General features: G+C 63.3%; 52 protein-coding genes and 1 pseudogene (1 of these 53 only partly in view). 20 read left to right on the top strand and 33 right to left on the bottom strand.

What is annotated here, in order from left to right:
• The 5 genes from dctP to DQ229_RS07630 form a co-directional block, all read left to right on the top strand.
• Positions 1-839: the 3' portion of a TRAP transporter substrate-binding protein DctP gene (gene dctP, locus DQ229_RS07650; RefSeq protein ID WP_114965679.1), read on the top strand. It extends 142 nt beyond the left edge of the window; only the last 839 of its 981 coding nucleotides appear in the window; the start codon falls outside the window, past its left edge; its stop codon occupies positions 837-839.
• A 78-nt stretch (positions 840-917) separates the two neighbouring features.
• On the top strand, positions 918-1,430 hold the full coding sequence (locus DQ229_RS07645) for a TRAP transporter small permease (RefSeq protein WP_114965678.1): 513 nt from the start codon (positions 918-920) through the stop codon (positions 1,428-1,430).
• Entirely contained in the window at positions 1,430-2,746 is a 1,317-nt protein-coding gene (locus DQ229_RS07640) for a TRAP transporter large permease (protein ID WP_338014155.1), read from the top strand. The genes DQ229_RS07645 and DQ229_RS07640 overlap by 1 nt, the downstream gene beginning before the upstream one ends.
• Positions 2,747-2,842: 96 nt before the next feature.
• Complete coding sequence (locus DQ229_RS07635; RefSeq protein ID WP_114965677.1) at positions 2,843-4,261, top strand: SLC13 family permease; 1,419 nt, start codon at positions 2,843-2,845, stop codon at positions 4,259-4,261.
• Between the two features lie 414 nt (positions 4,262-4,675).
• Complete coding sequence (locus DQ229_RS07630; protein ID WP_238380995.1) at positions 4,676-5,365, top strand: GntR family transcriptional regulator; 690 nt, start codon at positions 4,676-4,678, stop codon at positions 5,363-5,365.
• Positions 5,366-5,570: 205 nt separating this feature from the next.
• Here the strand turns inward: DQ229_RS07630 and DQ229_RS07625 are convergent, their stop codons facing one another.
• From DQ229_RS07625 to DQ229_RS07590, 8 genes are all read right to left on the bottom strand, one after another.
• Positions 5,571-6,770 carry a CaiB/BaiF CoA transferase family protein gene (locus DQ229_RS07625; RefSeq protein WP_202909530.1) on the bottom strand — a complete coding sequence of 400 codons (1,200 nt, stop codon included), beginning with the start codon at positions 6,768-6,770 and terminating at the stop codon, positions 5,571-5,573.
• 85 nt (positions 6,771-6,855) lie between these two features.
• Positions 6,856-8,367 carry a tripartite tricarboxylate transporter permease gene (locus tag DQ229_RS07620; protein ID WP_114965676.1) on the bottom strand — a complete coding sequence of 504 codons (1,512 nt, stop codon included), beginning with the start codon at positions 8,365-8,367 and terminating at the stop codon, positions 6,856-6,858.
• Entirely contained in the window at positions 8,367-8,810 is a 444-nt protein-coding gene (locus DQ229_RS07615) for a tripartite tricarboxylate transporter TctB family protein (protein WP_162300795.1), read from the bottom strand. The genes DQ229_RS07620 and DQ229_RS07615 overlap by 1 nt, the downstream gene beginning before the upstream one ends.
• Positions 8,811-8,900: 90 nt before the next feature.
• Positions 8,901-9,302, bottom strand: a complete 402-nt coding sequence (locus DQ229_RS07610) for a Zn-ribbon domain-containing OB-fold protein (protein WP_114965674.1) — start codon at positions 9,300-9,302, stop codon at positions 8,901-8,903.
• Entirely contained in the window at positions 9,299-10,432 is a 1,134-nt protein-coding gene (locus tag DQ229_RS07605; protein ID WP_114965673.1) for a thiolase family protein, read from the bottom strand. The genes DQ229_RS07610 and DQ229_RS07605 overlap by 4 nt, the downstream gene beginning before the upstream one ends.
• Positions 10,429-11,625, bottom strand: coding sequence for a CaiB/BaiF CoA transferase family protein (locus tag DQ229_RS07600; protein WP_114965672.1), 1,197 nt, complete (start codon positions 11,623-11,625; stop codon positions 10,429-10,431). The genes DQ229_RS07605 and DQ229_RS07600 overlap by 4 nt, the downstream gene beginning before the upstream one ends.
• A gap of 2 nt (positions 11,626-11,627) precedes the next feature.
• A complete protein-coding gene (locus DQ229_RS07595; protein WP_114965671.1) occupies positions 11,628-12,401 on the bottom strand; it encodes an enoyl-CoA hydratase/isomerase family protein in 774 nt (257 codons plus the stop codon).
• Position 12,402: 1 nt separating this feature from the next.
• Positions 12,403-13,587 (bottom strand): acyl-CoA dehydrogenase family protein, encoded by a 1,185-nt coding sequence (locus DQ229_RS07590; RefSeq protein WP_114965670.1) that lies wholly within the window; start codon positions 13,585-13,587, stop codon positions 12,403-12,405.
• Positions 13,588-13,705: 118 nt separating this feature from the next.
• On the opposite strand from DQ229_RS07590, the gene DQ229_RS07585 reads away from it, so the two are divergent.
• The gene (locus tag DQ229_RS07585) at positions 13,706-14,491 is read left to right on the top strand and encodes an IclR family transcriptional regulator (protein ID WP_162300794.1); all 786 of its coding nucleotides are present in this window, start codon (positions 13,706-13,708) and stop codon (positions 14,489-14,491) included.
• A 34-nt stretch (positions 14,492-14,525) separates the two neighbouring features.
• On the opposite strand, the gene DQ229_RS07580 is transcribed toward DQ229_RS07585, so the two are convergent.
• The 3 genes from DQ229_RS07580 to DQ229_RS07570 form a co-directional block, all read right to left on the bottom strand.
• Complete coding sequence (locus tag DQ229_RS07580; protein WP_114965668.1) at positions 14,526-15,245, bottom strand: RraA family protein; 720 nt, start codon at positions 15,243-15,245, stop codon at positions 14,526-14,528.
• A 73-nt stretch (positions 15,246-15,318) separates the two neighbouring features.
• Entirely contained in the window at positions 15,319-16,278 is a 960-nt protein-coding gene (locus tag DQ229_RS07575) for a Bug family tripartite tricarboxylate transporter substrate binding protein (protein ID WP_162300793.1), read from the bottom strand.
• A gap of 89 nt (positions 16,279-16,367) precedes the next feature.
• Positions 16,368-18,035: a thiamine pyrophosphate-binding protein gene (locus DQ229_RS07570; protein ID WP_114965666.1), complete on the bottom strand. Its 1,668-nt coding sequence runs from the start codon at positions 18,033-18,035 to the stop codon at positions 16,368-16,370.
• A gap of 364 nt (positions 18,036-18,399) precedes the next feature.
• On the opposite strand from DQ229_RS07570, the gene DQ229_RS07565 reads away from it, so the two are divergent.
• Both DQ229_RS07565 and DQ229_RS07560 read left to right on the top strand, forming a co-directional pair.
• A complete protein-coding gene (locus DQ229_RS07565) occupies positions 18,400-19,359 on the top strand; it encodes an NAD(P)H-quinone oxidoreductase (RefSeq protein ID WP_202909529.1) in 960 nt (319 codons plus the stop codon).
• 263 nt (positions 19,360-19,622) lie between these two features.
• Complete coding sequence (locus tag DQ229_RS07560; RefSeq protein ID WP_114965664.1) at positions 19,623-20,555, top strand: LysR family transcriptional regulator; 933 nt, start codon at positions 19,623-19,625, stop codon at positions 20,553-20,555.
• A 36-nt stretch (positions 20,556-20,591) separates the two neighbouring features.
• On the opposite strand, the gene DQ229_RS07555 is transcribed toward DQ229_RS07560, so the two are convergent.
• From DQ229_RS07555 to DQ229_RS07535, 5 genes are all read right to left on the bottom strand, one after another.
• On the bottom strand, positions 20,592-21,569 hold the full coding sequence (locus tag DQ229_RS07555; protein WP_114965663.1) for an EamA family transporter: 978 nt from the start codon (positions 21,567-21,569) through the stop codon (positions 20,592-20,594).
• A gap of 107 nt (positions 21,570-21,676) precedes the next feature.
• Positions 21,677-23,389 carry a thiamine pyrophosphate-requiring protein gene (locus DQ229_RS07550; RefSeq protein WP_114965662.1) on the bottom strand — a complete coding sequence of 571 codons (1,713 nt, stop codon included), beginning with the start codon at positions 23,387-23,389 and terminating at the stop codon, positions 21,677-21,679.
• A complete protein-coding gene (locus DQ229_RS07545) occupies positions 23,386-25,350 on the bottom strand; it encodes a TRAP transporter permease (protein ID WP_114965661.1) in 1,965 nt (654 codons plus the stop codon). The genes DQ229_RS07550 and DQ229_RS07545 overlap by 4 nt, the downstream gene beginning before the upstream one ends.
• Before the next feature lie 90 nt (positions 25,351-25,440).
• Entirely contained in the window at positions 25,441-26,454 is a 1,014-nt protein-coding gene (locus tag DQ229_RS07540; protein WP_114965660.1) for a TAXI family TRAP transporter solute-binding subunit, read from the bottom strand.
• Positions 26,455-26,528: 74 nt separating this feature from the next.
• Complete coding sequence (locus DQ229_RS07535) at positions 26,529-27,983, bottom strand: UbiD family decarboxylase (protein WP_162300792.1); 1,455 nt, start codon at positions 27,981-27,983, stop codon at positions 26,529-26,531.
• 196 nt (positions 27,984-28,179) lie between these two features.
• On the opposite strand from DQ229_RS07535, the gene DQ229_RS07530 reads away from it, so the two are divergent.
• The 3 genes from DQ229_RS07530 to DQ229_RS07520 are packed head-to-tail and all read left to right on the top strand — an operon-like array spanning position 28,180 to position 31,252.
• Positions 28,180-29,634 carry an aldehyde dehydrogenase family protein gene (locus DQ229_RS07530; RefSeq protein WP_114965658.1) on the top strand — a complete coding sequence of 485 codons (1,455 nt, stop codon included), beginning with the start codon at positions 28,180-28,182 and terminating at the stop codon, positions 29,632-29,634.
• The gene (locus DQ229_RS07525; RefSeq protein WP_114965657.1) at positions 29,631-30,206 is read left to right on the top strand and encodes a UbiX family flavin prenyltransferase; all 576 of its coding nucleotides are present in this window, start codon (positions 29,631-29,633) and stop codon (positions 30,204-30,206) included. Before DQ229_RS07530 ends, DQ229_RS07525 begins: the two co-directional genes overlap by 4 nt.
• Positions 30,207-30,253: 47 nt before the next feature.
• Positions 30,254-31,252 (top strand): 2Fe-2S iron-sulfur cluster-binding protein, encoded by a 999-nt coding sequence (locus tag DQ229_RS07520; protein ID WP_114965656.1) that lies wholly within the window; start codon positions 30,254-30,256, stop codon positions 31,250-31,252.
• Positions 31,253-31,483: 231 nt separating this feature from the next.
• On the opposite strand, the gene DQ229_RS07515 is transcribed toward DQ229_RS07520, so the two are convergent.
• The 6 genes from DQ229_RS07515 to DQ229_RS07490 all read right to left on the bottom strand — a co-directional run bounded on the left by DQ229_RS07515 (position 31,484) and on the right by DQ229_RS07490 (position 36,964).
• Positions 31,484-31,936: a hypothetical protein gene (locus tag DQ229_RS07515; protein ID WP_114965655.1), complete on the bottom strand. Its 453-nt coding sequence runs from the start codon at positions 31,934-31,936 to the stop codon at positions 31,484-31,486.
• A complete protein-coding gene (locus tag DQ229_RS07510; RefSeq protein WP_114965654.1) occupies positions 31,936-32,799 on the bottom strand; it encodes an SDR family NAD(P)-dependent oxidoreductase in 864 nt (287 codons plus the stop codon). Before DQ229_RS07510 ends, DQ229_RS07515 begins: the two co-directional genes overlap by 1 nt.
• Positions 32,800-32,874: 75 nt before the next feature.
• Positions 32,875-34,155 (bottom strand): Rieske 2Fe-2S domain-containing protein, encoded by a 1,281-nt coding sequence (locus DQ229_RS07505; protein WP_114965653.1) that lies wholly within the window; start codon positions 34,153-34,155, stop codon positions 32,875-32,877.
• A gap of 68 nt (positions 34,156-34,223) precedes the next feature.
• Complete coding sequence (locus tag DQ229_RS07500) at positions 34,224-34,571, bottom strand: Rieske (2Fe-2S) protein (RefSeq protein ID WP_202909528.1); 348 nt, start codon at positions 34,569-34,571, stop codon at positions 34,224-34,226.
• Positions 34,572-35,324: 753 nt separating this feature from the next.
• Complete coding sequence (locus tag DQ229_RS07495) at positions 35,325-35,954, bottom strand: cellulose biosynthesis protein BcsS (protein ID WP_114965651.1); 630 nt, start codon at positions 35,952-35,954, stop codon at positions 35,325-35,327.
• A 197-nt stretch (positions 35,955-36,151) separates the two neighbouring features.
• The gene (locus DQ229_RS07490) at positions 36,152-36,964 is read right to left on the bottom strand and encodes a dienelactone hydrolase family protein (protein WP_162300790.1); all 813 of its coding nucleotides are present in this window, start codon (positions 36,962-36,964) and stop codon (positions 36,152-36,154) included.
• A 151-nt stretch (positions 36,965-37,115) separates the two neighbouring features.
• Here DQ229_RS07490 and DQ229_RS16275 point away from each other — a divergent pair, with 151 nt between their 5' ends.
• On the top strand, positions 37,116-37,253 hold the full coding sequence (locus DQ229_RS16275) for a hypothetical protein (RefSeq protein ID WP_155326471.1): 138 nt from the start codon (positions 37,116-37,118) through the stop codon (positions 37,251-37,253).
• A gap of 255 nt (positions 37,254-37,508) precedes the next feature.
• Here the strand turns inward: DQ229_RS16275 and DQ229_RS07485 are convergent, their stop codons facing one another.
• The 5 genes from DQ229_RS07485 to DQ229_RS07470 form a co-directional block, all read right to left on the bottom strand.
• Positions 37,509-39,086: an ABC transporter substrate-binding protein gene (locus DQ229_RS07485; protein WP_162300789.1), complete on the bottom strand. Its 1,578-nt coding sequence runs from the start codon at positions 39,084-39,086 to the stop codon at positions 37,509-37,511.
• Positions 39,087-39,424: 338 nt separating this feature from the next.
• Positions 39,425-41,605, bottom strand: coding sequence for an urea transporter (locus DQ229_RS07480; protein WP_155326470.1), 2,181 nt, complete (start codon positions 41,603-41,605; stop codon positions 39,425-39,427).
• 42 nt (positions 41,606-41,647) lie between these two features.
• The gene (locus tag DQ229_RS07475) at positions 41,648-43,075 is read right to left on the bottom strand and encodes a type III PLP-dependent enzyme domain-containing protein (RefSeq protein ID WP_162300788.1); all 1,428 of its coding nucleotides are present in this window, start codon (positions 43,073-43,075) and stop codon (positions 41,648-41,650) included.
• Positions 43,072-44,214 (bottom strand): ATP-grasp domain-containing protein, encoded by a 1,143-nt coding sequence (locus DQ229_RS16485; protein ID WP_162300787.1) that lies wholly within the window; start codon positions 44,212-44,214, stop codon positions 43,072-43,074. Before DQ229_RS16485 ends, DQ229_RS07475 begins: the two co-directional genes overlap by 4 nt.
• Entirely contained in the window at positions 44,196-44,489 is a 294-nt protein-coding gene (locus DQ229_RS07470) for a PqqD family peptide modification chaperone (RefSeq protein ID WP_162300786.1), read from the bottom strand. The genes DQ229_RS16485 and DQ229_RS07470 overlap by 19 nt, the downstream gene beginning before the upstream one ends.
• A gap of 796 nt (positions 44,490-45,285) precedes the next feature.
• On the opposite strand from DQ229_RS07470, the gene DQ229_RS07455 reads away from it, so the two are divergent.
• From DQ229_RS07455 to bhcC, 3 genes are all read left to right on the top strand, one after another.
• Positions 45,286-46,266, top strand: coding sequence for a UDP-glucuronic acid decarboxylase family protein (locus tag DQ229_RS07455; protein ID WP_114965643.1), 981 nt, complete (start codon positions 45,286-45,288; stop codon positions 46,264-46,266).
• A 172-nt stretch (positions 46,267-46,438) separates the two neighbouring features.
• On the top strand, positions 46,439-47,632 hold the full coding sequence (gene bhcA, locus DQ229_RS07450; RefSeq protein ID WP_114965642.1) for an L-aspartate--glyoxylate aminotransferase BhcA: 1,194 nt from the start codon (positions 46,439-46,441) through the stop codon (positions 47,630-47,632).
• A gap of 271 nt (positions 47,633-47,903) precedes the next feature.
• Positions 47,904-49,067, top strand: a complete 1,164-nt coding sequence (bhcC, locus tag DQ229_RS07445) for a 3-hydroxy-D-aspartate aldolase BhcC (protein WP_114965641.1) — start codon at positions 47,904-47,906, stop codon at positions 49,065-49,067.
• A gap of 154 nt (positions 49,068-49,221) precedes the next feature.
• Here the strand turns inward: bhcC and DQ229_RS07440 are convergent, their stop codons facing one another.
• The 3 genes from DQ229_RS07440 to DQ229_RS07430 form a co-directional block, all read right to left on the bottom strand.
• Positions 49,222-50,187 (bottom strand): 2-hydroxyacid dehydrogenase, encoded by a 966-nt coding sequence (locus DQ229_RS07440; protein WP_114965640.1) that lies wholly within the window; start codon positions 50,185-50,187, stop codon positions 49,222-49,224.
• A gap of 36 nt (positions 50,188-50,223) precedes the next feature.
• On the bottom strand, positions 50,224-50,712 hold the full coding sequence (locus DQ229_RS07435) for an aldo/keto reductase (RefSeq protein ID WP_114965639.1): 489 nt from the start codon (positions 50,710-50,712) through the stop codon (positions 50,224-50,226).
• A 277-nt stretch (positions 50,713-50,989) separates the two neighbouring features.
• A complete protein-coding gene (locus DQ229_RS07430; RefSeq protein WP_114965638.1) occupies positions 50,990-51,235 on the bottom strand; it encodes a 3-hydroxyacyl-CoA dehydrogenase family protein in 246 nt (81 codons plus the stop codon).
• A gap of 411 nt (positions 51,236-51,646) precedes the next feature.
• Here DQ229_RS07430 and DQ229_RS07425 point away from each other — a divergent pair, with 411 nt between their 5' ends.
• Together DQ229_RS07425 and DQ229_RS07420 are read left to right on the top strand one after the other, a co-directional pair.
• Positions 51,647-52,045, top strand: a complete 399-nt coding sequence (locus DQ229_RS07425; RefSeq protein WP_155326468.1) for a hypothetical protein — start codon at positions 51,647-51,649, stop codon at positions 52,043-52,045.
• Positions 52,046-52,278: 233 nt separating this feature from the next.
• Positions 52,279-53,853, top strand: a complete 1,575-nt coding sequence (locus DQ229_RS07420) for a cation:proton antiporter family protein (RefSeq protein WP_114965636.1) — start codon at positions 52,279-52,281, stop codon at positions 53,851-53,853.
• Between the two features lie 2 nt (positions 53,854-53,855).
• Here DQ229_RS07420 and DQ229_RS16270 read toward each other — a convergent pair whose 3' ends face one another.
• The 3 genes and pseudogenes from DQ229_RS16270 to DQ229_RS07410 form a co-directional block, all read right to left on the bottom strand.
• Positions 53,856-54,083, bottom strand: coding sequence for a hypothetical protein (locus tag DQ229_RS16270; protein WP_155326467.1), 228 nt, complete (start codon positions 54,081-54,083; stop codon positions 53,856-53,858).
• Between the two features lie 70 nt (positions 54,084-54,153).
• Positions 54,154-54,594, bottom strand: coding sequence for a potassium channel family protein (locus DQ229_RS07415; protein WP_202909527.1), 441 nt, complete (start codon positions 54,592-54,594; stop codon positions 54,154-54,156).
• Between the two features lie 352 nt (positions 54,595-54,946).
• Positions 54,947-55,339 (bottom strand): annotated as a pseudogene (locus DQ229_RS07410) (GFA family protein).
• A gap of 219 nt (positions 55,340-55,558) precedes the next feature.
• Here DQ229_RS07410 and DQ229_RS07405 point away from each other — a divergent pair.
• From DQ229_RS07405 to DQ229_RS07395, 3 genes are all read left to right on the top strand, one after another.
• Positions 55,559-55,900, top strand: a complete 342-nt coding sequence (locus DQ229_RS07405) for an ArsR/SmtB family transcription factor (RefSeq protein ID WP_114965635.1) — start codon at positions 55,559-55,561, stop codon at positions 55,898-55,900.
• On the top strand, positions 55,897-56,373 hold the full coding sequence (locus DQ229_RS07400; RefSeq protein WP_114965634.1) for an SRPBCC family protein: 477 nt from the start codon (positions 55,897-55,899) through the stop codon (positions 56,371-56,373). The genes DQ229_RS07405 and DQ229_RS07400 overlap by 4 nt, the downstream gene beginning before the upstream one ends.
• Positions 56,370-56,934, top strand: a 565-nt coding sequence (locus DQ229_RS07395) for an SRPBCC domain-containing protein (protein ID WP_202909526.1), incomplete at its 3' end; no start/stop codon positions are given. The genes DQ229_RS07400 and DQ229_RS07395, both read left to right, overlap by 4 nt.

Below are 56,934 nucleotides of genomic sequence, written 5' to 3'. Positions count from 1 at the left end.
TGGTAAATGCCGACGGCACGGTTCAGATCAACCTGCTTGGCGGGCCCGAGGTGAACCCCCAGGACCGCGCGGTGCAGGCGCTGGAACGCGGCCTGCTTGATATCCTGTGGACCCCGGCTGCCTTCATGACCGGTCAGGTGCCCGAGGCCCAGTCGATGATGCTGCAGAATGTCGGCATCGATGAATTGCGCTCGAACGGTGCCTTCGACCATTACGCCGGCATCTTTCGCGAAAAAGCGAACGGGCACTTCCTGGCCTGGAGCGAAACCAGCGCCGGCTATTACCTCTACCTGACATCCGAGCCGGCACTAGACGACGATGGCGTGGTCGATCTGACGGGCCTGTCCATGCGTTCGACCGGGGCCTATCGTCCGATCATCGAGGCGCTGAACGGCTCGCCCGTTGCCATTCCGGCCGGTGATGTCCCACAGGGGCTTGACCGCGGGGTGATCGATGGTTTCGGCTGGCCGACCGTCGGACTCGAATCGATCGGGCTTCAGGAATCCGTCAACTATCGGGTCGAGCCGCCGTTCTACCACCTGGCCAATGTCGTCCTGGTCAACCAGGACAAGTGGGAAAGCCTCAGCGACGAAGCCCGCGAGCAGCTCAGCCGCATCGCGCTTGAGTATGAGCAGGCGTCGATCGTGGAAATGAACGAGATGGGCGAGGCCGACGTCGCCGCGGCCGATGCCGCCGGAGTGCAGGCCGTCCGCATGGAAGGCGAAGCGGCAGATCGCTACCTGTCGGTCGCATTCGAGGCGATGTGGGACAACGTGCGCGGCAATGTGGGCGATGAAACCACCGAGGAAATGCGGGCACTGATCTACAGGGCCGACTGATCACGGAAACCGTTCCGGGGCGCGCGCCATGTGGCGCGCGCCCTTTGCGTATCTGTTCATCAACCGGACGGTTTGATCATGCTGGCTATCCTCGGCCGCGCCTATGCGGGCCTCATAAACGGGCTTGCGGCCCTTGCCGCACTGCTTGTCGTCGTGTCCATCGGGCTGGTCATTGCAAATGTCGCCTCGCGCGCAATGGGGTATGGGTCGTTTCAGGCCACGATTGCTGCCGTTGAATACATCCTGCTCTACTTCACGCTGTTGAGTGCGCCATACCTTCTGCACAACCGCGGGCACGTGATGGTGGACATGGTCATCAAGAACCTGTCCGGCCTGCCCAGGCGCCTGCTTGAATCGGTGATCTACCTGATCGGGATCGCGGTCTCCGGGATCTTCGTGGTGGTCAGCGTGCAGATCATGCGTGACGCGATCGCGCGCGGAACCTTCGATGAGCGCTCGGTCGACTTGCCCTACTGGCTGCTCTACGCGGCGTTTCCACTGTGTTTCGGGCTGCTGCTGATAGAGTTCGCGCGCTATCTGCTGACCTCGCGCAGCCTTTATGACACCCGGGATTCGAGCGAGGGCCTGTGATGATTCTGGAATGGTATTTCGCGCTCGGCCTGCTGATATCGCTGGTGGTGGGCCAGATGATGCTGGGCGTCCCGGTGGCCATCGCCTTCATGGCGGCGAACCTGCTTTGCGCCTATCTTTTCATGGGCGACACTTTCGCATTCTATCAGGTGGTCGACAATTCGACCTCGCTGATCACCCGCTTTCAGCTTGCGCCGGTGCCTTTCTTCATCCTGATGGGGGCGCTGTTTTTCTATTCAGGCATCGCGCAGCGGGTCTTCACCACACTCGATCTGCTGCTCGGACGTATTCCAGGGCGGCTGTGCTTTCTGACCGTGGGCGGCGGCGCGCTGTTCTCGACGCTTACCGGGTCGAGCATGGCAAACACCGCGATGCTGGGGTCGATGATGGTGCCCGAGATGGAGCGCCGCGGCTATCACTGGCGGATGTCACTGGGGCCGATCCTGGGCACCGGCGGACTGGCCATGATCATTCCCCCCTCGACGCTGGGCGTCTTGCTGGCAACAGTGGCCGGGCTGGACGTGGGGCGCTTCCTGATTGCGGGCATCTTGCCCGGGCTGGTGCTCGGGCTGCTCTATACGCTTGTCATCGTCGGGCAGGTCTGGCGCAATCCCTCCTATGCACCGCAATACGAGGTCGCACCCGTTCCACTCAGTGAAAAGCTCTGGGCCGCCCTGGTCAATCTCGTGCCCATGGGGTTCGTGGTGTTCATGGTGGTAGGGTTGATCCTGCTGGGGATCGCCACCCCGACCGAGTCGGCCGCTTTCGGGGTGCTCTCCATTCTGATCCTGATGGCGGCATTCCGGGTGCTGTCATACAGGGCGCTGCACGATGCCCTGCTTTCGACTGTGAAGATCGGCGGCATGGTGTTCTTCATCATCCTGAATTCCAGCATCTTCAGCCAGCTTCTGGCCTATTCGGGGGCAAGTTCGGGGATGCTGCGCTTTGCGGCATCGTTTGATGTGAACACCGTGACCGTGCTCCTGTTCATGTTCATCGCGCTGCTGTTTCTCGGGATGTTCATGGATCCGGTCTCGATGATCCTGATTACCACCCCGATCTTCTTTCCGCTGGCGCAGACACTTGGAATCAACCCGCTGTGGTTTGGCCTTTTCGTTCTGATCTGCCTTGAAATGAGCCAGACGACACCACCCTTCGGGTTGTTGCTTTATGTGATGCTCGGGGTCGCACCAAAGGGCACGACCCTGCGAAAGGTCGCCATCGCCGCGGCGCCTTATCTGGGATGCGATGCAATACTCATCGTCGTGATGTATGTGTTTCCGTCGCTGGTTCTTTATCTGCCGAGCCTGTTGTAGCAGGCACGGTTGAACGACTGGGGTCATGCGCGCAGATTGCGGCGCGGCGCGGTTTCTGGCCTGCGGGGTAATCGCCTGCCCGACCGGGGGGAAAGGATGAACTGGAACAGCAATCTCATGGCCGGCCGGACATTCGGCAGCGCCGGTCGGCGCGCCCTTGTGGTGGTGCTCGTCTGTGCGGGGCTGGCCATATGGCTGCACAGCGGCGACACCCCCGCAGTAATGGCGAACAGCATCGCGCTGGTCCTGATGGCGATCGGTTTCTGGGGGCTGGGGGTCCTGTCCGAAGCGCTTACCGGGCTGCTGTTCCTGCTCGGAGCGACGCTGCTGCTTCAGCTTGAACCGGCGGTCGTTTTCTCGGGTTTCACGACAACGGCGTTCTGGCTCATATTTGCGGGCGCGGTACTGAGCGCAAGCGCCACGCGGACCGGGCTTTCCGACTGGCTGGCCGCGCACTCGGTCGGGGGCATCTTTGCCTCTACAGGCTATGGGATGCGCGTGGCCATCGTCGTGACCTTCTCGGCGGGGCTGGCTCTCATTCTGCCGTCCACCCTTGGGCGCGTGGCGATCCTGCTGCCGTTGGTGATCGCCTTGTGCGATCAGTTCGGCTATCAATCGGGCGGCAAGGGGCGGACGGGCCTGGTTCTGGCCGCGGCGGTCGGAACCTATATCGTGCCGATCACCTTCCTGCCCGCCAACCTTCCCAATATCGTTCTTGCCGGTTCACTTGAGTCGATCTACGGCATCACACCCACTTTCGGCGCCTATCTTGTGCTGCATTTCCCGGTGATCGGGCTGGTCAAGGGCGTTGCGCTGGTTCTGATCGTCAACGCCCTGTTCAGAGAAGCCCCGGCCCCCGCAACCCAGCACGACGAAGGGCACATCGAGCCGCTTTCAGGATCCGGGCAGCGCCTGCTGTTTGTCCTGGTCGCGACGCTGGCGCTGTGGAGCGTCGATTTCCTGCACGGTATATCCCCGGCCTGGGTGGGCCTCGGCGCGGCCATTCTGTGCCTGATGCCTTTCATGGGCATAATCGATTTCAAGGAAATGCCCCTGCATTCGATCTTCCCCATGCTGCTATACATCGGTGCGGTTCTGGGAATTGGCGCGGTGATGACGCATTCGGGCGCGGGCGAGGCGCTGTCGCGCCTGATCGTGAGCAACCTTCCGCTGGCGGACACCGGCAATCTCATGCGCCTGCTTTTACTGACGGCGGTCGCGACACTCACATCGCTGGCCACGACCATGCCTGTCGCCCCAGCGATGACCGCGCCCTTCTTTGCTGATATCGCCATCTCGACCGGCTGGACGATTGAAGCTGTCGGGATGAGCCAGGTTCTTGGCTATGCGACCCCGCTGTTGCCCTATCAGTTGCCGCCGCTGATGCTGGCGCTGGCCATGACAGGGATTTCGATGCGGGACGCAACGCGCGTTCTGCTCTGGCTGGCGGCTGTCACGACGCCTGTCACGCTCATCGCGGCACATTTTTGGTGGCAGGTCCTGGGATGGTACTGAGCACGCTCCAGTCCCGTTGCGCGAAACTCCGGCCGCAGTCGCGATCCCGGAAGGAAAGGACAGTGCCGGGGACCGGCCTGCAGTTGACGCGCGCGCCAGGGCCCGTTGCCTTCGCGCGTCGGGGCGCCCTGCCTTGCCAAGCGCGTATGCGCCACATATCTCGATATGATAGTCCTTTGCAATCTTCGCGGCAGGACCGGTGGTATCACTGTCAGTGGCGGCTATTGCGGATGCATCGGGGGAGCGGGTCAAATGTATCGCGCGCCCCTTGCGCGGTCGAATCCCCCGGATCGTCTGCAGAACACACCCCTGTTTCGCGCTGGTCAGGGGCATTACACGGATTGGATGATGGAGCATAAGGCGATGAAAGTTGAAAAGCCGGCGACCATGCCGCAAGACACCGCACCTCCGAACATGACCCCTTCGGCTGTCGATGCCGTATACGCCGCGCTCAAGGAAGACATCATCTCGGGCAAACGCAAGCCGGGCGAGAACCTGCGCATCGACCGGATGAGCCGCGCCTACGGAGTTGGCCCCACGCCACTGCGCGAAACCCTTCAGCGTCTGACGGCCGAGGATCTCGTGATTGCCCGCGGGGGGCGCGGATTCCAGGTTGCCCCGCTGACCGTTGACGAATTCGTCGATCTGAACATCGCGCGCACTGCGATCGAACTGGCCGCATTGCGCCTTTCGATCGAACACGGCAACGAGGATTGGGAAGGCCGAATTGTCGCAACCGGCTACATCCTGCAGAAATGGGATACCCAAATGCTTGCCGGAGCGTCTGACGAAGTCGACCGCTGGGAAAAGGCGAATGCCGAATTTCACGCCGCGCTTCTGTCGGGGTGCCCGTCGATCTGGCTGTTGCGCACCCAGCAGCGCCTGGCAAGCAAATGCGAACGCTATCGCCGGGTTGCGGTTACATCGGCTGGCGTGCGCTATAACAAGGATGTTGCACGTGAGCACAGGCAGTTGCACGATGCCGTTCTGCGCCGTGATGCCGAAGAAAGCTGCAAACTTTTGGCAGTGCACTACCAGCGCACCGTAGATGCCTTTCGCAGCCTTGCCGAGCATCGCAAGCAAGAGGCCACTAGCCAGTCATGAGCCCCGGCCAACCTGCACTGTTCCGGATCCTTCTATAAGCCTCGACAGCACCCTGAACACCGACGCCGTCACGCAGGCTGCCGCGATGGCGCCCGGTGATCGAGCGCGCGTTCCGCTGGAGCAGGTCGCCGAGGCGCATCGGCGCATGGACAGCCGCACCCATATGGCAAGGATCGCGCCGAGCAGCGGCCATGCGATTCCTGCGTCAGATCACGCCGTCGCGGCGCAGCGCCTCCAGCGCCGCGGAATCGAGCCCCAGTTCGCCCAGAACCGCATCCGTGTCCTGGCCCAGCCGGGGCGGCGCAGTACGGGTATCGGGGGTGCGTCCATCCACCATGAAGCCCGGGCGCAGCACTCGCAAGGGCGCGCCATCGGCCAGCACGCCGGGGTATTCCGCAACCTGGTCCCGGGTGGCGAACTGCGGATGGGCCAGCACCTGCGGAATGGTCAGAACCTCGCCTGCCGGCACGCCCAGGGCGCACAGTTCTTCGGCCCAGATCACGGCGTCGCGCGTAACCAGCCGCTCCGACACCAGCACTTCCAGAGCCTCGCGGTTGGTCTTGCGGGCCTCGCCGGTGGCATATTCAGGACGCTCCAGCAGGCGTTCCAGGCCCAGATGCCGGGCCAGAATCTCCCATTGCTCCTGCTTGTTGGTGGTAATGTTGATCAGCCCCGCGCGGCACTGGTAGGTTCCCGACGGTGCCGAGGTCACGTTGCGGTTGCCAACGGGTACGGGCTCCACCCCGGCGATCAGGTAATTCGACGCCGCCCAGCCCATGGTCGACAGCACCGCATTCAGCATCGACACATCCAGAAAGCAGCCGCGTTCCGGCGCGTTCAACGCCGCACAGATTGCCATGGCTGCTGTCAGCCCGCCAATGGAATCGGCCACGGGATAGCCTACGCGCAAGGGGCGATCGGGGCCTTCGCCAGTCACCGACATTACCCCGGCCACGCCCTGAATGATGTGGTCATAGGCGGGCCGGTCCCGCCACGGACCATCCTGACCGAACCCCGAAATCGCGCAATAGATCACCGACGGGTTTTCGGATTTGAGCGCCGGATAATCCAGCCCCAGGCGCGCCATCACCCCGGGCCGGAAATTTTCCGCCAGCACATCGGCGCCGCGCACAAGCCTTCGCAGGATATCAGCCCCGCGCGGGTCCTTTAGGTTCAAGGAAACCGATTGCTTGCCCGCGTTCTGCGCCAGAAACGAAGCGCCCATGCCCTGCGCATTCTGCGCCGGAACCTCGCCAAGCTGGCGGGCCAGATCGCCACGCCCGACCGGTTCGATCTTGATCACCTCGGCGCCCATGCTGGCAAGCTGGTGACAGGCCAGAGGCCCTGAAAGCATATTGGTCAGGTCCAGAACGCGAACCCCTTGCAGCGGTTTGTCGGAAGTCAAGCGTCCCTCCCTCGGTCACTTGTATCTGGGTTGCGGCTGTGGCCGGGTGTTGCACTGCCGTTCCCGCCGGTCGCCGGCGAACACCTTATTGACCAATGGCTCGCGCAGCTCTGCGCCTGCCCGCCAGCGTTTTGAACACCGCCCAAAGCAGCAGCGCCGCAGTCAGCGACAGGGTGATCCCCGAAATCGGGCGCTCCAGGAAGGTCATGAAATCCCCGCGCGAAAACAGCATGGCGCGCTTGAAATTCTCCTCGATCATGGGGCCCAGAATGAAACCGATCAGAATCGGCGCCAGCTGGAATTTCAGCGTGCGCAGCACATAGCCCAGCAGCCCGAAGAGCAGCACCAGCATGATATCGAAGGCACTGTTGCGCACCGTGTATGTGCCGATGCATATCAGGATCAGGATTGCCGGATAAAGCAGCGTGTAGGGGATTTGCAGCAACCGGATCCACAGTCCGATCAGCGGGATATTCAGCACCAGAAGCAGCACGTTGCCGATCCAGAAACTGGCCGCCAGACCCCAGAAGATTTCCGGGTTGTTCATCATCAACTGCGGGCCCGGCGCGACCCCGTTCATGATCAGCGCACCCAGCATGATCGCCATCGTGGCGCTGCCGGGAATGCCCAGCGTGAGCGTGGGAATGAACGCGGTCTGCGCCGCCGAGTTGTTGGCCGACTCGGGAGAGACGATCCCCTCGATCGCGCCGTTGCCGAAGCGCGACGGGTCGCGGGCGATCTTCTTCTCTATGGCATAGCTCAGGAATGTCGCGATGGTGGCTCCGGTGCCAGGTAACGCGCCGAACACGCCGCCCAGCAATGCCCCCCGCGCGACCGGACCCGCCGACTGGCGCCATTCCTCGCGTTCGGGCAGCATGGAGCGGAAGGTCACCTTGTCGATCTTTCGCCGTCCGCTCATGGACGAGCGCAACGACATGATCACCTCAGACACGCCGAACAGCCCCATCGCCAGCGCGATGAAGCTGATCCCGTCGCGCAATTCCAGATAGCCCAGGTTGTAGCGCGCCACGCCGCTGTCCACATCGGTGCCGATGGTGCCAAACATCAGCCCCAGCGCCACCATGGCAATCCCCTTCAGGGGGCGCTCATCGGTCACGACCGCCGCTGCCACCAGCCCCGCCACCATCAGCGAGAAATACTCGGCCGGGCCGATGGCGATGGCCGCATCAGCCAGCAGTGGCGAAAGCGTGTAAAGCGCGATGATCCCGAAGCTGCCCCCCACGAAAGAAGCTATGGTGGTGGAAAACAGCGCCACGCCCGCGCGGCCCTGCTGCGCCATGGGGTAGCCGTCGATGCAGGTCACGGCATTTGTGGGCGTACCAGGCAGGTTGAGCAGAATCGACGAGGTCGACCCGCCATATTCCGACCCGTAATACACCCCCGCCAGCATCACCAGCGCCGTTGTGGGCGGCAAGCCAATGCTGAGCGGCAGCAGCATCGAAACTGCCGCCAGCGACCCGATCCCCGGCAACGCACCCAGCATGGTGCCCAGAAACACCCCGATGAAGCAGTAAAACAGGTTCGTGGGCGAAAGCGCCATACCGAACCCCAGGATAACGTTGTCCACAAGCTCCATCAGAACGGACTCCGGAAAACGGGTATCTGGATACCAAGGATCAACGCGAAGACCACCCAGGCGCCGGCGGCAACGCCAACGGCCAGGATCGGCACCGCCGGCGGATGGGTCAGCGGCGAACCCACCGAGGCCACCACCACCCCGACAATCGTCGCGGGGATCATGCCCGTGCGCGGCAGCAGCCATGCAAACAGCCCCACCGCCCCCAGAACGCAGACCATGCCGCGCCAGTCAATTGACGGAACCCGACCCACGCGCCCGAAGGCACTCAACACGATCAAGGTGCCCAGCCCTACGCTGATCAGCCCCAGGCTGTAGGGCACGAACCCCGGTCCCATCCGCGCGAGGGAGCCTATGCGATAGTCCAACGCGCCATAGGCAAACCAGGCGCCAAAGGCGATCACGATCAGCCCCGAAATCACCTCGCCCCTGTCAATGCGCATGTGGATACCCTTTCGTTGCCCGAACGCCCTGCCACAGCCGCAGTGTGCCATATCCGGATGACAAGGAAACGATTTCCCGCACGCCCGACCCTATGCGCGCAGACGAAACCGCGGCAGATGCAGCCCGTCCTCCTCTTCGATGGTCAGCTCCACGGGCGCGCCGATGGCGAAACCTTCGCCGGTGGCGGAATCGGTGATGTTGGTCAGCATCCGCGGACCTTCCTCCAGCGCGACAATTGCCACGTTATAGGGAATCTGGTCCTGCAGGTGCGGCGCATAGGCACGGTGATAGACCACCCAGGACACGATCTGCCCGCGCCCCGATGCCACCTGCCATTGCGCCCGCGCGCCCAGGCATTGGGGGCAATGCGTCCGTGCAGGCAGCCAGGCATGGCCGCAGCCGTCGCAGCGCTGAAAGCGCAACTCGCCCTGCGCCAATCCGTCCCAATAGGGGCGGTTGATGTCGGTGATCTCGGGCATGGGGCGGGTCATTGGGGCTCTCCCAGGATCATGGTGGCATGGGTGTGCATGGTTCCCCCCTGGTTCGACACCAGCCCGAAACGCGGTGCGGGCGTTTGCAGCACCGCCTCGCCGCGCAACTGGCGGACGGCTTCGATGATCAGTTGCAGCCCCGGCGTGCCCGATTCCGAAAGCAACCCGCCCGAGGTGTTCAGCGGCAACCAGCCATCCACGCCGACCCCTTCGCCGCGCGCGCGCGCCCCGGCCTGCCCTCGCGGGGCAAGGCCATAGTCTTCGAGCGTCTGCAGCACGGTCACGGTGAAGCAATCATAAAGCTGGGCAAAGGAAATGTCGCCGCGCCCGATCCCCGCCATGCGGAACGCCATCTCCGCCGAGGCCTGCGCGCGGGTCTGCAGCAGGTCGGGGCGCAGATGCACCTCCCAGCTTTCCTGTCCCTGACCAAGCCCGAGTACCGGCACGGCGCGCGAACGATCGGCTGCCCGCGACGTGGCGCCGATCACGATCGCCGCCCCCCCGTCCGAGACCAGGCAGCAATCATCGCGGCGCATGGGTTCGACCACCAGTGGCCCGGAGAGATACTCCTCCATGCTCAGCGGCAGACGCAGATGCGCATGGGGATTGGCGGCGCCATGGGCGCGGGCCTGCACGGCGATGATGCCGAAATCCTCGTCATTTGCACCGTATGTTTCCCGATAGGCCCGGTGCAGCATGGCATAGCCCGCCGCCACCGAATACCAGCCCATCACCGCATCGTCGCCGCGGGGCCTGTGCATGGCCGCACGCGACCCGGTGCGCGGCGTGTCGGCATAAAGGATCAGCGCGTTCTCGATCATCCCCGCTTCGATTGCCAGCGCGGCATAGGTGGCAAGCCCGGTGCAGGCCGCGCCGCCCTGATCCAGCGACAGCCCGATGGCAGGTTGCAGGCCGAGCGCCTCGGCCACCTTCTGGCCCCACAGAATGGAAGGTGCAGAATTGGCCATCTTGACCAGAACCGCGTCGATCTGCCCCTTTTCCAGCCCGGCATCGGCGATTGCGGCTGCCGCGGCTTCGGTCATCAGCGAAAGCCGGTCGCGGTCCGGGTGTTTGCCCCAACTCGTGTGGCCCACGCCGGTGATGGCGGTTTTCCCTCGCAGCGTCGTCATATTACCCCCTCGCGGCGCAATTCTTCCAGTGCGGCGCCGTCCACTCCCAATTCGCCAAGAATACGCGCATTGTCCTGCGCATGGGGCGGGCTGGGCCGGTATTCGGCCTGTGCCGCGCCTCCCATGCGCAGCGGCGAGCGCGGCAGACTGATCTCGCCAAAATCCGGATGGTTCACCCGGTGCAGGAATCCGCGTTCGTGCAGGGCTTCATCGGCCATCACGTCGGGCAGCGGGCGCACCGGGGCGCCGGGCACCTTGTTGCGGCGCAGCATCGCGGCCAGGTCCTCCGTGCTGTGCCGGCCCGCGAATTCGGCAATCAGCCCGTCCACCATTTCCATATGAGCGACGCGGTCGCGATTGTGGCGCGTGCGGGGGTCATCGATCAGGTCGGCGCGGTCCATGCAGCGTGCCAGCGCCGCCCAATGCCGGTCACTGTTGCAGATGATCGCCACATGGCCGTCGCTTGTGGCATATACGCTGTAGGGGCACAGGCTCAGGCCGCCATGGCGGTTGCCCGTGCGCAGCGGAATCTCGCCCCGGCGGTCCCCGAAGAGCATACCCATGTTCGACGCCATCGTCATGTAGACCGATTCCATCATGGAAATGTCGATCCGGGCGCCGCAGCCGGTGCGGGTGCGTTCAAAGAGCGCGGTCATGATGGCACCGTAGAGGTGGATGCCGCCGCCAAAATCGCACACCGCCGCGCCCGTCTTGAGCGGCGGGCCATCAGAAGTGCCGGTCACGCTCATCAGCCCGGACATGGCCTGCACGGTAATATCCATGGCCATCATGTCGCGGTACGGCCCGTCCTGGCCATAGCCGGAACTGCTGGCCAGGATCAGCGCCGGGTTGCGCGCCGAAAGGGCCTCCCAGCCGATGCCCAGCCGGTCCAGGGTGCCGGGAGAGAAATTCTCGGCCACCACATCGGCGGTTTCGGCAAGTTGCAGAAAGATCTCGCGCCCCTTGTCGGTTTTCAGGTTGAGCGAGACCGAATCCTTGCACGCATTGAGCATGGCAAAGGGCACTCCCGCCCCCGAGGACGCATCGCGCCGCCGCAGGTATTCGCCATCCTGCGGTTCGATCTTGATCACCTCGGCCCCGGCCATGGCCATCAGGAAGGTGGCATAGGGGCCGTTGTAGATCTGCGTCAGGTCCAACACCCGGATACCGGCAAGGGGAAGCGGCTGCGTCATGGTCACTCACCCCGGAATTCGGGTTTCTGCTTGGCGGCGAAGGCTTCGCGGGCAATCGCTGCATCGGTAGAATGCGACAATATGCGGTTTGTGAACTGCTCCAGCCGCAACCCTTCGGCCAGGCTCATGTCTTGCGACCGCACGGCCAGCTCCTTCGCCGCCTGCGTGGCCAGCGGGGCGTTGGCCGCCACCCGTGCGGCCATGTCCTGTGCCGCGTCCATCAGCCCCTCGCGCGGGACCACGCGGTTGATGAACCCCCAGCGCAGAGCGGTTTCGGCATCCATCATGTCGCCCAGAAGCAGCATTTCCATGGCCACCGCATAGGGCAACTGACGCATGATCCGCTGCGTGCCGCCATTGGCCGCGATGATCCCGCGCTTGACCTCGGCCAGCCCGAAACGTGCCTCGGGGCAGGCCACCCGCAGGTCGGTGGCCAGCATCAAGGTCGTCCCGCCGCCCACGCAAACGCCGTTGATGGCCGCGATCACGGGTTTCCAGACCTCCAGCCCGCGGTTGAGCAACTGGTCCTTCTGGGTCAGCCACATTTCGGACAGGGGTTGCTTGCGCCCGATCCAGCTTTTCAGGTCGGCGCCAGCGCAGAATGCCTTGTCGCCCGCACCGGTGATGATGGCGACGCGGATCTCGGGGTTATCGCGCACCTCGGTCCAGGCTTTCGACAGCCCTTCGTAATGTTCGGCATCCAGCGCGTTGCGCTTTTCGGGACGGTTGATGGTGATGGTGGCCACACCTTCGTGGATATCCAGATCGATCGACATGTCAGCTCCTCAGCAATTCGCGGGCCAGCACCATGCGGTGCACCTCGCTTGGCCCTTCGCCGATGCGCTTGATCCGCAACTCACGGTACCAGCGCTCCAGCGGCATTTCGCGCGCCACCCCCATGGCACCCAGGATCTGGATGCAGCGGTCCACTACCCGCCCGGCAGTTTCCGTGGCCACGACCTTGGCGATCGAGGCTTCGGTCTTGATGTCCCGGCCCAGATCGCCGCTCCAGGCGGCCTGCCAGGTCAGCAGCCGTGCCGCGCGCAGTTCCATCTCGCTGTCGGCGATCATCCATTGCACCGCCTGCTTTTCCGCCAGCAGCGACTTGTGCACATGACGCTGGCGAGCGTGGTCAATGGCAATTTCCAGTGCCGCCTGCGCAATGCCGATGACCCCGGCGGCATAGGGCACGCGGGCATGTACCAGCCATTTTTGGCATATCGCAAAGCCCTTGCCGTCTTCGCCCAGAATATTCTCGGCGGGCACACGCACGTTGTCGAAATGCACCTCGAAAGGCGCATAGGACCGGATCACCCCGATTTCGCGGCAGCTTATGCCCGGAGTGTCACGGTCGACGATGAAGGCAGTGATGCCCTGCTCGGTGCGGGCGAACACGATGCCCCAGTCGGCCTTGTCGGCAGCGGTGATCCACATCTTGGTACCATTGATCACATAATCGCCACCATCGCGCCGGGCGCGGGTTTCGATCTTGCGCGCCGGGTCGGACCCGCCTGCGGCTTCGGATATGGCGACAAAGTTCTTCTTGCCCCCCTCGATCCCGGCCACCCCGTATTTCTGGCGCTGCTCGGGCGTTCCCAGCCAGATCACCGATGGCGGATCGATCCCGAAGGCGCCGCAAGCCGGAACATATGCCCCCATCCGGCATTTGGCGGCTTCCTCGGCCACCACCACCTGCCCCAGAAGCCCAAGCCCGCCGCCGCCATATTCCTGTGGCGAGGCCAGGCACCAAAGCCCGGAGGCGCGGGCCTTGGCGCGCAGCGCCTCCAGTTCGGACGCAGGGAGCGCCCAGGCATCATGAGGCTGGCGTTCCTCGACCGGGTGCACCTCATCGCGCATGAAGCGGTGGATGGTATCGCGCAGCATGACGAAATGCTCGGGAAGTTCCCAGGCACCGGTTTCCGCGGGGTCCTGAACCTGTGACTGAAAGCTCGCGTTCGACATGTCAGGCCCTTTCCGGTATTGCGACGCTGGACGCGCATGCGCGGGGTATTTGTGTCTTTATTTGCAAGATGACATCGAATATCGCACCATTACTGCATATTTCGGAGTTTCGCCCGGCATGAGCCAGACATTGACCAAGGGACTGCGCATTCTTGAAGCGCTGGCCCACAGCAACCAGCCGCGTGGCATCACCGAACTGGCGCGGATGCTGGACATGAACCAGAGTGCGGTGCAAAGGCTGATCAACACGCTTGTGAAGCAGGGCTACGCCCGGCAAGCCGAAGGGACGCGCAAGTATCGGCTGACCTATTCCCTGTGGGAACTTGGCCAGCGTTCGGTCGAGGACAGCGCCCTGCGCCGGCTGCTGCGCCCCACCTTGCTCCTTGGGGCGCATGTCACTGGAATGACATGCTTTTTCGCAATGGAGAGCTTTCCCTTCGTGGTCTATTTTGACCGGGTCGAGGGGCGGCGCGGGCGGCCGCATTCGGCCGAACCGGGGCGCAAGGTGCCCATGACCGCCACCGCGTCGGGCAAGGCTATATTCCCTTATCTGCCTGCCAGGCGCCGGGCCCAGCTTGCGCAGCCAGCCACGGACTGGACCGGCTTCGTTCCCTTTCCCGGGCTTGATCTGGATGTGATCGAGGAGGTCGTGCAGCAGGTCCGCCGCGACCGTTATGCCTGGTCGGTCAGCGGTATGCGCAAGGGCATGAACTCGGTCGCCGCGCCGGTGTGGTCGAAGGCGCCCGAACCGCTGGGCGCGATCGTACTCACATCGAGCGAAACCGAACTGCGCGTCGAAGAGTTTCCGTCCTATGGCGCGCATGTGCTTGAACTGGCCGAGGAGGCCACCGTCAGCCTCGGGGGAGCGGCCTTTCGCAACACGGCAGAACTGGGGCCGCACTGACCGTGGCATGAACTGGGCAACCGTCACGGGCATGTCACTTCGGCAGGTCCGCCACATGAACGCCCGCCTTCACCGCCTCGACCCGCCGCGCTTCAAGTGCATGTTGCGCTTCGGCGCGCGAAACCACCTCATCGGCAAACTCGGGCGGCAGGACGCAGACTCCGGTATCGTCGGCGATGATCAGGTCGCCGGGGCGAACGTGCTGGCCATCCAGGTTTACGGGGCCGTTGATCTCGACCGTGTCGATGCGCCATTTGCCGGTCAAGGGGTTGATCTCGCTTGACCAGATCGGAAACCCTTCGGCGCGGGAATGGCCCACGTCGCGGATGCCTCCCTGAATCACTGCGCCGGCAACGCCGTTGTGCTTGGCGATCAGTGCGGAAATGCCCCCCATATTCGAAAGCCCCGCAACCCCTTCGATCACCACCACATCGCCCGGAGATGCCAGGTTGTGGGCCTCCATTTCGGCCATGCCGTTGCGTTTTTCGACAGCGCGCGTGGAAACCGAGGACATCCGCGGCGACATCACGTTGCGCACGGTGGTCGCCGGGCCGACGATCCCGGCACCTGCAATGGTGGGCCGATAGCGCGAGCCCGGCAGCGTGCCGCCAATGCCCAGATCATCCATCGCATCGGAGATCAGGCTGGTGTCACATCCCAACGCGCGGATGCGCTCGACAATCCCTTCGGGCGGGCGCGGTGTTTCCATGCTGCGGATGCGCGCAGCCTCTATCTTGCCGGTAAGTCGTTTCATTGGCTTGTCCTGTGTGCGGTCAGGGCCGGGGCGGCTTGTGCCGCCCCGGCCGTTGCCGTCTGTGGGTCCGGGATCAGTCGGCAGCGATGCCGCGCTCGGCGGCCAGCACTTTCCACTGTTCGATCTCGGCTTCGACCATGGCCTGGAACTCGGCGGCCGACATGGTGCCTACATTGGAGTCGAGGTTCTCCAGATAGGCCGTGCCCGCGTCAGAGGTCATCACGGCTGTGATGTCTTCGTTCAGCTTGGTGATGATCTCTTCCGGGGTGCCGGCGGGTGCGAAGACCCCCAGCCAGAAGCCCGAGCTGGCACCCTCAATACCCAGTTCTTCGGTCGAGGGGGTATCGGGCAGTGCGCGGGCGCGGTCCGCACCAAACACGCCAAGCGCCTTGATCTGGCCGGCCTGAACATTGCTCAGAACCGCCGTCATCGACCCCACATAGATGTCGGCGCGCCCGCCGATCAGATCGACCATCGCGTCGCTGCCGCCGCTGTAATGCACGGGAACCGCGTTCATGCCCGTTGCCGCCGCCAGCAATTCGCCCGCGAAATGCGTGGAACTGCCCAGCCCTGCCGTGGCAAGGAAGATCTCGCGCTCGGCGGCCTCATTCTCCAGGAATTCGCTAAGCGTTTCGGACTCGACGCTGGCGCCTGCCGTAACCACGAACTGCGCCGAAGACGGCATCGCCACCGCCCGCAGGTCGTTGACCGGATCATAGGGCAGATCGTCATGGACCGCAGGAGCCGTTGTGTAGGCCGAAGTGGTCAGCAGGATGGTGTAGCCATCCGCCGGCGTGGTCGCCACATGGGCGGTGCCGATGGTGGCCCCGGCGCCGGGGCGGTTCTCCACCGTCACGTTGACGCCCCATTTCTCCTGTAGCTCACCGGCAATGAAGCGGGCCGCCGGATCGGTCGAACCCGCCGGGCTGTAAGGCACGACAATCGTGACCGTGCCCGTCGGATAGTCCTGCGCAAAGGCCGCGCCTGTCGACATCAGCGCGGCAACTGCCGTGGCTGCAAAGGTACGTTTCATTGGTATCTCCTCCCTTGGTTGCACCCTGTCATTGATCTTCTCGCGGCGGCGCGCCCCTTCCCGGCCCGCCGCCCCGCCGTCGCCCCCGGTCAGGGGCCACTCTGCGTCTGGCGCCGCATCGATGGCGCCATGATCCGGTCCGAAACGCGAATGTCCCATAGGGCCGGACCGTCGGTTGCATCAAAGTCCCGGACGAGGCGCGGGATCTGTGCAATGTCGGTAACGATGTGCCCTTCCAGCCCGAAACCGCGCGCAATGGCCGCCAGATCGCCATGGCCGAAGATCGCGCCATGGTCAGACACGCCATCAGCGCGCAGCTTGTGGATTTCCGAGCCGAAGGCCCCGTCATTGAAAATGCACACCAGGATTTTCATCCGGTAGCGCATGATCGTTTCCAGTTCCTGCACATGCATCAGGAAGCCGCCATCGCCTTCGGTCAGGATCACCGGACGGTCCGGTTCCGTGGCCCATTGCCCGATGGCATAGGCCAGCCCGTTGCCGATGGCGCCAAACTCGCGGATGGTAAGGAACTGCCCCGGCCCGCGCCCGTAAAGATGGGTGGCAAAATAGGAACAATGCCCTGCCGACCCCACATGCATCCAGTTCCGGGGCAGATGCTGCGACAAGGTCGCCGCCACCGCGCGCGGGTCAAGCACGGCGCTGTCGGGGTCCGGGCGGGGGTGGGTATCGGCGGGTTCGCAATGGACCCGCCGCGCCAGGGCCGCAACGTCCCAATCCGGCACCTTTCGAGGATCGGCCGCGCCCTGCAGGCCGTCGCAAATGGCGTCCAGCGCCAAGGCCGCGTCGGCCACGACATGCTGCCCTGCGGGCACCTGACCGTGGCGGATGACCGGCGGATCGTCGTCAATCTGGATCACCTGATCGGGGGTAAAAAGCCTGTTCAGATCGCTGGTGTGGCGCGTCAGGCTGGTGCCCACCGCCACCACCAGATCAGCCTGTTCGTAAACCGTGCGCGTGACCTCATGCGCAAAGCCCCCGGCAATCCCCACATAGCGCGGGTGATCATTGAAAAGCCCCCGCATGGGCAGCGTATCGCTTAGCGCTCCGCCGCAGAGCTCGGACAGCCGGATGCAAGCAGCGCGCGCGGCCTCAGGCCCCGCCCCGCGTCCGCCCAGCACCACCACCCGCCGTGCGGCGGCAATGCGCGCAATGGCGGCGGCCACCTGATCGGGGTGGGGATAGCGCGGCCCCATCCGGGGCATCACATCGCGCGAGGGAACATAGCCTGTGTCTGGCGCGGGCAGTTTCTGAATGTCCAGAGGCATGCCCAGAACCACGGGCAGACGCCGGCTGCGCGCCAGCAGGAACGCTTCCTGCACATGATGATCCGCCAGTTTTGCGCTGCGCGCCGCCACATAAAGCGCGCCTGTCGCAGTAACCAGCGGCGCCTGATCAATGCGCTGGTTGTACCATGGGGCGTTGATAGGGTCCTCGCCGGCAAAGACGACGATGGGAATGCGCGCCTGCGCCGCTGTCGCCAACGCGGTCATGATCTGGGTCAGCCCTGGCCCACAGGTTACTGAGGCAACGCCGATATCGCCCGTGCGCCGTGCCCAGGCCGTGGCCATGGCGCATGCCGCATGTTCGTGCCGCACATGATAGCTGCGCACACCGGGCAAGGCGGCCAGGGCTGCCTCCCAGTGCATGTTGCCATCGCCCGTCAAGGAGAACAGCGTTCGGACACCTTCGGCGTGAAAGGCAGTGGCTACAGCTTCATATATCTGCTTGCCCGTCATGCGGACCTTCCCTCCCCCTTGGCGCTTTGCTGTCGGCTACGTCCTGCCGCCAGTGCCGCGAAACCAAGAGTATCCAACACCACCGACCCCCTCGAATCAACGTCAAATAACGCCTTCCTATGTCACATAGTAAAATTAAAGATCGTTAATAGTGCTTCATTCTGGTTATTTGAAGCTTATTATGTTCCATTCGCTGCGTATTTGTGAAGTGTGAAGGCAAATGGAGGCGCCCCGAAATGACTAATTCTTTTGCAACCATAACTGGAGGTTTGGATTCGTCCCGGCAGAATCCCAGGCTGCGCGTCGCACCCCCGCACCACCCCCGAGCCGGCGAAAAATCAGGCCTTCGGGCATGAGGGCAGTTGTGCCTGAATGTGCCGGCGGCCCCGAGGTGCTGCGCGTGCAGGAACGCCCGATACCGGAACCGCAACCAGGGCAGGTTCTGATCCGGGTGCAGGCTGCGGGGATCAACCGCCATGACATCAACCAGCGCACCCGGGGGCACGGCCCCGCAGGCAGCACCGATATCCTGGGGCTTGAGGTGGCGGGCGAGGTCGTGGCCATCGGCGCCGGGGTGGATGCCGCGCTGCAGGGGCGCAAGGTTGCCGCACTGACCGATGGCGGCGGCTATGCCGACAATGCCCTGGCCGAGGCAGCGTTGCTGCTGGACTGGCCCGAGGGGCTGAGCGCGATCGAGGCCGCCGCCCTGCCGGAGGCCCTGTTTACCCTTCAGCTGAACCTGGTGGAACTGGGCAGGCTGGGCACGGGCGACTGGCTTCTGATCCATGGCGGAACCAGCGGCATCGGCATGGCGGGCATCCGCTTTGCCGCGCTCCGTGGCGCGCGCACGCTGGTCACCGCCGGAACCGATGCGAAATGCGCACGCGCCACCGAACATGGGGCGCATTCGGCCATAAATTACCGCAACGCCGATTTCGTGGCCGCCGTGAAGGACATTACCGGCGGCCATGGGACGGATATGATCCTCGATACCGTTGGCGGACAGTACGCCGCGCGCAATATCGAGGCGTTGGCGCCCGATGGCCGCCTAGTGCATCTGTCCCCTGCCCCGCCGGAATTCTGCGTGCCGCTCGGGGCGCTCATGGCTAAGCGCGCGCGGGTGTCGGGCGCGCTGTTGCGGGCGCTGCCCCTGTCACGCAAGACGGCGCTGGCCGAAGCCATCCGCGCTGACGTCTGGCCCCACGTCTCGACAACGCTGCGCCCGGTGATCGACCGGGTGTTCCCGCTGGAGGACGCCGCCGAGGCGCACCGGCACATGGACAGCGGCACCCATATGGGCAAGATCGTGCTGAGCACCGGATGAGCGTCGCCGCCCTCGCAGCCGGGGTGGCGACCCTCTACCCCTGCGGCACCGACTGTCGCCAGCCCGCCCGCGAGAGGCCTGCCACATGACCGCACCCAATCCCCGGCTCAATTGCCCCAAGCGCTCCTTGCATCGCGGCAGGCATCCACACATTCGCGTTGCCGTGAGGGGCCATGCTGCGCGCTTGTCAAAAATCTGGACATGCAGTAGCTGAAGTTGATCCCTTGGCAAGTCAGCCCGCTGCGGATTGAGGCCGCTCTCGAATGGACATTATCTCCCTGCGCCAACTGAAGTACTTCGTCGGGGTTGCGAATACCGGCAGCTTCACGGCAACGGCAGAGCGTCTCAATGTGTCGCAGCCGGCAATTGGCATCCAGATCAAACAGCTGGAGGAACGTCTGGGGCTGCCATTGTTCGAGCGCCACTCGCGCGGGGTCGAACTCACCCACGCCGGCGAAGTCTATCTCAGCTATGCGGAAACCGCGCTCAATACGCTGGAGGCGGCCGAACACGCCCTGAACGAATTTCGCGAGGATCAACCCGCGCGCGTCCGCATCGGTGTGACCCCGACGATCGAACGAACGCTGCTGCCGCTTTTGTTCTTCGAGTCGCAGTCGCCCGATGTCGCGCTGCGCATTCAGCTCAGCGCGGGGCTGTCGGACAAGCTTTTCGACGAGATCCAGCGAGGCGAACTGGATTGCGCGTTCTGCTACGACCCGCCGACCGATCAGGGGGTGATCCTCAAGCCGCTCTACCGCGAAGACCTCTACCTTGTCGGCCCTGCGGCGGTGGTCGGTCAGGACACATGCCCGATCGAGTTTTCCGAACTGGCAAACAAGCGGCTCGTACTCTCCCCGCATCCTAACCGCTTGCGCACCAAGATCGAAGGCGTCGCGCACGATGCCGGCATCACCATCACGCCCGAGATGGAATTCAGCCTTGCCGGATTGAAGCACGAGTTGCTGCTACACCATCAGCATTGTGCCCTTTCGCCCTATGGACTGTTTCTCAAGGATATTCAGAGCGGCGAGCTGGTGGCGCGCCATATCGTCAACCCAACGGTCGGGCGCCGGATGCATTTCGTGATCAGCCGCAAGCTGCCGGCTACGGTCGCCCATCGGCTCCAGCAGGTGGTGGTCAAGCTGATCCATAAAGTTCTCGACGAGGGCACCATGAATTGGACCCAAATCGAGTAGAACCGGCCCCTGTCGGACCGACGCGCGGACGCGCACTCAGAACCACGGGGTGAAAAGGAACCTGTCGATCCGCTCGGGAAAGGCCAGAAACCCGGCCGCAACACCGGTATCGAGCGACAGCGCGACCGCGCCGCTCACCGCGATGATGATGCCCAGAACGACGATGCTGTCAAAAACCTCGGTATCGCGGTTAAGGATGGCGGCGAAGATCAGCCGGAAGACGACCGACAGGCGCTGAATGGGAACGACGACCGAGACCGGCGCGACGCTGAGCGCCATGTAACGAAGCATCTGGCTGACCGCGACGAGCACCGTCGCCAACAGAAACCACCCCGATGCGCCGCGATCCATCGCCCGCATATAGGCGGTGCCGCCCGCATGAATCATCATCGCCAGAACCACCACGCCGGCCACCGAATAGGACACGATCACCCCGGCCACGCCGTCCGAGACCGAACCGCCCGCACCAAGCCCCAGTGCGATGAAAAGAGGGCTGGTTCCGAAGCACAGCGCACTGATCCCACCCCACAGGAAACCTTCGGCATAGCGAGGCTCGAACGCCTTTTCCCTTGCCTGCTCGCGGGCACGCGCGCGCCTTGCCAGCACGACGGTCGGCCCCATGAGCACGAGGACAAGGCCGATGAATTTCAGCCCGGTGATCTCCTCGCCCAGAAAGGTCAGCGACAGCGCCAGCGCCACCAGAACGCTGAGCTGTTGCACCGGCGAGGACAGCGCCGTGCCCAGGGACCGGGTTGCGCGATAGTCGCCGTAGCGCCCGATGACGAAGTGGACCACCCCCGCCAGCGCCATCCACAGATAGGCCGGAACCGACATCTCGGCCAATGCCGCATAGGCGCCAAGAAACAGCCCGAAGAACAGGAACACCGGAATTCCCAGCAGCACCGTGATCGACATGCCCTGCAGAATCGTCGCGCTCAGAACCCCGCGGCGGACGACTGCATTGTTGAGCCCGAAGAAGGCGGCGGAGCTAAGGGCGAGTGCCGCACCCAGCATGTGAACGGTCTCCTTCGAAGGCCCGCTTCAGCGGGCAAAGGTCAGGAGGCGGCCGGCATCAGCACGCGCGGCCGCCATGGAGGGTTGCGCAGGCACCGTGGTCGGGCTCAAGATTTGCGGCCGTGGGCGATACGCACATCGACCAGCGCCTGGCCGCCGACCTCGACCGCCGCCATCGCGCGTTTCAGCGCCGGGCGCAACTCGTCCATGCGGTCCACACGCTCACCATGGCCGCCGGCAACTTCCATCATCTTGCTGTAATTGAAATCGACGCCGAAATCGGTCAGCGGCTCGGGGCAGGCTGCCTTGGCAGCGCCGTCGGGATACATGCCGTGCGTTGCACGGCGCACCGCGTGCCAGGCATTGTTGTTGTAGATCACGGTCAGGAGGGGGATGCCTTCGCTCGCGGCGACATGATGCGCAGCCAGCGGCGTGTTGAACATGTAAGAGCCATCGCCCGTCGTCACGATGACTGGCTTGCGCCCGCGCGCCAGTGACGCACCGAGCGCCGCGCCCATACTCCAGCCAAGGCCACCCGCCGCACCGGCAAAGAAGTAGTCGCCGGTTTCGGTATCCCCCAGATCGCCGAGCAGAAGCGGCGATTCCTTGAACACCGGGGCGCCACCGCGGATCTCTGCGATCGCCCGGGTGACTTCGGAGGGTGGAGGCGGGGCATCGTCGGGCAGTGTCTCGACGGTGCGGCTGACGCGGGCATTGGCTGTCGTCCGAGCCGCCCAGTCGTCGCGGGCCCTGCCGGCTTCGGCCTCGGGGGTGTCGCCGCGCGCCATTGCCTGCAGCGCGGAGAATATCTCGGCCGGTGCGCCCGAAAGCGCCACATGGGCGGGAAAGCTGCGCATCGGCAGGTCGGCGAACAGAGGGTCCTCGCCGATCTGCACGACGCGGCAATCGCGCCCGGGTGACGCCTGCCCCGGAATCCAGGGCGCCATCGCCTCGGAGACAAGGACCAGGTCGGCCTCGCCCAGAAGCGGGTTTGGGTCGCTTCCGGCATTCATCGGGTGGTCGTGGCTGATCTCGGCGAAACGTGGCGTATAGGTCACCACCGGTATCCTGTGTTCCGCGGCGAAGGCTTCAAGCGCGGCGCGCGCCGCGGCGGTTCGCCCCGTGGCCGAGGTAATCAGCAGCGGGCGGCGGGACGTGCCGATCCAGCCTGCGACCTGTTGCAGGGCGCTCTCGGGGGGGCGGCCGGCGGAAACCGGGGCCAGCGCCGGCGCCGCCTCGAGGTCGATTTCTGTCACCGGGGCGGCCAGCACCTCGCGCGGCAAGGTCAGATAGACCGGACCGGCGGGCGAGGAGCGGCAGATTGCAAGTGCCCGGTCGACCACCTGACGCAGCTGCCGGGGGTCACGCAGCTCGTAGTCCCAGCGCACCATTTCCCGCACGATGCCGCCCTGATCGAACATTTCCTGAGGCCAGTGAATGAACCCCGAACGCGCGCCGGGGGCGCCTTCTTCCAGGATCGGGGTGCGCCCGGCCGTGAACAGCATGGGAACGTGCAGGCGGCTGGCATTCATCAGGCCGCACAGCGCGTTCGCGGTCCCCACATTGACATGGACCATGACCGCCTGCGGGCGCCCGCTGATGAGCGCGTGCCCCATCGCCATTGCCACCGCGACATTTTCGTGCGGCGCGATCACCGGGTGCGGCATCTCTCCGCGGTCCGCGCCCCCTCCGGCCAGTGCTTCGATGATCGGAGCGAAATCGGTTCCTGCATTCGCGAAGAGGTAATCGACGCCCCGCTTCTTCAGCAGCCGCAGATAGGCTTCCGCGACCGTCATCGTTGCCTTGCCAGTGTCCTTCATCGTGTCAGGTGCTCCATTGACGCATCGGGCGCGCGCGCGGGCTCGAGTGCTTTATCATCATCAGAAATCTGCTCGCGTCCCGATAGCAGGACCGCCAACACTATCAGCGCCAGCCCGCCGAGCAGAAGCATCACGCCCGGCGCCACAAGCATCAGGCCACCGCCGACCATCAGCACCCGCGTGTAGCCCGGCATGTGGTTCAGCGCGAACCCCCGCAGCCCCGAGGCGATGGCAACCGCCCCCACCAGTGCCGTGCTCGCCGCAAAGATGATGCTCAGCGCGTCGCCCTCCATCAACAGTGCCGGATTGAGCGCAAAGGCAAGCGGCACGATGAAGGCCGCGATGCCGATGCGCATCGCCTCGAACCCCGAGGCCCAGATCGGCGCGCGCGCGATCGCTGCGGTGACGAAAATCGCGATACAGGTCGGCGGCGTGAAGAACGAGGCAAGCCCCCAGTAGATGACATAGAGATGCGCGGCGATATCCGGCACGCCCAGCATCACCAATGCCGGCGCCATCAGTGTGGCCAGCGTCACATAGGCCGGGGTTGCATCCAGCCCCATGCCCACCAGCAGGCTGACGATCCCCACGAGAATCAGCGTGACGATGAGATTGCCGCCACCGAGATCGACTATGAAGCGCGAGACGTTGATACCGACTCCGGAAAGCTCAAGCGCGCCGATCATGATACCCACCGATGCGGTGATCAGCACGATGACCAGCCAGCGCATCACTGCAGCGCGAATGGCGTAGAGGATCTGCATCGGCCAGAGCCAGTTGGTGCGGTCGCGCGACATGAAGCTCGCAACCACGACAGCTCCGCAGGAGTAGAGCGCGGCGCGTCCGGGCTGATAGGCGGCTATGATCAGGAACCAGATCAACGCGATGATCGGAAGTGCGAAATACCAGCCGCCGCGGAGCGTGCGCCAAAAGTTCGGTATGTCCAGCGTCGGTGTCGGCTTGATCCCGCTGCGGCGTGCCTCGAAATGCACTGACGCGAACACGACCAGGAAGTAGAGTATCGCGGGAATGATGGCTGCCGTGACCACTTCCACATAGGTACGTCCGATCCACTCGGCCATAAGAAAGGCAATGGCGCCCATGACGGGCGGCAGGATCATCCCGCCGGTCGATGCAACGGCCTCGACGCCTGCGGCGAAGGTTGGCTTGTAGCCGACCTTTTTCATCATCGGGATGGTGAATACCCCCGTGGTCGCCGAATTGCCCGAGGGCGAGCCGGAAATCGACCCGAACATGCCCGAGGCCAGCACCGCCGCCTTCGCCGGGCCGCCATGGGCACGCCCCGTCAGCGACAACGCCAGGTCCATGAACCACTGGCTGGCGCCGGCGCGCTCCATCAGCGCACCGAAGACCAGAAAGACAATCACGATGTTCACCGCGATCCCCAGCGGGACGCCGAACACCCCCGCGCTGCTGACATAGGTGCCGTAGAGGAGCCGCTCGAGCGAGTAGCCGCGCCCGTGCAGGACGCCGGGCAGATATTGCTGGAACAGCGCCAGGGCCACGAAAGACAGGATGATGATGGGCAGCACGATACCCGTCTTGCGGCGCACGGCCTCAAGCAGCGGGATCGAGACCAGTAGCGCCATCACGATGCCCAGATCGTCGACTTCGCCCCAGAACCCGTAATCAAGGAAGATATCGTTGAAGAAGACGACGAAACCGCAGCCGGTGGCGATCATCGCCCAGAGCACCAGATCGTGCCAGCGGAACTTCAGGTCAAAGACGTCCTCGCCATTGGGCCCTGGTTCGGGCGATCGGGCAAAGATCAACGCGATGAGCGAGGCCATCGTCAGGCTGAGCGCCTTGACCGAGACCTCGGGAATGAAGATGCCGAAGAAGGTGGTCACCTGGGTGATGTGCACCACATGCCAGGCCGCCGTCAGAGTGGTCAGCACCAGCAGGACGTTGGACGCCCCAAGACCGAAACGCGATGACATGATGCCTCCTCCCGCACCTGTTACATCTGTTCCGCCCCCGGCCTGAACCGGAGGCGGCAAGAAGCCTTTCCGAAACCCGGTTCGGCAGGCTTAGTTCGACAGAAGTCTCTGCTGCACGGCTTCGTGCTCGTCGGTCCACACACCGATCTCGCGGAAATACTGCACCACCCCGTCATGCAGCGGCACCGCCGGCGGAATGAGCGTGTTCTCGACCGTCCAGTTCCGCGCAGCGGCGTGATAGCTGATGAAGGTCTCGTTCTCTTCGAAGAGCGTCTTGACCACCTGATAGACCGTCTCGTTGTCAAGGTCGGTGCGGCCGATCATGTAGGTGTTGAGCGACACCAGCGGCACGACCTCTTCCTGGTTAGAAAAGTCATTCGCTCGCTGATCGACAGGAAAGAACGCGGCCGGAAGGTGTTCGAGCATCGCGTCACGTTCTTCTGGGGTGACGTGGAGGAACTGGATATGCCTGTCGCGCATCCCCTCCTCGATGATCCCCGCGCGCGGGCTGAAGGGCATCACGAAGGCATCGACACTGCCCGCCCGGATCGCGGCGAAGGCTTCACCGGTATCGGCGGTCGCGACGATGTTCATGGAATCGATGTCCAGATCGAGCGCAGTGGCCAGCGCATCCAGCACAAGACGCAGCTCCGGCAGCGCGCGGCGCTCACCGATGATCGTACGCCCCTCCAGATCGCGGGCGGATTCGATGCCCGCGCCGGGGCGGGTGAAGATCCACCGATAGCTCGGCTGCCCCTGAATGATCAGGCGATGGTCAATCGGATCATTGAAACCATGCATGGCGTTGTAGCCGCTAAAGGATGCGAACGAATTGGTGACCGCAAGATCCACGGTCTCGCGGCCGATGCCGTTCACATTGGCCGCAGATCCGCCAACCGGCTCGACGGTGGTGTTTATGCCCGCCTTGTCACGGATCAGCTCGCCCGCACCAACAGCAAGCGTATAGAACACCGAACCCACGCTAGAGGTGCCGATGCGCAACGATACCGGTTGCCCAAATGCCATGCTCCCGGGCAGAGCCGCGGCGGCAGCGGCCGCGCCGATCCCCCCGAGAACCTGACGGCGGTTTGCAGTGATCTTCATAGCTTTCCTCCCTTTGATATGCTTGGAACTCTCCCTGACTCCGTCCAAGAAATCCGAATGCTAGAGCATCGTCTTCATGCGAAGAGTTCAGGCCATTTTTCCTTCACGCGCCGACGCAACTCCGGCCCCGCCTCGGCAGTGATAGGAAATTCGTTCAGCCGTCCCCATGGCTTGCAGGCGTCAACCACCGCGCGATTGGACTCGTAGGGCGGTTTTGGCAGAAGCGGGTCAAGCGGCGTCGACCAGGCACGGCGGATAAAATCCACATCTTCCACCGGATCGCAGCGCGTCGACAGCGCCCAGATGACATCGTTGATATCGGCGGGGTTGATGTCGTCATCGACGGTGATGGTCCAGCGCCCCGCGTAATTGCCCGCCCGACAGTTCGCCGCCAGCATCCCTGCCTGCTTTGCGTGCCCAGGATAGCCTTGCTTGATGGCGATGACGTTGAACAGGCGACCCGCGCCCGCCTCATGGCACCACACGCCCGTCACCCCGGCAAGCCCGGCCTTTTCGACCTCGTCCCAGATCATCGCGGACTTCACCGCAGAGCGGGCGAAGGTGAAATTCTCGGGCGGGCGCGAGGGAACCGCGAGGGTCAGGATCGGGTTGTTGCGGTGATAGATGCGTTCGATCCTCACAACCGGCTGCATCGAGGCCTCAGAGGCGTAATAGCCCATGAATTCGCCGAACGGCCCTTCCTCGCGCTCCTCGCCAGGGTGGATGGTGCCTTCGAGCACGATCTCGGCATTCGCGGGGATAGGCAGCCCGTGGCTTTTCGAGGGAATGACCTCGAAGGGGCGGCCACGCTGACCGCCCGCATAGTCGAGTTCCGAGACCCCGCCACGGATTTCCTGATGGCTGGCCAGAAACAACAACGGGTCCTGCCCGCAGGAAATCAGGACCGGACAGGGCTTGCCCTGCTTGAAATACTTTTCGCGGATGAAGCGGCCATGCTTGCCGGGGCTGATCCAGATCCCCGCGGTGTTCTTGTCATGGACCGCAATGCGGTAGGTGCCCAGATTGATATGCCCGTCCTCGGGGTCGCGCATCACCACCATGTCATCGGTGCCGATATAGCGGTTTCCGTCAAGCTCGTGGACCTTGGGCACGGGAAACTTGAACAGATCGACATCGTCGCCCTCGAGGATATTCTCAAGGATGGGGCCGTCGCTGACTTCCACGGGGGGGATAAGGTCCGCGCCGCCCTGCCGAATCCGCTCGAGATAGGACCGCACCAGCGCGATCTCGTCATCGGGCATCGGCAGCCCCAGAACCGTGGCCAGCCGCCGGAAGGAATTGGGCGCCCCCGACAGAATGCGGAACCCCTCGGGATAGCCCTTGATGTTGTCGAACAGCACCGCGGGCCCCCGGCCGGGATCTTTCTGGGCCGTCAACTCGGCCACGGCGCCAACCTCCAGATCCCAATCCGCGCCATCCACACGCGCCAGCTCGCCAAGCGCCTCGAAGTGTTCGATCAGATCGCGCAGGTCTTCGTGACGCTTGATCTGCCCAGTTCCGTCAGCCATCGCATTGCCCTCCCTGTCAGGCTGCGCATCCGGTCCGATAGTGATGCGCAGCGACATGCGTAAGCTACCGGTGGCCACCAAACTCACAAGAAACGAAAAGTTAGGTCAGATATGTAGGTTTCGTATGCCGCTCATCGGCGGAGCAAGTGTAAAGGCAGAGCAATAATACAAGGATTCCGCTGGAAGGTAGCAAAACATGCGTGAGGCATTGAATCGCATCGGGGCAGACCGGGTCGAACACCCCGAGGGCATCTGGGCCGACAGCACCGATCCCGCCAACGGCGAGGTGATCGGCCGCTACGCGCCGGGAAACGCGGAACTCGTCGACCGCGCGGTCGCTGTCGCGAACGACGCTTTCGAAACCTCATCATGGACTCAGGCGCCGCGGCTGCGCGAGGAAGTGCTGCGCCGCTTTGCCGACCGGCTGGCTGCGCAAAGCGACGCGATTACCGGCCTTCTCTGCCGCGAAAACGGAAAACTGCGCCACGAGGCGCGCGGCGAACTGCTCGCCGCGATCTCCGAGGCGCGTTTCTACGCCGGACTCGCGCGTGTGCCGCAGGGTCGCAGCGGCGAGGTTGTGCCGGGTTCGCTGTCCATCCTCGCACGCGAGCCTGCGGGCGTCGCCGCAGTGATCGTGCCCTGGAACGCGCCGGTAACGCTCCTCGTGCGCTCGCTGGCCCCGGCGCTGGCGGCCGGCTGCACGGTGATCGTCAAGCCCGCACCGCAGACAAGCCTGGTGAACGCCGCCGTGATGGACCTGCTGCTGGATGACCCCGACCTGCCGCCCGGCACCGTGAACGTCATCAATGAAAGCGGCATCGAGGTCGGGCGCGCGCTGGTCGCCTCGCCCGGCGTGCAGGTCATAAGCTTCACCGGCGCGTCCGCTACCGGCAAGGCGATCATGGTGGCCGCCGCGCCGACGATGAAACGCCTGTCGCTGGAACTGGGCGGCAAATCGCCGGGGATCGTCTTTCCCGATGCCGATCTTGACCGCGCCGTTCGTGAACTCGCTTTCGGTGCCCTCTCCGTCGCCGGGCAGTTCTGCATGTGCGCCAGCCGCCTGCTCGTCCATGCCGACATTTATGACGATTTCCGCGCCCGCATGGCCGAACGCTTCGCCAGTATCAAGGTCGGCCCGGCCGCGGACCCTTCAAGCGAGATGGGCCCGTTGATCGACGCGAACAACGAGCTCCGGCTGCGCAAGCTGATCGACGCCGCCAGCGACCAGGGCGAGGTCATCGTGCGCGGCGCACGCCCCGAAGATGTCCCCCCGAAGGGCGCCTTTCTGACGCCCACGCTTGTGGGAATCAACAATCTGCGTTCTACCTTCGTGCAGGAAGAGCTGTTCGGGCCGATCATCACGCTTGAGCGATTCACATCCGAAGCCGAGGCGCGCGACATGGCTCATGCAACCCCCTACGGTCTCGCCGCAAGTATTCACACGCAAAACATCGAGGTTGCGCACCGCCTCGCCCGCCGGCTGCGGTTCGGAACAGTGTGGATCAACTGCCATCGCCGCCAGTTCGCCGAGGCCGAAGTAGGCGGTTTCGGCGAAAGCGGGCTTGGCCGCCTTCACGGTGTAGAAGGGCTGGCCGACTTTCTGGAGACCAAGCACACCTTTCTCGAATACTCGCCCGGCGGTGCTGCATGACGGATCGCACACTTCCCATCGTGATTGGCATTACCGGCGCGTCGGGCGTGATCTACGGCATCCGCGCCCTGGAGATTCTGCGCCAGCTTTCGATCCCGACACATCTGGTCATCACCAAATCGGCCGAGCTGACCATGTCCTACGAGGTGGCGCAGAAGCCGCGCGAAATCCGTGAACTCGCCACCGCGGCGCACCCGATCGGCGATGTGGCCGCGGCAATTTCCTCGGGGTCCTATCGCACCCGGGGGATGCTGATCCTGCCGTGTTCCATCCGCACGATGAGCGAGATCGCCTCTGGGGTGACCTCGTCGCTGATGAGCCGCGCGGCCGATGTCGTCCTCAAGGAACGCCGGCGCCTCGTCCTCGGGGTGCGCGAGACACCGCTGCATCTGGGGCATCTTCGTACGATGACGGCGCTTGCGGAAATGGGGGCGGTGGTCGCGCCGGTCGTTCCCGCCTTCTACTCGCGGCCCGAAACGCTTGACGACGTGATCGATCACACGGTGGGGCGGATGCTCGACCTGTTCGATATCGACAGCGGGTCGGTCAATCGCTGGCGCGCCGGGGACTGAGGCAAGGCGCCCCACCCCCAGGACCAAAGCATCGAAAGGAGTGAAACTTGGCGCGTATCGAGATTGACCGTTCCGGCGAAACCTTCACCTGCGAGGACGACACCATCCTGCGCGCCGCGCTTCGGGCCGGCATCGGATTTCCCTATGCCTGCAACAGTGGAAGCTGCGGAAACTGCCGCTTCACCCTGATCGAGGGCGAGGTCGAGCATGGCTTTGGTAAGGCTGCAGGTTGGTCAGAGCGCGACATCCGACGCAATCGCTGGCTGGGCTGTCAGGCGATACCGCGTGGCGACTGCCGCATCAAGCTCCGTCTCGATGACCAATACCGGCCTGCCATCCGCCCCGCGAAAACCGGCGCGTTGCTCGAATCCGTGCGCGAGATAACCCACGACATCCGCGAATACGATCTGCGGCTGGATCGGGCGATGGATGCGCTGGCGGGGCAATATGCGCTGGTCGATCTGCCGGGGATGACGCAACCACGCGCCTATTCGATGTCCGCCATCGGCGAGGGCGGCGCGCTTTGGAGCTTTCAGATCAAGCTGATGCCCGGCGGCGCGGGCTCAAGCGTTCTGGCGGGGCTTTCGCACGGCGCGAGGCTCTCGCTCGACGGCCCCTTCGGGACGGCTCATCTGCGCCCCGAGGCGCCGCGCGACATCCTGTGCGTTGCCGGCGGTTCGGGGCTGTCGCCCATGCTGGCCATCTGCCGCGCCGCGGTGGCGGACCCGCGCTGCGGCGCCCGTAACATCACCCTCTATTATGGTGCGCGCGGCATGGCGGACTTGTTCGACACCGCGATCCTGCCGCACGAGGCTGACGGCACGCCGAAGCTGCGCTTTGTCCCCGCGCTCTCGGAAAGCGCGCCGGAGGGGTGGACTGGCCGGCGCGGGATGCTCCACGAGGTGGTGGAGGCCGACCTTGGCGCCGATCTGGCACGGCACGAGGTTTATTTCGCGGGTCCACCGGCAATGGCCGAGGCAATGGAACGCATGTTGTACCAACGCGGCGTGGCGCCCGAGCAGATGCATTTCGACAAGTTCCTCTGATTAACGGGGGTTGCGGAACGCTTGCCAGATTGCCTGCCTCCGGGCGCGGGAAGCAGCGCCCTCAAGCTGTGCTTTCCGTGCCCAGGCCCCCTGCCCTGCCCCGCCCATGGATATTAACGTATCCGCCGCGGCAAGTGGTCGCGTTCGGGCACCGGTGCCGTGATACCCGGGGCATTCATATCTGCGAAGGTTTTCCTCCACCGCGGCCGCCGGCCGGGGGCGCGATATGCCTCAATGTGACCGTTCGAGCCAATGGAGCATCAGAGCGAGGAAATCCTCGTCGGTCGCCTGCACGAGCATATCGGTGTTGCGGCGCATCCCCTCGACAGCCGGCCCGCGCTGCGGTTGCTCCTCATCGCTCAGCAGCACGGCCGTCAATAGAATGCCAAGCTTTCCTGCCAGATCGTAGAGCGCCGGCAGCTGGTCCACAGTTCCGCCCGCCGACCCCACCACGACGATCAGATCGGGGCGTTCCCCCAGCCTGTCCGGCATGGCCGACACGGTTTCCGGAAGGATGCGGAGCACCGAGACGCCCGCGGCCTGCGTTGCGTCTTTGACCGCACGTTCCCCTTGGGCATCCGTTGCGAATACCGCGATACGCCGGGGTTCGGAGTTTTTCCGGTCAAGCCTGGGGTGCAGCCGCGCTTCGGCGCAGGAATTGAGCAAAGCCATTGCGCTTTCCATCAGCACCCTCCGCTTGAATCGACCACATGGCCCGTGACATAGGACCCATCGTCGCTTGCCAGAAATGCGATGGCGGCGGCCTGCTCTTCGGGCTGCCCCTTTCGCCCCAGACCGGGAGAGCCCCCCATGCGCATGTCGAGCATCCTCTTGTAATACTTTTCCGTATCCTTGGCCGGCTCGGCATCAACCCCGGGGCGCAGCGTCAACCGCGAGGTGCGCCGGTCGGGGATCTCCGTGCTGCCCGGGGCGATCGCGTTGACGCGGATGCCATATTGGCCATACTCCGCCCCGAGCACCCGTGTCAGCGCCTCGACACCGCCCTTGCACGCAGCGTAGGGCGCGCGATAGAATCCGCCCTTTGTCACGCTTGAACTGACGTTCACGATCGATCCGCCGTTCTGCTCCACCATGACCGGAAGCACTGCGCGGCAACACCACAAGGTGGTGTGAAGCGACCGCTCCACTTCATGGAGGATCTGCTCCTCGCCATAAAGATGCAGGGGCTGCCACCAGATGGTTCCCCCCACGACGTTGACCATGACATCGATACGCCCGTAGCGCTCGACCGTCTTCGAGACAAGTTCGGTTGCACCGGCAAAACTGCTGACATCCGACAGGCAGGCCATCGCCTCCACCCCGGCGGCCTGCAACTGCTCAAGGGTTTCCTGAGCGGTTTCCTCAACCCGTTCGGCCACAACGACCGTTGCGCCCTCGGCGCCGAACCGGCGGGCCGTGGCGCGGCCGATGCCCTGTCCGGCGCCGGTCACGATGCAAACCTTGCCCTCGAACCGGCGCGCACCGGCGGCTTTCGGGTCGAGCGCGGCGGCCTCTTCTGATTTCGTCTGCAAGGTTTCAAGGGGCATGTTGGTAATGTCCTTTCGCACTGCAATACATGGGACAGATGGGGTGCTCCATGCTGCCGTTCCCGCTTCAACAACTCAGATCGACGTGTGATGAACGCCGGGTGTGGCGGTCAACGCATCGGGGCGCTCTTCGTGAAAGGCCTGACCGCATGGCAGCACGAAGGACGCCGACCGAACCCTGAAATGACTGGGGTCGCGCGCCGGCGGCGGGGTCCCCTTTTCAAGCGCTTTGGCGGCCTTGATCAGCCGGCGACGGGCCATGATGATGGCATTGTCGGTGGAGGTCAGGTTTTCCTTGGTGCGGTCCTGGATCGGCCCCATGCTTTCCTGGATGGAGGCATCCTGCATCGCGATTCCCGGCACACCGCTATAATAGAGCCCTTCTTTCTGCGCCTTTCGGTCCATCCCGTAATCGTTGTCCATGTTCAGTTCTGGGCGGAACGTTCCGGGAATCAACCTTGTATGGATACCGCCGCCGTCGCGCATGGTTTCCACCTCTTCCTCGGTCAGCGCCCGCGTCGGATGATAGGTGAAGGTCCAGGCAAAGTTGTTCGCATCGTCGATCGGAACCCAGGCGTGACCGTTCAACGCATTGTCGCCATAGGGCGGAACCATCGTGTACCACGGCATGATCCACTGGGTGATGCGCCAGTAATAGTGATCGTCCGGCGCCGTGCGGCGTGCGCCGATATAGAGCCCGCCGGGCGAGTTGTAGATCTCGAACTTCGGCATTCGGTCGCGCTGATACTGCGCGCCCAGCGTGCCCTGGTGCAGCTTGTCAGTGTTGAGTTCACCCGAATGCAGGAAAGAGACATGCGCCGAGTCGATCCCCCCCTCCATCGCCTGGAGGTAATTGCACTCCTGCCAGCGCTTGGAGATATAGACATTCTCGGGCGGGAGCGACATCCACTCGAAGTCCGGAAGCTCGGGCTTTTCCTCTTTCGGGCCCATATAGGCCCAGATGATCCCGCCCTTTTCCTCCAGCGAATAGGCGGTCAGGCGGATACGGCTGCAAAACCCGCTCTCGTCGGGCTCGGAGGGCACCTCGACGCATTCGCCCTTGGTGTTGTACTTCCAGCCATGATAGGGGCAGCGAATGCCGCCTTCCTCGTTGCGCCCGAACCAGAGTGAAACGCCGCGATGCGCGCAAAACTCATCGATAAGGCCCAGTTTGCCCTGCGTGTCGCGAAACGCGATCAGGCGCTCGGACAACAGGCGAACACGAACTGGCGGGCAGTCCGGTTCGGGCAGCTCTTCCGACAGCAGAATCGGAATCCAGTATTGACGCATAAGGTTGCCCATCGGCGTGTCGGGGCCGGTGTGCGTCAAAAGGTCGTTTTGCTCCTGGGTCGCCATCGTCTGTTTCTCCTTTACCGAACGCTGCCAGCGTTCTGCCTTCCCTTGATCCTCAGTCCGTCAAGCGCTTAGCCGCTGCCGAATTTGCGCGCGCAGGTCACCGCTTCTGCCTCGCGCGCGATCATGATCGCGCCCGCGTCGCGCTCCACCTCATAGGTGCGCACGGGCACCATGCAGGGCGGAATCACGGGTTCGCCGGTTCGGATGTCGAACCCCCCATCGTGAAAATCACAAATGATCGTGTAACCATCGAGATCCCCCTCCGACAGCGAGCCGGGCCCGTGCGTGCACTGGTTGTCGATAACAAAGACCTCGTCGCCCTTGCGAATGACCGCAAGCTCCAGCCCCTCGACCTCCACAAGAAGCGGCTCTTCCGGGGTGAGATCCTCGAAATCGCACAGATATATTCTCGACACGGCCAGAGCCTCCCTTGTCAGCATGTGCCAGCCCCGATGCCAACGCGATGCGCGCCCGGGACACCCCAGCCAAGCGGACGACCGGGTGATCACGACAATCAGTAGGCCGTGCGCCGGATGCGAACAAATATCGTTTCCTATTACTTGCCATTTGTTTTTATTAGGTTCGCTGACGGCATGTTGCGCGGGCTCGGTGAGCCCGTGTCGCAGGCAGGATGCCCTGGCCGGATCATGCGGTTAGGGCTCTTGCCTCACCCATCGCGCGCGCCCTCTGGCGGCAGGTGGTCGCCGGCTTGCGCCCGAAGGGTATCGTCACCGCGCGCGGTTTGACTGAACCCGAAAATGGTTCGGTCCCGGTCGCCGTCGGACGAACGGGACCGACACGGGAAGCAAGGCTGACGCCGAGAAGCTCACCAAAGCAGCGCAGTCATCAGGCCCCGAGAGACCGCTCCCGGCCCTCCTGGCGGCCGGGCCAGTGCTCAGCCCCGTTCGCATAACCCTTTGAAAAACAAAAATCCGGCCGTAGCCGGATCGGCAGAACGCGCATCCGAGGGCAAGTGGCGGAAGGGGCGCGCCTGGGGCCGGACAATCTTGTGCCTTGTCCGGCCGCACCAGCCTACCGTCATGCGTATTTCGGGGGGGCGACGGCAGGCGCCTCGCAGGCGGTCCCTGCCGTTTTCCCGAATCTGAGCTGTTCCGCTGCCGCCGAACGCCGCCGAGAAACTGTTTTCCGGGCAGCTGCCGGCCACCGGCCTAGTAACGCGTCGCGACCTGAAGCTCCAGAAACGGGCTGCGATTGGTCGGTGGGTCCAGATCGTTCTTCGTGGTCGCATGTCCGACCGTCGCGGAGAGTACGGTCGCTCCCACCACATAGCTTGCGCGCACACCCAGGTTCAAGCGGGAGAAATCAGGCTCGGAAAGGTAGCTGATATCGGGGCCGATCCCGAACTGGTCGGTGGTGTAATGCGAATAGAAGGCACGCGCGAACAGCGCCCGATCGGGGCTGGAATATTCGGCATAAGCCACGGCAAAGCCGCGCTCGCCCACGAAACCGGCATATTCGGCCGAAGCCAGTATACCCACCTCGTCAATGGTCGAGACACCGCCTTCGGTTCGCCTGACATAGGTCGGACCGGCCATCAGCGCAAAGCTTCCTGCGTCCCCGGCCCTCCAGGAGTATCCCCCAGTCAGCGCCATCGACCTCTGGCGGACCCGCGTGGTGAACATATGCGAGTTGGACCCGGTGCCTGTAACGCGCAGCCGCACACCATCGGCCTCCAGCCCTCCGGGCCCATAGGTCAGGGTGCCGTAACCCTGCGTGTCATTCGAGCCGATCTGACGCACCCCGCCGATAAACTCGAAGGATTGACCGAGCGCCGGCAAACCTCCCAGAATCAGAGCGGACGCGGAACATAAGGCGAGGCGGCGCAAGTGGACCATGATCATCTCCGATGCTTAGTTGGTCTCAATTGCGTCACCCTATCAGAGAACCGCACCGAGCGCCCTGACTTACGCGCTGTTCGACGGATTGCGCGATGGATTGCCGCCATAGGTTGCCGGTTAGCCACACTAAGGCACGTTCAGCGAGCCGCGGTCCGGCCATCGGCGAGGTGGCGACGGAAGAACGTCAGCATTTCGGTTCGGGTGGCAGAAGCCGCCTGCGGATTGTAGCCTATCAGATTACCCATGTATCGCTGAATCGGAATCCTCAGGTCATAGGAATGCGCAGCATTCGGGTAAACCTTGACCGCAACTTCCTGGCCATTGCCACTAAAACGCCTGCACTGATCGGGGGGCACCCAGTTATCCTGCCCGCCGCCCAGAACTAGCACCGGTGAATGCAGATCAAGCCGTGTGCCGCCGGCGGCACCGCACCAGGGGTAAAGCGCCACCACACCGCGGAATCCCTCGCCGCCGAAGCGGCTGGCAGTGCGCGACAACGCCGAGATCAAGGCGACGCTGCCGCCATTGCTTTGACCGACAAGAAAGATGTTGTCGGCATCGACAAAGGTCTGATGGCGCAGGAACCGGAGCGCGGCAAAGGCATCATGCGTGCGGTAATCGCGGGCGCGGGACAACTCGCCAAGGCTGCCGCAAACTCGCCCCCCGGCCCGATTGCGGGTGCCGAAGCTGTCGACGTTCAGCACGACAAAGCCATTGCCACTAAGAAAGCGCGCATATTCTTCCAGAGATGCGAGAACCTCGGGCTGCCAGCCGCCACAACCATGCATAAGGACCACGGCGGGCGCCGGCCCGCGCGCATTGGGGCGATGCAGGCGGGCGTTCAGCACCGCGCGGTCAGAAGCGGTGGTCTGCAACCTGACCTGCTGCGATGCGCCCTGCGCGCTGGCCTGCTTCGCCACCAGCAGCGACAGAACCATCGCAAGAACCACGAATACCTGCGTGGCGATGGTGCGGCTCCTGGCAGATGCCGCTGTACGAGGGTTAACGGGGAGGGGGTACTCGACCATATGCTGTTCCTATGCCTGTCAGGAAGGATTGCCGCATTGCCTCGAGGGGCGCGGACAAGGGGGCCCAGACACCATGATGGAACAGAAGCAGTCAACACCGTGGCAAGAATCCGGCTATTGCGTGGCACAGGCGAATGCGGGTTTGGAGGTGACGCGCGCCGGTATCTGGCAGTTCGTGCAGCTTGCGCCCGATCGGGTTCATCTTTCCTGACGTGCGCCAGACGGGGTGCGCGCGCGCCCGTAGCTGCTTGAAGTTTTTCGCCTTTTCGGAAAACCGGCAGTGCCCCCCTGCCCGCCCCTGGGCGCGCAACCCGTTCTGCCGGGAAGGGAATTGCAGGGTGGTTTTTCATCCGGGAGGATTCGGCGAGTTCACGCCGAAACCAGCGGGTTCACGCCGAAGCCGGCGAGAATACAAAAAAAGGCCGGGCAGCTTGCGCCGCCCGGCCTTCGGTTCTGTCGCCTGCCTTTACTTCGCGGACGGTATGGCCAGATTGTAATACATCTGGATCGGTCGCTGCAGACCCATGATCGCCACGTTGAAGGCGATCGGCTCGAAGAACTGGCCAAGGATCCCGAAATGCGCGCCCTCCACGATCACGGCCTGAACCTGTTGTGCGATCTCGGCGGCAACCTCGTCAGTTTCCGCCAGTAGGAAGGCGCGGCGCAGCTCCGCAAGCTCCGGGGCGTTCGGCCAGCCGATCCAGCCGGTTTCCGGATCCCCTGAAAAGGCGATGCGCAACGGGTCGCTCAGATCATCAGCGATCCACCAGGTGTGGAACATGTTCCACACCTCGCCCTCTTCGCTGGTGCGGACGGCGCGGCCTTCGACTAGCTCGGCCCAGAGCATGGGCTGATGGTCGACATTGATGCCCAGCTCTTCGAAAAGCTCTAGCGTGACACCGGTAAAGGCCGAGATCACCGGGCTGTCCACCGGGTCCCGGATCACGACCGCGGTGCCATCATAGCCGGCATCGGCCAGCATCTGGCGCGCGGTTTCCACATCGCCGCCCATGAACCCGGTCATGTCCGTCTCGGTCGAATAGGGCGTGCCGCACGGATAGATCGAGCGGCAGGTCTGCCAGTAATCCTCGTTGCCGAGCGCGGCGCGCATGTAGTCTTCCTGCGACATCGCCATGAGCACGGCACGCCGGATATCCGGGTTGTCGAACGGCGCTATGAGGTGGTTGAAAACCGCCATGCCGACATTGCCGCTGGGGTCGGTCACCTCGAGGATGGCGACCTCCTGGTCGGTGAAACGGTCGGTCACCGTGGTCGAGGGCGACTCGAAGAAATGGATGTCGCCCGCAAGCGTTGCCTCAAGCGCCTCTTCATGCGTATCGAAAAACACCCACTCGATCCGCTCCATGAAGGGTATTTTCGCACCCGCGGTCAGCGAGGTGGGTTCGTCGCGCGGGACATAATCGTCGTTGCGGATATAGACCGCGCGGCGTGCAGGGTCCCATTCGTCCAGCGCAAAGATGAACGGGCCAGAGCCGGTGGGGTCGGTGATAGGCTGGCTGGCCGGCGTGGCCGCGATGCGGGCGGGCATGATGAACGGCACGTTTGACGACATCTTGCCCAGCGCATGAAGCATCCGCGGGAAAGGATGGCTTAGCTGGATCGTGAAAGTCGTGGCGTCTTCGGCGGTGATTTCCTCGACCAGTTCAAACAGCGCCTGCCCCACGCCATCGCGCGCCGCCCAGCGCTGCAGCGAGGCCACGCTATCCGCTGCGGTCACGTCGGTGCCATCGTGCCAGCGCAGATCGGGGCGCAGGGTGAAGCTCCACAACAGCCCGTCCTCGGACACGCTCCATTCCGACACCATCTGCGGCTGCGGGTCGAAATTCTCGTCCATCCCGAACAAGGTGTCGTAGACAAGATACCCGTGCGAGCGCGTGATATAGGCCGTGGTCCAGATGGGATCGAGGAACTCGAGATTTGCATGCGGGGCGGCGCGAAGCGTCTGCGCATTCGCCGCACCGGTGATTCCAAGAGGAGCCAGCAACATGGCTGCCCCCATGACGATTCCGGAAAGTCCTGGCATTCTTGACATGAAAAAATTCCCCGAAGCACAAGTGAAAAACCTGCCCGCACCCCTGTGCCAGACGCGAGCCGAATTGAGTCCATGCTCACCAAATTAGTTTAGCATATCTTTGCTGCATTGATCTTGCTCAGTTTTCGCGAAATAAAGCGAGCGTCCGATCATCAGGTTCGGCTGACCGGAAGTGGCGCGCTTCCAGACGGGCCATGAGGTGATTCCGGTTTCACTTCTCCTTTCGTTATTTTACCATGTGCCTTCGCATGGCTTGTCCTGGCCTCGCCTCTCTTGTTGTATCTCGGGCCAACCCCTGATCATGCCGCAGGTGGTTTTCCTGTTGCGGTCTACATGCTGCGAGGCTCGAAAGAGGCATTTAAATAGGTCACCGTGCCGCTTGGATATTCTGCCACGATACGCGCCGGGTCGCGCAGGGGTTCCACCGTCATCGTGCAACTGATCGGCAAACCGGGATAGCGCTTCAGCGGGCGCGAGCGGATGACCAGCGCTGGGCTGAATGAATCCGGGACGGCCAGGCACTCGCACTCGAAAGCTACAAAGACCTGCACCTCGAAGGGCGACAGGACCTTTCTGAGATACTGCATTGTCTGCAATTCTGTCAGAGGCAGAACATCGGTCCACCGCAAGCCGGGTTGAGCACAAAAGGGGACCGATGGTGCGGCGATCATTGCCATCACCATAGCCGTTCCGGGCGCGCCCTGTATGCGGATCACACGCGCTGCGTCGGCGTCCAGTTTCAGTTCGGCCTCCGAACCCTCGCTGGAGCTGTACACGAGGTTCCCGGCTTCCGTCAGGTGCGCCTCTACGATGATCGAGCCATTGGAGGCAGCGAAGTCCGGCACTTCGCCTTTGGTCGTCACCGTAAAGATCGAGCGTCCAGGCCCGCTTGCGGTCATCAGTTGGTACACTGCTGGATTGGTTCTTGCACCCTCAACGATTTCGCCCTCGCGGGGTGTTCCGGCCGCATGCCATATCCGGGTGTCGCCATTTTCGCCGCCGAATGTGTGGTAGTTAGCAAGGCTGAAATGCTGTGTCGGCGCCCCTGGCTCGCTGCTCTTCTGCACCTGCATGTGCAGATGCGGCACCGTCGAGCGCCCGGAATTGCCTACAACGCCCAGATAGGTCGTGTAATCGACCCACTGTCGCCGTGCGACCGCTATGGACCCCTGCATGAAATGCGCCAGCAGCACATGATTGCCGGCACCCGTACGCAAGACCAGGTAATTGCCCCAATTGTCGCCATAGTTCGCCATGCCCGGCGGGTTGTCTGCGACATTGTTGCGCATTTCCACCACTTCCCCTACCGCCGGGGAATAAACGGGTTCGCCAAACAGCGAGGGGCGTTCCCGATTCTCACCCGACGGGGGGCGCTGGAAATCCAGGGCGTGTTTCCAGGGGCCCCGGTGGCTGGGTCTGCTGTCGAATCCCTGAACCACCTCAACCGGGCCGACAAGCGGAATCGCCAGCAGCTCGCCCAGCTCTCCCCAGCGCTTGCGCGACCATGCATCCTTGATCCAGGCGTCCTCGGGCCGCTCGAACCAGGTGAGATTGCGCCGCACACCCGGTGCAAAGGCCGGGTTGTCCAGTGCAAGTATGCCGGTGATGAGGGTGAGACCGAAAGGGATGGGGAAGTAGGCAATTCCGGAGGGTCCGGCATAGACCATCAAGACCGCCGAGATGAGCGCGCAGATCATCCCGGCAAAGGCCGCAATGGCCATGCCGCGCGGGCCCGGCAGGAAAAACACAGCGCCGAGCGCCATACCGGAAAGGAAGAAATTGTAGGAGGCCGGTGGCCAATACGAACCGAAGCCCGAGGCAACGAGCCCCATCGACGTCAGGGCGCCCATCAGCCAGCCGATTATCCCGGCAAGGAACATGGCCGGTGACCAGGCGAGTATCAGCAGAGAGATCACCGCGCCCGACAGAATCCAGGGCGAGTAGAGAAACCCGCCCATGGTCTGCAGGAAGGCATGGGGAAGGTCGATGAAGCCCACCACTTCGACAGCAGGCCAGTCGAAGTGGTGGGTTGCATTGCTCATGCCATCGGGGATGAGGATGGCGAGTATCGCCGCCAGCGTGACGTAAGGCAGGATTACCGGCGGAATCGAGGTGTTCCTGAGCAGGCGTCGAAATATCAGCGTGAAGTAGAGGCCCACGCACAGCGCGCCGAACATGAGCACGACTTGCAGCAGAAACGGCAGGTTCATCGGACCCATCAGAAACGCCGCGGCCAGCGAACACAGCAGCGCGTTGGCGCGCGTCATGGCACCAAAGACCGAGGCGTCCCCGCGCGCCATGATCTGGCTGATGATCTCGATAATGCTCAGCGCGAGGAAAGCCACGATCGCCAGCAGCGGCTGCTGCAGCAGCAGGATCCACATCCCCGCCCCGACCCAGGCCGAGCCGATCAGCAGGATCGACGCGAGCGGGCGCAGGTAGAGCTGGGCTGCCACGGCCATCATCTGCCGGGGTGTCGGAAACTGGTTCTCGGTGGACGAAACTTCCAATGGAGGTGGTTTCCTGTTGCGGCGTCAGGGCTCGATGCCCGGCTAGCCGGATAAATGGTCAGGCAGCGTCTCGGCAGACTCGATGTCGGCAAGTGTTTCCTTGCGGCGAATCTGATGCACCTTCCGGTCCTCGCCGATCAGAACGACCGCGGGTCGCAGATGGATGAACTGCATCGACTGATCGAAATTGTAGGCCCCGACCGGATGGAATGTAAGATGATCGCCGGTCTGCAGACGGGGCAGATCGACATGATCGCGAATGACGTCGATCTCCATGCACAGACATCCCAGCAGCCGGGTCGGCACAGGAATCGAATTCACGCGCCGGCCCGGATAGGGCTGGATGGCGAACCAGTTCGCGGTGAAGAGAAGGTGGACGCCCGCATCAAGCACGTAGCTGAGCCTGGCGGTATCCGACAGCAGCATCTGTTCCTTGACGGCAATCGAACTCAGCGTCTCGGCCGGGGCATCGGGGCGCGGCCCGCCCTTGACCGCAACGATCGTCGTGGCCAGATAGCCGGCCTCGTCCACCAGGGAGCGCCCCGATTCCAGACGCAACAGAGGCCTTTCGCGCTTCGGCAGCGCGTTCAGTTCGGTGATGATCGCGTCGGCGTATTCCTCGATCGGCGGAATCACGACCTCGGCCGGCCCGGCCATGCCATGAAGCAGACTGTTGGAGGGAAAGCCGCCGCCAAGATTCAGGCATGGCACCAGATGGCCGGTGTCGTCGGACAGGGCCTTGCGCATTCCGAGCAGGATCTGCGTGGCTACGCCATAGGTTTCGGGGTCAAGAACAAAGGTTCCGACATGGCAGTGGATCGTGTGCAGCCGGAACTGGGCGTTGCGGATAATGCGCCGCCCTGCCTGCTGCGCTTCGCCATTGACCATGCTGAAGCCGAACTTCGACCAGACCGGCGCGTGCCCGGTGGTCACCCAGACCCGCAATCCCACGTCGAAAGTGCCGCCGAGTTCTTCCGCCAGTTCCTCCACGACGGACAGTTCGTCCCAATTGTCGATCTGGATCAGCGCCTTTTCTTCGAGGGCTGTTTTCAGCGAAGAACGGCTCTTGTAGGGGCCGTTATACACGATCTCGGACCCCGCATATCCGAGCCTGCGAGCCTTCTGGTATTCAAATTCGGAAACCACCTCGGCGGTCCAGCCTTCATCCTTCATGATCTTGCAGATCGCATCGAGCCGGTTGGTCTTGAACGACCATGCAAAGCTCATGTTCTTGTAGCGAGAGGAGAAGGCTTCGCGAAAACGCCGCAGTTTTCTGCGCAATGTGGCTTCGGAGAACACGAAAAGCGGCGAGCCGTGATCGCGCAACAATTCGACCACGGGCGCGCCGTCGATCATCTCCAGCGCTTCGCCGGCGGTCCCGCGCGACATGCGGTTGCGATCGGCCGCAGCTTCGATCGGCAGTCTGCCCAGCTCGCTGGTGATCGTCGGGCCTTGATAGGCGTCGTTCATGGGGATCCCCGTTTTCTGGCCCGCTGTTCCTCGGCTTCCGGGACGGCGAGCCCGCCATCGACTGTGTATTCGGTTTCGCCGTGGGTAATGATCCTTGCGACATCGGAAATGTCGGCCACCATGTCTTCGGAATGACGGAAGAACATCTTGCCCGCCGGCACTCTGCCCGGAGCAGCAGCCGCAAGCCCGAGCGCCCGTTCGGCGACATAGGCGGGCATGTTGCACCCGACCTTGGACGGAAAGGATATCCAGGCGGGGAAACGCGGGTTGATCTCGAACAGATGATGTTCGCGCCCGGCCGGCTTGACCAGTTCGATCTCGAACGGCCCATCCCATTTCAGCTCCTTGACCAGGCGCAGCGCGATATCGTTTACCACCGGGTCTTCGATCACCACGCCGCCATAGGCCTTGCCCAGCTTCGAACGCAGCAGCTTGCGCATGGCACAATGGCAGGCCAGCCCACCCTTTCCATCGCCGACGCCGCCGACAACGTATTCTTCGCCATAGATGGCCTCCTGCACCAGCACGGGCGGCCCCCAGACGGCAGAGATTGTGTTGAAAGCCTCATGGAGCTGGGCCTCGTTGTAGACGAGGCGGGCGTCATAGAGCGCGCCTTTCACATAGCAGGGGTAGCCGATTTTCCCGGCATGGTCGGCAAGCGTTACAGGGTCGTTTGCCGCAAAGGTGCGGGGCACCGGCACGCCGGCGCGTTTGCCCAGAAGATCGAGCACCGACTTGGCGCGGGCGTTCAACGACGGACGTGAAGGAACGGCCACCTTGATCCCCATTTCACCAAGGCTGGACTGCACGGTGAGAAGATTCTCCAGTTCGGTATCGAGGGTCGGGATGATCAGCGACAGGCCTTCGGCCTCGTGAACCATTCGCAGTCGCTTCAGAAACTCGCCCGGACCAGCCACCGGATAGGGAAAGAGATAGGCCGCATCGACATGGCCAAGATCGCGGGTATAAAGCCCCGTCTCCATCGCGTCGTAGCTGATGCCGATGAAACGCGCCTGAGGCATTCGAGAGCGGATCGACTCGATCACCGCGCCTCCGGCCTGCGGGCTTTCACCGCGATGCAGACCGCTGACCGCGATCACGGGATGCAATGGGGCGCCCTTCATGAGCGATCCCGCCATGTCGGCGGGAGGAGGCCGAGCTCCTTCAGCTTGCCAAGAAACTGCTCGGTATCGCGGATCGCCGTGCCGCGCTCGATCTCGAAGCGCTGCATCAACAGGTTCCTGATATCATCACGATCAAGCCCTTCCCACGCCGATCTCAGGATCAGCGCCGCCTCTTCGCTGATGGCGAAGAACATGCCTGATACCCGGTCAAAGACGAAACGGTCATCAAAGAAGACGAACGACGATTTCGGTTGTACCTTTTCGATGCTGTCAACTCCCGTTCGATTCATTTTCGAATCCTTTAAGGATGGCATATGCTTTTCTGAGTACCCCGTAACTGACTTAGGTCAATATCATAAATGGCAAGCCGCAGCGTGAGAAATATCGTATGATCAACGCATACAGCTGCGTCGGGTCGGCGGCCTGCTGGGGTGTGACCCGCCCATTGCCGCCGGGGCTGTGCATCGTCATGCCCTGCCAAGTCGAACTTGCCGGCAATGCGCAGCATCTGGTTCAGTTCCTGTGGCGGTGGCGGGTTCGAAAGCGTCGGCGGCGGCATTGCGTGGAGGCCTGTCGCGAACACCACGACATCTGGGGGGTCTTGCGTCTTGACGGGTGCTTGCCTCGGTCGGGCGCGATGCGGGGTTTTATCATACGGCCTGTGCCAATGCGGCGCGGGCCGGGGCGCGGCGGGTGCTGATTTCAGGCGCGGCCGATCACGGCATCCTGGCTTGCGCGGCGCAGGGCTTTGCACAGGCCGGCATTGCAGGACACTATTGCATCGTTGACCAATGTCGCACCAGCCTGGGCGTCAATGAACGGTATGGACGCCGGTGGGCCATGATCCCTCGGGCGGGAGTTATGGCGACCATGGCGGCCCGCGCCCGGGCGTCATCGCGCGCAAACCCGGCTGAACCTTCACAGGCCCAGCCAACCGGCAAACAAGCCGCGATCACTTGAGCTGTCACAAGTTTCTCTTGAAATATCGGGCGCATCGAGGCTGGGTTCTCCTTGGTGTGGTGGCGCTTAGACTTCTTTGGCAGAATGTCAGGATAAGACGTCGAAATCATACCGGAGTGAAATGGTTTGAAAAAATTGCGCCTCTACGACTCGCGCAAGCGCATCCTCGTCACCGGCGGCGCGGGATTCCTCGGCTCGCATCTGATCGACCGACTGCTTGACCTGGGGCACGAGGTGCTCTGTGTCGACAACCTCTTTACCGGCACCAAGCGCAATATCGAGCACCTGCACACCAACCCGCGCTTCGAGTTCATGCGCCACGACGTGACCTTTCCGCTTTATGTCGAGGTGGACGAAATCTGGAACCTCGCCTGCCCGGCGGCGCCGATCCACTATCAGCACGACCCGGTGCAGACCACCAAGACCTCGGTGCATGGGGCGATCAACATGCTGGGCCTTGCCAAGCGGCTGGGCTGCCGCATCTTTCAGGCCTCCACCTCCGAGGTCTATGGCGACCCCACCGCGCACCCACAGCGCGAGGAGTACTGGGGCAATGTCAATCCCATCGGCCCGCGCTCGTGCTACGATGAGGGGAAGCGCTGCGCCGAGACGCTGTTCTTCGACTATCACCGCCAGATGGGGCTGGACATCAAGGTAGCGCGCATCTTCAACACCTACGGCCCCAGGATGCACCCCAAGGACGGACGCGTGGTGTCGAACTTCATCGTCCAGGCGCTGCGGGGTGAGGACATCACCATCTATGGCGACGGCGGGCAGACGCGTTCTTTCTGTTATGTCGATGACCTGATCGAGGGCTTCCTGCGGCTGATGGACAGCCCCGGGGGCTTCACCGGCCCGGTGAACCTTGGCAATCCGGGTGAATTCACGATCCGCGAACTGGCCGAAAAGGTGATCGCCCTGACCGGATCGCGCTCGAAACTGACCTTCCACCCGCTGCCCCAGGACGACCCCATGCAACGCTGCCCCGACATCGGGCTGGCCCGCCGCGAACTGGGCTGGGAACCGAAGGTTGCTCTGGAGGAGGGGCTGGGGCGGACGGTGGGGTATTTTGGCGACATGTTTGAAGAACCTGATAATGGCCGATAAATGACCTGCCACTGAACTTTCATCCAGCCGCGACCGGAACCCAGTTTGCGGGGATCAGATCAACATGATCAGGCTGGCATTTCTGGAGGTTAACGCAATATCAAAAAACTTTTCAAAGAAATGGTGCCGGCGGCGTCGAGCCTGTAATCTGGCCGAAAGCGAGGAGGCACCCATGTTCACGCAGAATCCGGTATTCATACCCGGCCCGACCAACATTCCCGAGCGGCTGCGCCGGGCGGTGGACCTGCCGACCATTGACCACCGATCATCCGCCTTTGCCGAGATGCTCCTTCCCCTCTTTGACGGGATCAGGGAGATCGTGAAATCGCGTGATGCGCAGATCATGATCTTTCCAGCCACCGGATCCGCCGGGTGGGAGGCCGTCATCACCAACACGCTTTCGCCCGGAGACCGGATCCTGGCGGCCCGGCACGGCATGTTCTCGCAGCGCTGGATCGAAATGTGCCGCAGACATGGGCTCGACTGCCGGGTGATCGAACGCCCCTGGGGAGAGGGTGCTCCGGCCGGGGCCTTCGCGGCCGAACTTTCGGCGGATACGGATCATGAGATCAAGGCCGTGCTCGTGACCCACAACGAAACTGCAACCGGGGTTCGCTCGGACGTGGCTGCAATCCGCCAGGCCCTCGACGCGGCAGGGCATCCGGCGTTGCTGATGGTCGACGGCGTCTCCTCGATCGCGTCGATGGATTTCCGCATGGAGGAATGGGGCGTGGACTGCGCCGTGACGGGCAGCCAGAAGGGGTTCATGTTGCCGGCGGGTCTGGCAATCACGGCCTTGAGCCCCAAGGCTATGGCAGCGACCGAAACGGCAGGACTGAAACGCGCCTATCTCGATATCCGCGACATGGCGCAAGCCAACGCCAAGGGCGGATACCCCTATACCCCGCCTGTCGCGTTGATCGCCGCGCTCGGCGAGTCCCTCGAAATGCTGCGGGCCGAGGGCCTGGACAACGTGTTCGCCCGGCATCACCGGATCGCCCAGGGCGTGCGGGATGCGATCTCGGCCTGGGGGCTGAAGCTTTGCGCAGCGTCGCCCGAGCTGTATTCCGACACCGTAAGCGCCGTGGTGGTGCCGCCGGGTTTTGACGGGCAGGAGATCGTGCAGCGCGCGGCGGAGGTATACGGTGTCGCCTTCGGTGCGGGGCTTGGGGATGTTGCGGGCCAGGTCTTTCGCATCGGCCATCTGGGAATGATGACCGACGTGATGGCGTTGTCCGGCATTGCCACGGCAGAGATGGTCATGGCGGATATGGGCGTTCAGATCCGGCTCGGTTCGGGTGTCGCGGCAGCGCAGGAATATTACAGGTCAACGACGGGCGCACCCGCGGTTGCCGGGGCGGCCTGAGGCTGCATTGGCCTCGATTGTCGCAATTCCCACTCCGGCAATCGGGGATGCGGCGGTTGCGCCGTGATGAGCCGAAACGCGGTATCGGATGCTCGGCATCGCACCGCGTGACTCGGGCCGCCCAGCGCTCCCTTCAGGCCATGCGGTGGCGTTCAAGGTGTCCTGACCCTCGGGATTTCTTCGCCGATCACCGTTTCGGCGTCATCGTCAACGGTGGTAACGAGGATCCGAACAATCTGCCCTTAAACAGGGCCGCGACAGGAGAGACAGCATGACGGAAATGAGCGCGCTTGATGGCCTTGAGGTTGGTTTTGACGTGCCGGCGCTGCCCGGCATGCCCGCGGCCGACATCCAGACGCCCTGCCTCGTTCTCGATCTCGACGCGCTCGAGCGAAACATCGTGAAGATGGGCCGGGCGGTGAAGGAGATGGGGGTGCGACACCGGGTGCACGGCAAGATGCACAAATCGGTCGATGTGGCGAAACTTCAGCTCGAGCTGGGCGATGCCTGCGGCGTATGCTGCCAGAAGGTATCGGAGGCCGAGGTTTTCGTGCGCGGGGGCATCATGGATGTGCTGGTCTCGAACCAGGTGCGCGATCCGGCCAAGATCGACCGCCTTGCGCGTCTTCCGCTGCTGGGTGCGCGCATGATCGTCTGTGTCGACGATATCGCGAATGTGGCCGAGCTTTCGCAGGCCGCAACCAGGCATGGCATGGCGATCGCGTGCCTGGTCGAGATCGATTGCGGAGCCGGCCGGTGCGGCGTCACGACACCCGAAGCGGTGGTTCAGATCGCCAGAGAGATCGACGCGGCGCCGGGGCTGACCTTTTCCGGGTTGCAGGCCTATCAGGGCGCGATGCAGCACCTGGAGAGATACGCGGACCGCAAGGCGAAGTTCGACATCGCGGTGGCCATGACGAAGGAGGCGGCAGGCGCGCTCAAGGCCGCAGGGATGGAATGCGACATCGTCACCGGCGGCGGCACGGGAAGCTATTACTTCGAAGGGACCTCAGGTGTCTTCAACGAGCTTCAGAGCGGATCCTACGCCTTCATGGATGCCGATTACGGGCGCATCCTCGACAGGGACGGCAGGCGCATCGACCAGGGCGAGTGGGAGAACGCCCTGTTCATCCTGACATCGGTGATGAGCCACGCAAAGCCGGACAAGGCGATCTGCGATGCGGGGCTGAAGGCGCAATCGGTGGATTCCGGCCTGCCGTTCATCTACGGGCGCGACGATGTGCGCTATGTCAAATGCTCGGACGAACACGGCGTGATCGACGACCCGGATGGCGTGCTGAAGATCAACGACAAGCTCCGCCTCGTCCCCGGCCACTGCGATCCGACCTGCAACATGCATGACTGGTATGTCGGAGTGCGTGGCGACAAGGTAGAGACACTCTGGCCGGTTTCCGCACGCGGGAAGGCCTACTGATATACGCCTCGGTCACCTTGCGTGCGCTCACCCCCCCGGCGGCGATCCGGTTGTGGCGCCTGACAGGAATGGTTCCGGGGCCTGCGACAACGGGATCTGCCATGGCGCATGCACGGCCACTTTCCGGTGCCGCGGCCCCGCATGGCAAGGGGGCTCATGCCACCCGGTCGCGTGGCGCCTCGCCGCGCAGTGCGGCATCGAGGTTGTCGAGCGCCCGGTTTCCCATGGCGATCCGCGTCTCGAAAGTTGCCGAACCGATATGGGGCAGCAGAAAGACGTTATCCAGCGCCGAGAGCTCCGGATTGCCGCCCGGTTCAGTTTGAAACACATCCAGCCCGGCGGCGAAAAGGTGCCGCGATTTCAGAGCGGCGATCAGCGCGCCCTCGTCGACCAGCGCGCCGCGCGCGGTATTCACCAGTATCGCGCCCTCGGGCATCATGGCGATCCTTTCGGCATTCATGATCCCACGGGTCTGCGGGGTCGCCGGACAGTGCAGCGAGAGCACATCAGAGCTGGCGATCAGCGACTCGGGTGTTTCGTGATAGATGGCCCCCTTCGCCTGCACCTCGGGCAGCGGCTTGCGGTTGTGATAGTGGATTTCCATTTCGAAGCCACGCGCGCGCGCGGCGGCGGCCTGCCCGACACCCCCCATGCCCAGAATCCCGAACCGCTTGCCGGAGACCTGAGACCCGACCATGAAGGACGGCGACCAGCTGTCCCATTTGCCTTCCTGCACCAGCCGGTGCCCCTCGGCGCCGCGTCGCGCGGCGCCCAGCATGCACAGAATGGCGATTTCCGCCGTGGCGTCGGAAAGCACATCGGGGGTGTTGGTGACGATGATGCCGCGGGCGCGCGCGGCCTCCAGATCGACATGGTCGACCCCGACCGAGTGGTTGGCGATCACCCGCAGCCGCTCGGGCAGCGCGGCGATGACCTGTGCCGTGAACGCTTCCGAATGGCACGGCAACACCGCATCCATGTCCTGACAGGCGGCAATCAGTTCCTCGGTGGTGAATGTCCGGTCACCGGGGTTGAACACCGCGTCGTAGTCGCGCGCCGCGCGGGCCTCGACCTCGGGCGAGAGCTTGCGCGTGACCAATAACCTGTGCCTTGCCGTCATGTCGGTTGCCTCCGGGCGTGTCGTTGGGTCCAGCGATCATCGTGCGAGCCCTGCCATGCGCTCGAGCGTGTCGCGGTCGAAATATTTGCCGTCGATTGCGGCCAGCGCCGAACGCACCTGATCGGGATTGTTGAGCGACACCACGACCGAGATGATCGCCGGGTGCGACAGGGCGAAACGGATCGCGGCATCGCTCCAGGAGGTGATCTCGTCGCCAAGCTCGGCCTGGACCCTCTCGAACTGGGCATAATGCCTGTCCCACGCGGCATCGCGCTTGGGGTCGTCGGTGGCGAGCCTGCTGCGATCGGCGCGCTTGTCGGTGATGACTCCTTGCAGGTATGGGCGCATCGAGAATGCCCCAATACCACGCGCGGCGCAATCGTCGAACACGTCGAGCATTTCGGTTTCGAGAAAGTTCCAGAATGCGATCAGCCCGTCGAACGCGCCCGAAGCCACAGCGGGCTTGGCGAAGCCATGCGTATGCGGGAAGGTGATGACATGGCCGATCTTGCCCTCGCGGCGCATGGCCTCCACGGTCTCGCCGAGCGCGGCATTGGTTTCCCCATGCGGGCGATGCGATCGGGGTCGCCGCGCTCGCCATAGATGATGTCCTTGGGCACTCCGCGCTGCAGGTGCTGGACGATGGCGATGTGCTCGGTTTTCAGCTCGCGCAGCGCACCGAAGGTGATCTCGGATATCTGCAGATCGGTGTTTGCAAAGCTGCGAGAGCGCATTGGTTGCCCCCTTTCCCCGGCTGATCCGGAGGCGGCAGCCGCCCCCGGATCAGATCATCTGCACTGAGTCACTTGATGTTTTCGTTAGCCCATTGCTTGTGCACGGCCAGCGCCATGAGCCGCCGGTCGCGCCAGCGCTGACGATCCTTGAGCTGATCGAGCGGCAGGCGCGCACGGAATCGCTCCTCGATATAGTCGATCAGTGACCCGGCCCATGGCACGAGATCACGCTGCTCGGCGGCGATGCCGCGGTTCATCGGCTCATAGCGCTCGGCATATTCGCGGATGCCGTTTGGGGCGTTCAGATCACCCACCTCGGGCGGGCCGATGAAGGACCAGCGCTGGCTGATGCCTTCTCCCAGCTGATCACGGACAAGACGGGGCCGCGCGCATGAGCCTCACGCTTCCTGACTCCGCCTGGCCACCCGCCGACGTGCTGATGTGGAATAACTTGCTGCGGAAAGGCGGACCGCTTGACGATGAGGGAGCGCTCGCGCATCTGCGCGCAACCTCCGTCGACACGCTCAGGGCGCATTATGCCCGCTGGCTCGGCTGGCTCAAGGCCGAGGAACCGACAGCGCTGGCCCTGCCGCCGGCGGAGCGGGCCACGCCAGTCCGCCTTCGCCGGCCTTCGGATCGGGCACTCCTTCCACGACACCGGCGACAGCCTGGTCGTCGACCTGCCGGCGGATCTCACCAAGACCGGCGCACCCTGGGAGGCGCCGGTGCCGGCGCCGGTCCTGCCGCTCATGCGCGGCTACCTTTCTGAGGTTCGGCCCTGGCTGATGCAGCGCGGTGGCGAGGATCACGATGTGCTGTGGGTCACGGACCGGGGGCGCCCGTTCGATCCGAATTTCCTCGGCATGAAGATCGGGGGCCTCACCAAGCGCCTGACCGGCGTGCGCGTACCGCCGCACCTCTTTCGCGATGCCGCCGCCACCACGCTTGTGCGCCTCTCACCTGAATGCGCCCAGCTGATCCGGCCACTCCTCGCCCATGCCGGCTTCGGCACCGCCGAAAAGCACTACATCCATGCGCAGGGGATCGAGGCAGCGCGCGACTATGCCGAGGCGGTTATGCGGTTGCGGCGAGGTGACAAGGACACTGGCAAGCACAAACCATGAGCCAATGCCGGCGGCTACCTGGGCGCGAAGGGCGGATTGCCGTCGTTCGCTGCGTGTTGACTGAATGGCCGGAAACCAAACCGCTTTCTTTCTTTTCGTATCGAGTGAGCCTCAAACCAGAATGCGATAGCGCTGCTGCCGGGATCGCCTTCACGGAACAGGGCGAAAATCGTTGTGATCCGCAGCAATGAATCCTATGGCAGGACGAAATCCCATGTAATGGCAGCGCGCCCATGTTCGAAGTCATCTGCATCACCTTCGCCTTTTTCTTTGGCCTCGCCGTCCGCCAAGTCGGATTGCCGCCGCTGGTCGGGTTCCTGGCGGCAGGTTTTGCGATCAACGCCTTTGGCCCCGGATTGGGTCTGCCCGAGGAGACGGGCGACATCCTGAAATACGTGTCACATCTCGGCGTTCTCCTGCTTCTTTTCGCAGTCGGCTTGAAGCTGCGCCTGGGGCAGATCGCGCAGCCTCAGGTATTGGGTGGGTCATTGATCCACTTCGCAATCACCACGGCAGTTTTCAGCGTTGGTCTTGCTCTGTTCATGCAGCTCGACTGGAACACGTCCTTGCTGCTGGCCATCGCACTATCGTTCTCGTCAACCGTGTTTTCTGCCAAAATTCTTGAGTCGAAGCGCGACATCGGTGCTTTTTACGGGCGCACCGCAATTGGGATCCTGATCGTGCAGGATATCATTGCGCTCGTGGTGCTGGGGATCTGGGGTGGGCAAGCACCCTCTATCTGGGCACTCGGCGTGTTCGCAATCCCGCTCCTGCGTCCTGCACTGCACTGGCTGCTGGACTTCACTGGCCACGACGAACTTCTCGTCTTGATGGGGATGCTGCTGGCACTGGTGGTCGGCGGCATGGGCTTCGAAAGCGTGGGTCTGAGCTCCGAGATCGGTGCGCTGGTCATGGGCCTCATGCTGTCGACGCACAAGCGCGCGAAGGAACTCTCGGAGGCACTCTGGGCGCTGAAGGAAATTTTCCTTGTCGGCTTTTTCCTCCAGATCGGCATGTCCGGCCTCCCGGGCTGGCACGACCTGGCCTTCGCACTGGTGTTCGCGCTGATCCTGCCTCTGAAAGGAGCGTTGTTCTTTTTCCTGCTGATCCTCTTCCGGCTCAGATCACGGACGGCATTCATGGCGGCAGCCAGCTTGACCGCCTACAGCGAATTCGGCCTGATCGTCGCAGCCGGCGTCTTGCCGGAATGGTTGGTGCCTCTGGCGGTCGCCGTCAGCCTGTCCTTTGTGATCGCGGCACCCATCAATCGGATTGCGCAGCAGGTATTCGAGCGAATGGAAGAACGGCTGCAACGGTTCGAGCCCTCGCGGGTACATCGTGACGAGTTGCCAACCGATCTGGGTAACGCCCGGATCCTGATACTTGGAATGGGGCGAACCGGCACAGCGGCCTATGACCATCTGATCCCATCGTGCGACCGGATCGTTGCGATCGACGCTGACACCTACAAGGTCGAGGCCCACCGCGAGGCCGGTCGCAATGTGCTGTTCGCCGATGTTGAGGACGCTGGCTTCTGGCGCGGCCTGAACGTCGCGCAGCTCGAAGCCGTGATCCTCGCGATGGACGGTGTCGAGGCAAAGGAATGCGCGGCGAATGCTCTGCGGCGGAACGGTTTCACGGGCCCCATCATCTCTCATGCCATGTTCGAGGAACATATCGAGCGACTGAAAGGCGCTGGTGCGACCCATACCTATCTGACAATGAACCAGGCAGGAATGGGGCTTGCTGACCACGCTGCTCGCGCGATCGATCTCGACCTGTCGCCATCCCAAGCGTTGGAACCCTGAAATCAACCACCGGAGTGGAGTTTTCTCCTCAGGCGCGCAAGCATTTTCTTCGCAAGGGAATCTGAGGAAACCGGCGGAGTTTCCAACCTGCCAGTATCCTCTTGACGGGCAACATCGAGCGAGCTTGCGTTACGTTTTTCAAGTCCCGCGGCGTCGACACTGGCGGGGTGTTCAGGATCGAAATCCGATTTCCACGTCTCGCACAAACGCTCTTCTGCCCAGCCGGTCATACGTATCGGTCCCTTCGGCATGACTTGATCCCGTCCAGATGTCTGCAGAAAATGGATAGCATGATTCCGATCACTTGTCGCTTTCCGGGTGCCAGTGGCGTTGCATCATCAGGTATGTAAAGGACGCCGACCAGGTGATAAGAAGAAAACCGTTCAGCGCTTCGATGCCCGAAAGCACTCGAAGAAGCCCCTGAGGATACGCATCTCCTACGCCCAAGGTCGTGTAGCTGGTAATCGAAAAATAGAAGAAATCGAGCGCAGTCGCATCGAACTCCCCTTCGATCCGTCCGAAACCCTGTCGGTCATGGAGCAAGGCAAACGCCAATGCGTAGAGCATTATCTCGAGGAGATGGGCAACAAAGCATGCCGCAATCACAACGAGCACACGCTGGCGCGGTCGGATCGGAAGGCGCGGTAGAAGCCGCCCAGTGAAGCGCAGCGCCTCGTAATGGATCAAGACGGTCGCCGCGATGAGGAGCATGGCCGTCGTTGATATGAAAAAGATGTGCATGCCAAGCCTTACAGCGAAACCTAACTGCTTTGAAGCTGTTGCGCACGAGTATCGCGACTGGTCAATCTGAGGGCAAGGCTTCGATCAATCAGCGGACCACCCTGACCATGGTCGCAGATTCACGGGTCAAATCGACACCGAATGGAAAAAAATCGGGCGCGACCTGCTGAAGGCGGCAACCTCATGGCGCTGAAGCCGCGAAGAGGTGCCGCACTTTAGGGGCGAACGACAGCGTCCGCACTGCCGCCATACCGTGTTCTTCAACCGCGCGCCTGCAGCGAATGGCCGGTTTGACGGGCCGCACTGCGGCATCCGGCGATTCGATGAACGTCGGCAAGGGGCCGAGAGTAACCTATCCCTCCTTACGCCTATTGTTATCGCGATCACGCTTGTATTGCCTCGCGACGGGTAACGCCGGCAGCCAGGATTCGCGGCGGATGGTCTAGAGTTCATAGGTGGGCATCAACTGGTCTGAGGCATCCAGAGGCCCAAGGTTCACCTCGACTTCATCGCCCGTGCGCCCAAACACTGACGATCCGCAGTCAGGGCAGAAGTGCCGCCCCGCATATTCGCGTGTTTCGCCGGTAATTGTGACCATGTCCTCAGGGAATACGGCCGAGGCATGGAACAGCGCGCCATGGTGTTTTCGACAGTCGAGGCAGTGGCAAACGCCAACCCCGTAGGGCTCGCCCTGCGCTGCGATACGCACATTGCCGCAAAGGCATCCTCCTTCAAGCTGCTTCATGTTGGGCTCTCGCACTGCATCCACTTGGCTGTGGAACTCTGTCAGCACCCCCCACTCTGGCAAGGATGTGCGCGAGATGACAACGGATTGGCTGCAAGCTTGCGGCAGAAGCGACCTCATGCGCCGTCGGATATTCATGGCTGGAAGAACCTACCATAAAACTTAGCCATATAGCGAAGTTTTTCTTGTCATGCGACGGCGCGATATATAGTTAGCAATATGGCTAAGCATGACACAGACCTCTCGCAGCTCTTTCACGCGCTGGCAGACCCGACCCGCCGCGCGATCCTGACGCGCCTGGCCGAGGGGCCAGCGCCGGTGACAGAGCTGGCCAAGCCCACGGGGCTGCGACTGCCCACAGTGATGCGGCACCTTTCGGTACTGGAGGAGGCCGGGCTGATCGCCACGTCGAAGGACGGGCGGGTACGGACCTGTGCCATGCTGCCCGAAGCGTTGACACCGATGCGAACATGGCTCGACGAACAGCGGGCGCTTTGGGAAGGCCGCCTCGACCGGCTTGACGATTATGTCACGAAACTGATGGAGGAGCGCGAAAAATGATCCCGGAACTGGACCCCAATACCGATCTGAGCTTCACCCGCACGCTGGCTGTGCCGCGGCAACTGATCTGGGAGTGCTGGACGCGGCCCGAGCATATCCCGAATTTCTTTGTGCCAGCACCTCACAAGGTGACGGCGGTGGATATCGACCTGCGGGTCGGCGGGCGGTTCAACACGCGTTTCGATGTCGAAGGGAAGGTGATGGACAACACGGGTGTCTATCTGGAGGTGGTGCCGGGCGAGAAGCTGGTCTTCACCGACACTTACACCGAAGGCTGGAAACCCGCGCCCGATCCCTTCATGACCGCGATCCTGTTGCTATCGGATGCGCCGAACGGTGGAACGACCTACACGGCGATCGCCCGCCACCGTAATCCAGAAAGTCGCAAGGCGCATGAGGACATGGGATTCCTTGACGGATGGGGCACGGTGGCGACGCAACTGGAGGCCTATGCCAAGGGCCTGATGAAATGAGCGGCCGTTTCGCAACGCTGAGTTTCGAGCGACAGGTGGAGGCACCTGTGACGACCCTCTGGGAAGCCTGGACCGCACCTGCCGCGCGGGCGGTCTGGGCGGCCCCTACCCCCTCGGTCACCGTGGAATTTCTGGAGGCCGACACCAGGGAGGGCGGGCGTGAGGTCTCGCTGTGCAAGGTGGAGGGTCAGCCTGACATTCGCTGCGAGTGCGGCTGGCTGGCGCTGCAACACGCGCAGCGCAGCGTGAACTACGAGGTGATCGAGTCCGAGGGCGTGACGCAATCGGTGGCGCTGGTGACGGCCGATTTCACGGGCACGGGCGCCGGCAGCCGGTTGGTGGTGACGGTGCAGCTTTCGTCGCTGGCCGAGGACATGGAGGCGGGCTACCAGCAGGGTTTCGGCGCTGGGCTGGACAATCTGGCGGATGTGACTGCACGGACCATGGTGTTGCAACGCGTGATCAAGGCGCCCAGACAGGCAGTCTGGGCCGCCTGGATTGTCCGTCGTCGAATGATTTGGGATAGTCGGCGTGATTTTGGTCTGGAGGGCTCCGGCTCTG

Origin of the sequence: Alkalilacustris brevis, assembly GCF_003350345.1 — a bacterium.
Lineage (GTDB): Bacteria > Pseudomonadota > Alphaproteobacteria > Rhodobacterales > Rhodobacteraceae > Alkalilacustris > Alkalilacustris brevis.
Note: the sequence above shows the minus strand (reverse complement) of the source record. Positions and strands in the feature narration are given on the sequence as shown.

What these genes read in the sequence shown, in the direction of transcription:
- DQ229_RS07405 (WP_114965635.1), top strand. Translation starts at nt 55,559, where the DNA reads ATGGCTAAGCATGACACAGACCTCTCGCAGCTCTTTCACGCGCTGGCA.
- DQ229_RS07535 (WP_162300792.1), bottom strand. Translation starts at nt 27,983, where the DNA reads ATGGCTGACGGAACTGGGCAGATCAAGCGTCACGAAGACCTGCGCGAT.
- DQ229_RS07580 (WP_114965668.1), bottom strand. Translation starts at nt 15,245, where the DNA reads ATGAAACGACTTACCGGCAAGATAGAGGCTGCGCGCATCCGCAGCATG.
- DQ229_RS07570 (WP_114965666.1), bottom strand. Translation starts at nt 18,035, where the DNA reads ATGACGGGCAAGCAGATATATGAAGCTGTAGCCACTGCCTTTCACGCC.
- DQ229_RS07435 (WP_114965639.1), bottom strand. Translation starts at nt 50,712, where the DNA reads ATGCGCCGCGAGGGCAAGATCGGCCATGTCATCACCTTCCCGCATACG.
- DQ229_RS07420 (WP_114965636.1), top strand. Translation starts at nt 52,279, where the DNA reads ATGTTCGAAGTCATCTGCATCACCTTCGCCTTTTTCTTTGGCCTCGCC.
- DQ229_RS07540 (WP_114965660.1), bottom strand. Translation starts at nt 26,454, where the DNA reads ATGAAGATCACTGCAAACCGCCGTCAGGTTCTCGGGGGGATCGGCGCG.
- DQ229_RS07595 (WP_114965671.1), bottom strand. Translation starts at nt 12,401, where the DNA reads ATGTCGATCGATCTGGATATCCACGAAGGTGTGGCCACCATCACCATC.
- DQ229_RS07440 (WP_114965640.1), bottom strand. Translation starts at nt 50,187, where the DNA reads ATGACGGCAAGGCACAGGTTATTGGTCACGCGCAAGCTCTCGCCCGAG.
- DQ229_RS07590 (WP_114965670.1), bottom strand. Translation starts at nt 13,587, where the DNA reads ATGTCGAACGCGAGCTTTCAGTCACAGGTTCAGGACCCCGCGGAAACC.
- DQ229_RS07530 (WP_114965658.1), top strand. Translation starts at nt 28,180, where the DNA reads ATGCGTGAGGCATTGAATCGCATCGGGGCAGACCGGGTCGAACACCCC.
- DQ229_RS07640 (WP_338014155.1), top strand. Translation starts at nt 1,430, where the DNA reads ATGATTCTGGAATGGTATTTCGCGCTCGGCCTGCTGATATCGCTGGTG.
- DQ229_RS07510 (WP_114965654.1), bottom strand. Translation starts at nt 32,799, where the DNA reads ATGCCCCTTGAAACCTTGCAGACGAAATCAGAAGAGGCCGCCGCGCTC.
- DQ229_RS07575 (WP_162300793.1), bottom strand. Translation starts at nt 16,278, where the DNA reads ATGAAACGTACCTTTGCAGCCACGGCAGTTGCCGCGCTGATGTCGACA.
- DQ229_RS07645 (WP_114965678.1), top strand. Translation starts at nt 918, where the DNA reads ATGCTGGCTATCCTCGGCCGCGCCTATGCGGGCCTCATAAACGGGCTT.
- DQ229_RS16485 (WP_162300787.1), bottom strand. Translation starts at nt 44,214, where the DNA reads ATGGCGGGATCGCTCATGAAGGGCGCCCCATTGCATCCCGTGATCGCG.
- bhcC (WP_114965641.1), top strand. Translation starts at nt 47,904, where the DNA reads ATGACGGAAATGAGCGCGCTTGATGGCCTTGAGGTTGGTTTTGACGTG.
- DQ229_RS07550 (WP_114965662.1), bottom strand. Translation starts at nt 23,389, where the DNA reads ATGAAGGACACTGGCAAGGCAACGATGACGGTCGCGGAAGCCTATCTG.
- DQ229_RS07610 (WP_114965674.1), bottom strand. Translation starts at nt 9,302, where the DNA reads ATGACCCGCCCCATGCCCGAGATCACCGACATCAACCGCCCCTATTGG.
- DQ229_RS07485 (WP_162300789.1), bottom strand. Translation starts at nt 39,086, where the DNA reads ATGCCAGGACTTTCCGGAATCGTCATGGGGGCAGCCATGTTGCTGGCT.
- DQ229_RS07470 (WP_162300786.1), bottom strand. Translation starts at nt 44,489, where the DNA reads ATGAATCGAACGGGAGTTGACAGCATCGAAAAGGTACAACCGAAATCG.
- DQ229_RS07620 (WP_114965676.1), bottom strand. Translation starts at nt 8,367, where the DNA reads ATGGAGCTTGTGGACAACGTTATCCTGGGGTTCGGTATGGCGCTTTCG.
- DQ229_RS07555 (WP_114965663.1), bottom strand. Translation starts at nt 21,569, where the DNA reads ATGCTGGGTGCGGCACTCGCCCTTAGCTCCGCCGCCTTCTTCGGGCTC.
- DQ229_RS07560 (WP_114965664.1), top strand. Translation starts at nt 19,623, where the DNA reads ATGGACATTATCTCCCTGCGCCAACTGAAGTACTTCGTCGGGGTTGCG.
- DQ229_RS07515 (WP_114965655.1), bottom strand. Translation starts at nt 31,936, where the DNA reads ATGGAAAGCGCAATGGCTTTGCTCAATTCCTGCGCCGAAGCGCGGCTG.
- DQ229_RS07545 (WP_114965661.1), bottom strand. Translation starts at nt 25,350, where the DNA reads ATGTCATCGCGTTTCGGTCTTGGGGCGTCCAACGTCCTGCTGGTGCTG.
- DQ229_RS07605 (WP_114965673.1), bottom strand. Translation starts at nt 10,432, where the DNA reads ATGACGACGCTGCGAGGGAAAACCGCCATCACCGGCGTGGGCCACACG.
- DQ229_RS16270 (WP_155326467.1), bottom strand. Translation starts at nt 54,083, where the DNA reads ATGACCGGCTGGGCAGAAGAGCGTTTGTGCGAGACGTGGAAATCGGAT.
- DQ229_RS07585 (WP_162300794.1), top strand. Translation starts at nt 13,706, where the DNA reads ATGAGCCAGACATTGACCAAGGGACTGCGCATTCTTGAAGCGCTGGCC.
- DQ229_RS07635 (WP_114965677.1), top strand. Translation starts at nt 2,843, where the DNA reads ATGAACTGGAACAGCAATCTCATGGCCGGCCGGACATTCGGCAGCGCC.
- DQ229_RS07505 (WP_114965653.1), bottom strand. Translation starts at nt 34,155, where the DNA reads ATGGCGACCCAGGAGCAAAACGACCTTTTGACGCACACCGGCCCCGAC.
- DQ229_RS16275 (WP_155326471.1), top strand. Translation starts at nt 37,116, where the DNA reads ATGATGGAACAGAAGCAGTCAACACCGTGGCAAGAATCCGGCTATTGC.
- DQ229_RS07600 (WP_114965672.1), bottom strand. Translation starts at nt 11,625, where the DNA reads ATGACGCAGCCGCTTCCCCTTGCCGGTATCCGGGTGTTGGACCTGACG.
- DQ229_RS07415 (WP_202909527.1), bottom strand. Translation starts at nt 54,594, where the DNA reads ATGCACATCTTTTTCATATCAACGACGGCCATGCTCCTCATCGCGGCG.
- DQ229_RS07630 (WP_238380995.1), top strand. Translation starts at nt 4,676, where the DNA reads ATGACCCCTTCGGCTGTCGATGCCGTATACGCCGCGCTCAAGGAAGAC.
- DQ229_RS07615 (WP_162300795.1), bottom strand. Translation starts at nt 8,810, where the DNA reads ATGCGCATTGACAGGGGCGAGGTGATTTCGGGGCTGATCGTGATCGCC.
- bhcA (WP_114965642.1), top strand. Translation starts at nt 46,439, where the DNA reads ATGTTCACGCAGAATCCGGTATTCATACCCGGCCCGACCAACATTCCC.
- DQ229_RS07525 (WP_114965657.1), top strand. Translation starts at nt 29,631, where the DNA reads ATGACGGATCGCACACTTCCCATCGTGATTGGCATTACCGGCGCGTCG.
- DQ229_RS07475 (WP_162300788.1), bottom strand. Translation starts at nt 43,075, where the DNA reads ATGAACGACGCCTATCAAGGCCCGACGATCACCAGCGAGCTGGGCAGA.
- DQ229_RS07400 (WP_114965634.1), top strand. Translation starts at nt 55,897, where the DNA reads ATGATCCCGGAACTGGACCCCAATACCGATCTGAGCTTCACCCGCACG.